The sequence below is a fragment of the Polaribacter sp. genome (assembly GCF_039939415.1).
Classification (GTDB): Bacteria; Bacteroidota; Bacteroidia; order Flavobacteriales; family Flavobacteriaceae; genus Polaribacter.
The window spans coordinates 1-40,745 of record NZ_JBDVJE010000056.1 but is presented as its reverse complement, the minus strand read 5'-3'; the positions used below and the strand labels follow the sequence as shown (position 1 = coordinate 40,745).

Annotated in this window: 48 protein-coding genes and 1 pseudogene; 22 read left to right on the top strand and 27 right to left on the bottom strand. The window is 30.1% G+C overall.

What is annotated here, in order from left to right; genetic code table 11:
• The first annotated feature begins 548 nt into the window (after window positions 1–548).
• Together ABJG40_RS09790 and ABJG40_RS09785 are read left to right on the top strand one after the other, a co-directional pair.
• Window positions 549–1,691 carry a fibrinogen-like YCDxxxxGGGW domain-containing protein gene (locus tag ABJG40_RS09790; protein WP_348021000.1) on the top strand — a complete coding sequence of 381 codons (1,143 nt, stop codon included), beginning with the start codon at window positions 549–551 and terminating at the stop codon, window positions 1,689–1,691.
• A gap of 102 nt (window positions 1,692–1,793) precedes the next feature.
• Window positions 1,794–2,210: a hypothetical protein gene (locus ABJG40_RS09785; protein WP_348020999.1), complete on the top strand. Its 417-nt coding sequence runs from the start codon at window positions 1,794–1,796 to the stop codon at window positions 2,208–2,210.
• Window positions 2,211–2,286: 76 nt separating this feature from the next.
• On the opposite strand, the gene ABJG40_RS09780 is transcribed toward ABJG40_RS09785, so the two are convergent.
• The 6 genes from ABJG40_RS09780 to ABJG40_RS09755 all read right to left on the bottom strand — a co-directional run bounded on the left by ABJG40_RS09780 (window position 2,287) and on the right by ABJG40_RS09755 (window position 6,187).
• Window positions 2,287–2,613, bottom strand: a complete 327-nt coding sequence (locus ABJG40_RS09780; protein WP_348020998.1) for a multidrug efflux SMR transporter — start codon at window positions 2,611–2,613, stop codon at window positions 2,287–2,289.
• Between the two features lie 107 nt (window positions 2,614–2,720).
• Window positions 2,721–3,104 carry a DUF3037 domain-containing protein gene (locus ABJG40_RS09775; RefSeq protein ID WP_317291189.1) on the bottom strand — a complete coding sequence of 128 codons (384 nt, stop codon included), beginning with the start codon at window positions 3,102–3,104 and terminating at the stop codon, window positions 2,721–2,723.
• Window positions 3,094–3,873 carry a HipA family kinase gene (locus tag ABJG40_RS09770; RefSeq protein ID WP_348020997.1) on the bottom strand — a complete coding sequence of 260 codons (780 nt, stop codon included), beginning with the start codon at window positions 3,871–3,873 and terminating at the stop codon, window positions 3,094–3,096. Before ABJG40_RS09770 ends, ABJG40_RS09775 begins: the two co-directional genes overlap by 11 nt.
• A 52-nt stretch (window positions 3,874–3,925) precedes the next feature.
• Window positions 3,926–4,570, bottom strand: coding sequence for a TMEM175 family protein (locus ABJG40_RS09765; RefSeq protein ID WP_042248768.1), 645 nt, complete (start codon window positions 4,568–4,570; stop codon window positions 3,926–3,928).
• Between the two features lie 57 nt (window positions 4,571–4,627).
• Window positions 4,628–5,398, bottom strand: coding sequence for a S1/P1 nuclease (locus ABJG40_RS09760; RefSeq protein WP_348020996.1), 771 nt, complete (start codon window positions 5,396–5,398; stop codon window positions 4,628–4,630).
• 60 nt (window positions 5,399–5,458) lie between these two features.
• Entirely contained in the window at window positions 5,459–6,187 is a 729-nt protein-coding gene (locus tag ABJG40_RS09755; RefSeq protein ID WP_348020995.1) for a zinc-dependent peptidase, read from the bottom strand.
• A gap of 169 nt (window positions 6,188–6,356) precedes the next feature.
• Between ABJG40_RS09755 and ABJG40_RS09750 the strand changes: the two genes are divergently transcribed.
• The 9 genes from ABJG40_RS09750 to ABJG40_RS09710 all read left to right on the top strand — a co-directional run bounded on the left by ABJG40_RS09750 (window position 6,357) and on the right by ABJG40_RS09710 (window position 12,633).
• Complete coding sequence (locus tag ABJG40_RS09750; RefSeq protein ID WP_036580857.1) at window positions 6,357–7,691, top strand: histidine kinase; 1,335 nt, start codon at window positions 6,357–6,359, stop codon at window positions 7,689–7,691.
• Between the two features lies 1 nt (window position 7,692).
• On the top strand, window positions 7,693–7,989 hold the full coding sequence (locus ABJG40_RS09745; RefSeq protein ID WP_036580854.1) for a 2TM domain-containing protein: 297 nt from the start codon (window positions 7,693–7,695) through the stop codon (window positions 7,987–7,989).
• Between the two features lie 2 nt (window positions 7,990–7,991).
• The gene (locus ABJG40_RS09740; protein WP_036580851.1) at window positions 7,992–8,285 is read left to right on the top strand and encodes a 2TM domain-containing protein; all 294 of its coding nucleotides are present in this window, start codon (window positions 7,992–7,994) and stop codon (window positions 8,283–8,285) included.
• Between the two features lie 2 nt (window positions 8,286–8,287).
• Window positions 8,288–8,557, top strand: coding sequence for a 2TM domain-containing protein (locus ABJG40_RS09735; protein ID WP_036582023.1), 270 nt, complete (start codon window positions 8,288–8,290; stop codon window positions 8,555–8,557).
• 1 nt (window position 8,558) lies between these two features.
• Window positions 8,559–9,320: a LytTR family DNA-binding domain-containing protein gene (locus ABJG40_RS09730; RefSeq protein WP_042272630.1), complete on the top strand. Its 762-nt coding sequence runs from the start codon at window positions 8,559–8,561 to the stop codon at window positions 9,318–9,320.
• Between the two features lie 169 nt (window positions 9,321–9,489).
• A complete protein-coding gene (locus ABJG40_RS09725; protein ID WP_036580848.1) occupies window positions 9,490–10,173 on the top strand; it encodes a DUF4331 family protein in 684 nt (227 codons plus the stop codon).
• A gap of 26 nt (window positions 10,174–10,199) precedes the next feature.
• Window positions 10,200–10,784, top strand: coding sequence for a DUF4331 family protein (locus ABJG40_RS09720; protein WP_036580845.1), 585 nt, complete (start codon window positions 10,200–10,202; stop codon window positions 10,782–10,784).
• Window positions 10,785–10,853: 69 nt separating this feature from the next.
• The gene (locus tag ABJG40_RS09715; RefSeq protein ID WP_348020994.1) at window positions 10,854–12,143 is read left to right on the top strand and encodes a hypothetical protein; all 1,290 of its coding nucleotides are present in this window, start codon (window positions 10,854–10,856) and stop codon (window positions 12,141–12,143) included.
• Window positions 12,144–12,405: 262 nt separating this feature from the next.
• Window positions 12,406–12,633, top strand: a complete 228-nt coding sequence (locus ABJG40_RS09710; RefSeq protein ID WP_348024390.1) for a helix-turn-helix transcriptional regulator — start codon at window positions 12,406–12,408, stop codon at window positions 12,631–12,633.
• Window positions 12,634–12,733: 100 nt separating this feature from the next.
• Here ABJG40_RS09710 and ABJG40_RS09705 read toward each other — a convergent pair whose 3' ends face one another.
• The 11 genes from ABJG40_RS09705 to gdhA form a co-directional block, all read right to left on the bottom strand.
• Window positions 12,734–13,474, bottom strand: a complete 741-nt coding sequence (locus ABJG40_RS09705) for a succinate dehydrogenase/fumarate reductase iron-sulfur subunit (protein ID WP_348024393.1) — start codon at window positions 13,472–13,474, stop codon at window positions 12,734–12,736.
• A gap of 22 nt (window positions 13,475–13,496) precedes the next feature.
• Window positions 13,497–15,509 carry a fumarate reductase/succinate dehydrogenase flavoprotein subunit gene (locus ABJG40_RS09700; protein WP_348024389.1) on the bottom strand — a complete coding sequence of 671 codons (2,013 nt, stop codon included), beginning with the start codon at window positions 15,507–15,509 and terminating at the stop codon, window positions 13,497–13,499.
• 12 nt (window positions 15,510–15,521) lie between these two features.
• Window positions 15,522–16,199: a succinate dehydrogenase cytochrome b subunit gene (locus tag ABJG40_RS09695; protein ID WP_348024388.1), complete on the bottom strand. Its 678-nt coding sequence runs from the start codon at window positions 16,197–16,199 to the stop codon at window positions 15,522–15,524.
• 338 nt (window positions 16,200–16,537) lie between these two features.
• A complete protein-coding gene (locus ABJG40_RS09690) occupies window positions 16,538–18,400 on the bottom strand; it encodes an SLC13 family permease (RefSeq protein WP_348024387.1) in 1,863 nt (620 codons plus the stop codon).
• A gap of 205 nt (window positions 18,401–18,605) precedes the next feature.
• Entirely contained in the window at window positions 18,606–19,223 is a 618-nt protein-coding gene (locus ABJG40_RS09685) for a hypothetical protein (RefSeq protein WP_348024386.1), read from the bottom strand.
• A gap of 16 nt (window positions 19,224–19,239) precedes the next feature.
• The gene (locus tag ABJG40_RS09680) at window positions 19,240–19,698 is read right to left on the bottom strand and encodes a 3-oxoacyl-ACP synthase (RefSeq protein ID WP_348024385.1); all 459 of its coding nucleotides are present in this window, start codon (window positions 19,696–19,698) and stop codon (window positions 19,240–19,242) included.
• A 74-nt stretch (window positions 19,699–19,772) separates the two neighbouring features.
• Complete coding sequence (dinB, locus tag ABJG40_RS09675) at window positions 19,773–20,864, bottom strand: DNA polymerase IV (RefSeq protein WP_348024384.1); 1,092 nt, start codon at window positions 20,862–20,864, stop codon at window positions 19,773–19,775.
• Between the two features lie 105 nt (window positions 20,865–20,969).
• Window positions 20,970–21,809, bottom strand: a complete 840-nt coding sequence (locus tag ABJG40_RS09670; RefSeq protein WP_348024383.1) for an alpha/beta fold hydrolase — start codon at window positions 21,807–21,809, stop codon at window positions 20,970–20,972.
• Window positions 21,810–21,818: 9 nt separating this feature from the next.
• Window positions 21,819–22,424 carry a glutamate dehydrogenase gene (locus ABJG40_RS09665; protein ID WP_348024382.1) on the bottom strand — a complete coding sequence of 202 codons (606 nt, stop codon included), beginning with the start codon at window positions 22,422–22,424 and terminating at the stop codon, window positions 21,819–21,821.
• A 56-nt stretch (window positions 22,425–22,480) separates the two neighbouring features.
• A complete protein-coding gene (locus ABJG40_RS09660) occupies window positions 22,481–23,101 on the bottom strand; it encodes a LysE family transporter (RefSeq protein WP_348024381.1) in 621 nt (206 codons plus the stop codon).
• 102 nt (window positions 23,102–23,203) lie between these two features.
• Entirely contained in the window at window positions 23,204–24,547 is a 1,344-nt protein-coding gene (gene gdhA, locus ABJG40_RS09655) for an NADP-specific glutamate dehydrogenase (RefSeq protein WP_348024392.1), read from the bottom strand.
• A 208-nt stretch (window positions 24,548–24,755) separates the two neighbouring features.
• Here gdhA and ABJG40_RS09650 point away from each other — a divergent pair, with 208 nt between their 5' ends.
• From ABJG40_RS09650 to ABJG40_RS09640, 3 genes are read left to right on the top strand one after another with little or no spacing between them, the layout of a single operon-like run.
• The gene (locus ABJG40_RS09650) at window positions 24,756–25,775 is read left to right on the top strand and encodes a phenylalanine--tRNA ligase subunit alpha (protein WP_348024380.1); all 1,020 of its coding nucleotides are present in this window, start codon (window positions 24,756–24,758) and stop codon (window positions 25,773–25,775) included.
• Window positions 25,775–26,032 carry a hypothetical protein gene (locus tag ABJG40_RS09645; RefSeq protein ID WP_348024379.1) on the top strand — a complete coding sequence of 86 codons (258 nt, stop codon included), beginning with the start codon at window positions 25,775–25,777 and terminating at the stop codon, window positions 26,030–26,032. Before ABJG40_RS09650 ends, ABJG40_RS09645 begins: the two co-directional genes overlap by 1 nt.
• Before the next feature lie 27 nt (window positions 26,033–26,059).
• The gene (locus ABJG40_RS09640) at window positions 26,060–26,455 is read left to right on the top strand and encodes a hypothetical protein (protein WP_348024378.1); all 396 of its coding nucleotides are present in this window, start codon (window positions 26,060–26,062) and stop codon (window positions 26,453–26,455) included.
• A gap of 84 nt (window positions 26,456–26,539) precedes the next feature.
• Here the strand turns inward: ABJG40_RS09640 and ABJG40_RS09635 are convergent, their stop codons facing one another.
• Window positions 26,540–28,015 (bottom strand): Na+/H+ antiporter NhaC family protein, encoded by a 1,476-nt coding sequence (locus ABJG40_RS09635; RefSeq protein ID WP_348024377.1) that lies wholly within the window; start codon window positions 28,013–28,015, stop codon window positions 26,540–26,542.
• Window positions 28,016–28,106: 91 nt separating this feature from the next.
• Here ABJG40_RS09635 and ABJG40_RS09630 point away from each other — a divergent pair, with 91 nt between their 5' ends.
• Both ABJG40_RS09630 and ABJG40_RS09625 read left to right on the top strand, forming a co-directional pair.
• Entirely contained in the window at window positions 28,107–28,649 is a 543-nt protein-coding gene (locus tag ABJG40_RS09630; RefSeq protein WP_348024376.1) for a pyridoxamine 5'-phosphate oxidase family protein, read from the top strand.
• A 110-nt stretch (window positions 28,650–28,759) separates the two neighbouring features.
• Window positions 28,760–30,406, top strand: coding sequence for an FAD-dependent oxidoreductase (locus ABJG40_RS09625; protein WP_348024375.1), 1,647 nt, complete (start codon window positions 28,760–28,762; stop codon window positions 30,404–30,406).
• A 77-nt stretch (window positions 30,407–30,483) separates the two neighbouring features.
• Here the strand turns inward: ABJG40_RS09625 and ABJG40_RS09620 are convergent, their stop codons facing one another.
• The 3 genes from ABJG40_RS09620 to ABJG40_RS09610 are packed head-to-tail and all read right to left on the bottom strand — an operon-like array spanning window position 30,484 to window position 33,454.
• The gene (locus ABJG40_RS09620; RefSeq protein WP_348024374.1) at window positions 30,484–31,752 is read right to left on the bottom strand and encodes an MFS transporter; all 1,269 of its coding nucleotides are present in this window, start codon (window positions 31,750–31,752) and stop codon (window positions 30,484–30,486) included.
• A gap of 3 nt (window positions 31,753–31,755) precedes the next feature.
• Window positions 31,756–32,415 (bottom strand): hypothetical protein, encoded by a 660-nt coding sequence (locus ABJG40_RS09615; RefSeq protein ID WP_348024373.1) that lies wholly within the window; start codon window positions 32,413–32,415, stop codon window positions 31,756–31,758.
• Window positions 32,416–32,458: 43 nt separating this feature from the next.
• On the bottom strand, window positions 32,459–33,454 hold the full coding sequence (locus tag ABJG40_RS09610) for an NAD(P)H-dependent glycerol-3-phosphate dehydrogenase (RefSeq protein ID WP_348024372.1): 996 nt from the start codon (window positions 33,452–33,454) through the stop codon (window positions 32,459–32,461).
• Between the two features lie 99 nt (window positions 33,455–33,553).
• On the opposite strand from ABJG40_RS09610, the gene dut reads away from it, so the two are divergent.
• The 3 genes from dut (at window position 33,554) to ABJG40_RS09595 (ending at window position 34,580) form a co-directional block, all read left to right on the top strand.
• Window positions 33,554–33,985: a dUTP diphosphatase gene (gene dut, locus ABJG40_RS09605; RefSeq protein ID WP_348024371.1), complete on the top strand. Its 432-nt coding sequence runs from the start codon at window positions 33,554–33,556 to the stop codon at window positions 33,983–33,985.
• Window positions 33,986–33,994: 9 nt separating this feature from the next.
• A complete protein-coding gene (locus ABJG40_RS09600; protein ID WP_348024370.1) occupies window positions 33,995–34,342 on the top strand; it encodes a hypothetical protein in 348 nt (115 codons plus the stop codon).
• An 88-nt stretch (window positions 34,343–34,430) separates the two neighbouring features.
• Window positions 34,431–34,580, top strand: a complete 150-nt coding sequence (locus ABJG40_RS09595; protein WP_348024369.1) for a PspC domain-containing protein — start codon at window positions 34,431–34,433, stop codon at window positions 34,578–34,580.
• On the opposite strand, the gene ABJG40_RS09590 is transcribed toward ABJG40_RS09595, so the two are convergent.
• Both ABJG40_RS09590 and recA read right to left on the bottom strand, forming a co-directional pair.
• Window positions 34,573–35,112: a GNAT family N-acetyltransferase gene (locus ABJG40_RS09590; RefSeq protein WP_348024368.1), complete on the bottom strand. Its 540-nt coding sequence runs from the start codon at window positions 35,110–35,112 to the stop codon at window positions 34,573–34,575. The two genes, ABJG40_RS09595 and ABJG40_RS09590, sit on opposite strands and share 8 nt — an antisense overlap.
• A gap of 151 nt (window positions 35,113–35,263) precedes the next feature.
• Window positions 35,264–36,271 carry a recombinase RecA gene (gene recA / locus ABJG40_RS09585; RefSeq protein WP_348024367.1) on the bottom strand — a complete coding sequence of 336 codons (1,008 nt, stop codon included), beginning with the start codon at window positions 36,269–36,271 and terminating at the stop codon, window positions 35,264–35,266.
• Between the two features lie 113 nt (window positions 36,272–36,384).
• Between recA and ABJG40_RS09580 the strand changes: the two genes are divergently transcribed.
• A complete protein-coding gene (locus ABJG40_RS09580; RefSeq protein WP_348024366.1) occupies window positions 36,385–37,176 on the top strand; it encodes an aldose 1-epimerase in 792 nt (263 codons plus the stop codon).
• A gap of 4 nt (window positions 37,177–37,180) precedes the next feature.
• Window positions 37,181–37,747 carry a pseudouridine synthase gene (locus ABJG40_RS09575; protein WP_348024391.1) on the top strand — a complete coding sequence of 189 codons (567 nt, stop codon included), beginning with the start codon at window positions 37,181–37,183 and terminating at the stop codon, window positions 37,745–37,747.
• On the opposite strand, the gene ABJG40_RS09570 is transcribed toward ABJG40_RS09575, so the two are convergent.
• The 4 genes from ABJG40_RS09570 to ABJG40_RS09555 form a co-directional block, all read right to left on the bottom strand.
• The gene (locus tag ABJG40_RS09570; RefSeq protein WP_348024365.1) at window positions 37,734–38,015 is read right to left on the bottom strand and encodes a hypothetical protein; all 282 of its coding nucleotides are present in this window, start codon (window positions 38,013–38,015) and stop codon (window positions 37,734–37,736) included. The two genes, ABJG40_RS09575 and ABJG40_RS09570, sit on opposite strands and share 14 nt — an antisense overlap.
• Window positions 38,016–38,314: 299 nt before the next feature.
• Window positions 38,315–38,755 (bottom strand): GNAT family N-acetyltransferase, encoded by a 441-nt coding sequence (locus tag ABJG40_RS09565; RefSeq protein WP_348024364.1) that lies wholly within the window; start codon window positions 38,753–38,755, stop codon window positions 38,315–38,317.
• Between the two features lie 92 nt (window positions 38,756–38,847).
• On the bottom strand, window positions 38,848–39,276 hold the full coding sequence (gene rpiB / locus ABJG40_RS09560) for a ribose 5-phosphate isomerase B (RefSeq protein WP_348024363.1): 429 nt from the start codon (window positions 39,274–39,276) through the stop codon (window positions 38,848–38,850).
• Between the two features lie 583 nt (window positions 39,277–39,859).
• Complete coding sequence (locus tag ABJG40_RS09555) at window positions 39,860–40,033, bottom strand: hypothetical protein (RefSeq protein WP_348024362.1); 174 nt, start codon at window positions 40,031–40,033, stop codon at window positions 39,860–39,862.
• Window positions 40,034–40,170: 137 nt separating this feature from the next.
• Here ABJG40_RS09555 and ABJG40_RS09550 point away from each other — a divergent pair.
• A pseudogene (locus ABJG40_RS09550) lies at window positions 40,171–40,745 on the top strand (hypothetical protein); the annotation flags it as partial.

The window sequence follows — 40,745 nt, the reverse complement described above, 5'->3', positions numbered from 1 at the left end:
AACGTTCTTGTTTGTTTCCTAGCGGCTGGCGTGTATTGGGTAAGTACAAGCTGACTATTGCTCAAGAGGTTTTACAGCTTTACCATTATTGTCTCCGACGAGCGCAGCGAGAGGAAGACAGTTGAGTAGGTTGGGAGACTTATGTTTTATAATTACTAAAGCGTTAACCGCAGGAACATAAAAGGAGTAACAATCCAAGATTATAATAATTATAAAGAAGCTATTCAAGATCCTGATTTATCACAAATGGATCAACTTTTTATGGACGGTAAGCTTGAATTGTTAAGTGAGATTAAGTTGGATAAGGTACAGTTGAGTTTCTAGAATTAAATCTTAAAGGTTTTTGCTAAGGATAAATGAAGGTCGTTCACTATTGAATTAATAATCAAAACTTAATATAGTGGTCTAATTATTTAAGATATAGCACTATCATTTTGAATTCTACAATGTTTGTAATTTCTAGAGATTTTTGTGGGAATTTTTACGTACTTACTTGGTAAACACTATATTTGAGTCTTAAATATTGCTCATATTTTATCTTAAAAAAGATGCTCAAATTTTATTGCGTTACAGTTCTTTTTATTTTAAATCATTTATTGGCTTCTTCTCAAGTAGGTATAGGTACCATTTTACCAGAACCGTCGTCTATTTTAGATATAGAATCGACCACTCATGGTGTATTGTTTCCCAGAATGACCACAACAGAAAGAGATGCCATCACAACTCCTGCCGAAGGTCTTTTTATCTATAATTTAGATAGTGATTGTTTTCAATATTACAAGGGTACATCGTGGTCTGGTTGTTTAAGTGAGACACCGGTAAATGCATTAGTCTGTTCATCTACATCTGTAAACGGTACATATGTAGCTGGTAATCCTTTAAACGCGAGCAATACAATAACCATTGATGTTATTGTTAATGTAATTGAATCCTACACCATCAATACCAATACTGTAAATGGTTATAGTTTTACGAGTTCTGGTGTGTTTACTCATATAGGTGTAAATACAATCACTCTTACTGGTTCAGGAACACCTATTCTTCAACAAACAGATGATTTTACAATAACCTTCACGGGTAGAGGAGATACCTGTCTTACAAGCATTAATATAACCACAGTTCAGCCTAATTGTCTAGCTTATTATAACGCAGGTTCTACTACAGATGGAGTTTATACGATAGATCCAGATGGTGCTGGTGTTAATCCTGCTTATGATTGCTATTGTGATATGACAAATGATGGTGGTGGATGGACACTGGTATTCAATCATAATACCGCTGGTGGTTACTGGGCAAACAACACGGAAGCCAATGAATTCAACATTGCTTCACCTGGTTTAACGACTAATAAATATTCTATTTTAAGCAAACTTGATGAGCTTATAAGTGGATCAGATTATGAGTTCAGGTTACATTACCCGACTTTAGGTTTAACAAATCATTGGTCTCAAACTCTTGATCCTAGAAGTAGTGCTTCGGGAATTAGACCTGTTGCTGGTTATAATCCTATAAGCGTTAGTATGACTAACAGTAATTGGGGTGGATTAGAATTATCAGGTGGTAACACATACATAGATGGTTCTGTAAATTCGGGTAGTTGGTTTTATTCTATAGGTAGTGTTAATCAATGGAATGGTGGTTTACCGGCTAATGCAAGTGCGGTGAATACTGTCCAGCTATTTGTCAGGTAATACTAAAAGATCATCTTTAAAACCTCATTTATAGGATGACAAATATCATGTTAATTAAGGAAGCTGTTATTTAATTTTGAATGAATAACAAAAACTAATAACATGAATAACGTAGAAATCAATCAAGGAGAAATTAAAGTAAAACTTAAAGGTTTAAGCGGTGGTAAGCTATCATTTGCTACGATGGGTTTTGAAAAGGATGTGGTGAATTTAGAAAGCGGATTACTACGTCTAGTTTTTGATCTTAAGGATATAGGTGAACACAACTACTATCAAGTGCCTACAATTGAAGTTTTCTATGAAGAGAATATGTCTGAGACTCATTGGATATGTGAGTTTAACGGAAAAACTATTTTAGATAAAATGGATCATCATGGTAATTCTACCATCTTGTTATTAAATAGAAAAGTATTGAGTGAACTAGAGCAGCATCATGAGAACGCTATTATTGTGCATGCAGAGTTTCCTCAACCAGCTCATATTAATTTGGAGAAGTCGTTCATACATTTCTTTAAATAAAAGTTGAGAAATCATCAGTTTTAAAACCTCAATGACAATTCATATTGTCGTTGAGGTTTTTTTATCGTGAAATCATTTAATTAGAGACGACTTTCAAACCTACAATAGATATTATTAATGTTGAAATAAAGAATAATCTCCATAAAGTAGCAGGTTCTTTAAAGACTATAATACCTAATAAGACTGTTCCTACAGCACCTATTCCTGTCCATACGGCATAAGCGGTACCTATAGGTAGTTCTTTAGTCACTTTAACTAGCAATATCATGCTTATAGATAGACACACTATAAAGCCTATATACCAGTAGGTATTCTGTATACCTGTACTTTCTTTTGCCTTTCCTAAACAGGTAGCAAAAGCTACTTCAAATAAACCTGCAATGACTAATAAAATCCAATTCATAAAGTGTGATGTAATATTGTTAGAATCTTTTTTAAATATGATGCTACCTAAATTGGTTCTTGAGCAAAATAATTCTAACACGCTATAAGGAATAAGATAAGACGATTTTAAAGTACATAGTCTTCAAATAATTCCTCTAATGTTTTTTCAGGGTCATCGGTTAGACCTGGATGTGTTTTAGAACTTTGAATAATCGTACTCCTACAAGCAGATAGCCATCTGAAACGATCAGATAGTTCCATAGCTCCTATTTTACCTCCTGATAAACTTCCATCACAAACTAATTTCCACGCCTTAAGGTAATCTTCAAAAACTGTAATGTTGGCATCTGGATCAAAGGCTTTTAACTTATCTAAATCAATGTGATATTTAATACCTACGTATTTTTTGCGCTTGCAAAACATAATCACACCTACATTAAAGAACTCTTCTCTTTCAACTCTAGGAACTATTCTTATAACAGCGTATTCAAATGTAAATCTACCTTGCATCTATAGCTTCTTTAATAAGTGCATCAATTTTAGATAAACGCGTCTTTAAAAATAAAGTGTAGGCATTTTTAATCTCTAGACCAGTCATCTCGTCTGTTTCACTTGTCAACCAGTCTGCGGGAATACTTGAGATTATATCTGTAATTTTCTCTAGACTCAGTGATTTTTTAATAATTGCAGCAGCTTCTTCTAGTTTAGTTGCTTTAGATAATAAAACATGATCCTTAATTAATGGAAAAGTTCTTGTTAAATGATTTTCCCAGGTGCTCCAGTCGTGATGAAAGTAAAAGCTTGCGCCATTATCAATGATCCATAATTCTTTATTCCACTGCAATAAATTAGTATTTTTTGCAGTGCGGTCTATATTACTAATAATACTATCTAGGAGTACCACCTTTGAGGCAGTAAGAGCATCTACTTCACTTACTAATGGATCGTAAGTTATAGAGCCAGTTAAAAAATGTAATCCTAAATTTAAACCAACGCTAAATTTAAGTAGGTCTTGTATCTCTTCATCTGGTTCTGTTTTACTGAAAGAGTCATCTAGATTCATGAACACGATTTCAGGTACGTTAAGACCTACAGAGCGAGCCATTTCTCCTCCTATAAATTCAGAAATTAGAGCTTTTTTACCTTGTCCAGCACCTCTGAATTTTATGACATAGAGAAAGCCATCATCTGCTTTAACGATGGCTGGTAGTGAGCCGCCTTCTCTTAAAGGTTGTACATATCGTACTACATCTACGGTACGAATTTCAATTTTATTCATAAGTCTAATTTACTAAAAAAGCTCCTGATACAGGCTTTTTACATCGTACAGTTTATTTTTTACTCTTGCGAGAATTGCGTCTACCACGTCGGGTACTTTTACGGCTATAAACTATGTCAATAAATTTAAGTAAAGGCAATAATAGGATAGGTGTAAATCTAGAGAGGATTACAAACTTTAAAGAAACGATTATCGCTAGTAACCATATGAAACTCGCTGCTAGATCTCTAGACTTAATCCATTGTAGGGTGATCTTTTCTTTAGGATTATTTAATAAGCCATCTTTCTGAATCCTATATACCATTAAATATTTGAACAAGCTGAGTGCTATTATATTCGCAGAATACACCATAAATGGTTCGTTTATATAAAATGTTTTGCAATAGAAAGCTGTTGTAAACGGCATTAATACTACCATAAACAATAGCATGATATTGATCCACAGAACCGATGTAGTATAATGTTTAATATGCTTAGAAATATTCATGTGACTAACCCAATAAACGGCTATCACAATAAAACTAACTGTATATCCTATAAAGTTAGGAATCAGTTGGGAAATATTAAAAGCAAAGGTTTTGGTCTGTATCGCTTGATAACTAGGAACTGCGAGGTCCAATACAAGCAATGTCATGGCTATAGCAAATACGGCATCAGTGAAGTTGTTAACTCTGGTTTTGTCGTAGGTAAGATTCATTTAGTAAATATATAAGATTTTAATAATTACGCTTTCGCGAAAGCATAAACTAAAATCCTATCCTAATACTTCATTGAGTAATGCCGCTAGTCGTACTCCACCTTTCTGCAATTGTCCTTTAAGGACATCAAAATAATCGTACATATACCTGTAACCCAGTTTTTGCCCTACAGTAGTATTTGCATAAATATCTTTTACCACTATGCGACTATCTTCTAACCAGTCTCTATGGGTACCACTAGCAATAGTTTTGCGTTCTTTTTTGGAAAGCTGTGGCATATTCATGGCTAGTTCACTATAGGACATCCCATAACTTTCAATCATTTGAGAATCCCAGACGCGATGCAAATTTGTTCCATCTCTATACCATCGTACTTGAAAATCGTTGCCGCCTTTATCTTCACTTATTCCTGTGTGTAATGGCTGGTGTAGATCACCTATAAAATGAACTAATAGACGCAGCTGAAAAGCTTTTTCTTCCTTAGTGGCAGTATCTGACTTTAAGGTAGCGATGCAGTGGTCTATGGCCTGTATAATATCACCTTTTTCACTATGTGGATGTGTGTCATACGTTTTGTCAAATGGTACATTTACATAATGCTGTGGTCCATAGGCTCTATATAGCGTATCGCTCTTAATATCGTCTGCATAAGTAGATACTAAGGCAAGGGATTCTCCATCAAGTAACTGGGCAATCGCTTTACGAGCTTTTTTATTGAGGTATTGCTCTGCAATCGCACCAGTAGCGCGATGACCTGTTTTTCCCCAATCGTCTGCTTGTGCAGTAAAAGCTACTAGAAATACTAAGAAAGTGATGATAAAACGCATGAATCTATTTTTGTGGCAAGTTACTATCGCCTTGATTTAATAATGTTAGGTATTTATTAATTATTCCTCATCTGGCGTAAAACATTTTGACAACATTTGATAGATGTCTGGATGTTTGCGTTTCATTAATTTGGGTCTCGAGAAAAAATACTCTGCTGCAACCGCAAAAAACTCTATCTGACTACTACCACCATAATGACGTATATCTGATTTATCTTTATTAATGCGTTCCATTTCTTCATGCATTAAGTTAATCCAAGGTATGACGTATGATTGTTCTAATAAAGCATGAGGTATACCATCAATAGTACCATCCATTTTATCAATAAGGTGTACAAACTCGTGTATAGCGGTATTTAATTTATCGGTTTCATTTTTAAAACCATGGTAAAGTGCTTCTTTAGAAAGTATCATTTTATGATTCCATTTACCAGTTCCTACCATACCAAAAATACGTCTTCCATTTCCATGACCTTCAAATTCTAGATCTTCATTAAAATGTTCTGGTAAAAGAATAACTGTTTTTAAGTTACTATAATGCCAGTCTGGAAATTGAAAAACAGGAATGATTGCGCTTGCCGCTATTAATAAAGCATCTGTCTCTGTAGGTTCTGTTTCTATAGTTTCAATCTCAATCTCATCTAAGAAAGCCTGCATGCGCAGTTTAAAAAACAATCGTTCTCGAGGCTCGAGTTTTTCAAAAAAGTTGACATGTTCTAATAATATTTCGTCCCAATGATCTGTGGATGGAGCTGGTGACTTTTTACGGAAAAGATTAAAAATGGGCATGCAAGAAATGTATTATAAAAGCTAAATATAATAGCCGAAGAGTGATTTTTTACAATTGAGTTGTGTTTTTCTACAATTGGGTTATTATGACTTTATATAAAGAGAAGACTGCTTCATATTTGTGCTGTTCTAAACGAATAAAGTATTTTTAGAATTACAAACAGAAAGTATGTCATTTAAGAAATTCATAAAATTTATAATCGCAGGTATAGTCATCTCTATTGTCATTAATTTAATTAATGCATACATGAGAGGTGGCTTTTTAACCATCGTAAAAGAAATAGAAGGTTTTGGTATCAACTTTATGTTTTCTATCGTATTAACAGTGGGAAATCAATGGTGGTTTGATTTAATGACCAAAAAGTATTCTTGGAAAGAACATACTTTAAAACGTATTGTTCTTGGTGCAGCAGGATCAGTAATCATTACTATGGTTTTATTAACCATACTTAACTTTTTTACTTATGTGGTCATCTATGGAGGTAGCTGGGATAGCTTTGTGAGTAATCAGTCTATAGATTGGTATTTGTTTGGGTTATTTATTACCCTAGTGATGACACTTATCTATCATGCTATTTACTTCTATAGATTGTCTCAAACTCAAAAAGTAAATGAACAAAAAGTTATTGCAAGATCTGCAACCGCACAATTTGACGCTTTAAAAAATCAGTTAGATCCTCACTTTTTATTTAACAGTTTAAATGTGCTCGTCTCTTTAATTGAAGAAAACCCTAAAGCGGCTACAAAATTTACGACATCGCTTTCTAAAGTATATCGGTACGTACTAGAACAACGTAATAAGGAATTAGTAACTGTAGATGAAGAATTGAGTTTTGCTAGGGCTTATGTAGGTTTACTTAAAACCCGATTTGAAGATAGTATAGAAATAGATATTCCACAAAAAAGCTCAAATCCAGAGATGAAGGTAGTACCATTATCCTTACAGTTACTGCTAGAGAATGCCGTAAAGCACAATGTCGTAAGTGATAGTAAACCGTTAAAGTTGCGCATTTATGAAGAGAATAATCAATTGATTATTGAAAATAATTTACAGAAAAAGCAAGTAGCTAATACTAGTAGTGGTGTAGGACTACAAAATATAGCGTCTAGGTATCAATTACTGACTAAACGTAAAATGAGTATCGCACAAGATGATCAGTTTTTCAGAGTACAAATTCCTATTCTAATTAAATCACAAGATGTATTAACCGCAAATATAGAAGACATGACACCAGTAGAAGACATAAAATTAATCAAAGCAAAAGAACGAGTGGCCAGCATTAAAGAGTTTTACGATGATGTTGTTAAGACAGTAGGTATTTTACTTTTTCTAGCCGCTATCAATTACTTTACATCAGACTTTCCATGGGTGATATTCCCTGCGATAGGTATGAGTATAGGGTTAGTATTTCAATACCTACGCACTTATGAAAACAATGCGTTTCTAGGTAAAGGCTGGGAAGACCGTAAAATCGAAGAATTAATGAACGATAAAAACTTTTAAGATGAAAAAAGAAGAAACATATCAAGAACGTTACACAAGAGCAAAGGCTCGAGTTGAAGAGATTAGATCATTTTATAACCACTTATTAATCTATATCATAGTTAATATAGGGATCGCTTCACTCAATTATTATCAAAATGAATGGGAATATGCATGGTTTTTATTTCCATTAGGTGGATGGGGAATAGGTCTACTAGGTCACGCACTAGGCACATTCAGTGCAAATCCATTTACGGGTAAGAATTGGGAACAGCGCAAGATTCAGGAATTAATGGAAAAAGAACGTTTAAATAACTAGTTATGGAATCTAAATTTAACGAGCAAGAAGCACGTGAAAAAGCCCAGAAACGTGTCAAAGATATCAAAGGGTTTTATGATCACCTGATTGTATTTATTATCATTCATTTGTTAATTCTAGCAGCGGTACTTTATTTTAATGGTGATTTAAGGTTCTTTATAACTTTTACATTATTAGGTTGGGGAATTGGACTATTTATTCATGCACTAGTCGTCTTTAAATGGAATCCATTTACAAGTGAAGATTGGGAAAAGCGTAAACTTAAACAGTTTATAGAGGAACAAGAAAAACAATAATGATGAGCGACGAGTTAGAAAAGGCAAAGAGAAAAGTTAGAAATATTAAAGGTCTTTATAACCACTTGATCATTTTTGTGGTGATGAATTTAATATTCCTTGCGGTAGTGCTATACATTGACTTTAGTGTGAACTATTTTATTAACTTCTTTGTTTTACCATGGGGAATGGGCATCTTTATCCAGTGGATGATTGTCTTTAAGTGGAACCCATTTGTAAGTAAAAAATGGGAAAAACGTAAGATTAAAGAATATTTAGATAAAGAAGATTAATATGAAAGCTATAATCATAGAAGACGAAAAACCGTCTGCCAGAAGATTAAATCGCATGTTAGCAGATATCGGTATTACGCCAGAGGTGATGCTACATTCTGTACACGAGTCAGTAGAATATTTATTGAATAATCCTGCACCAGATCTAATCTTCTTAGATATACAATTAAGTGATGGACTGTCTTTTGAAATATTTGATCAGGTGGACATCAATAGTGCTATAATTTTTACCACAGCATATGACGAGTATGCATTACAAGCTTTTAAGCTTAACAGTATTGATTATCTATTAAAACCTATTGATGAGGATGAGTTAAAAGCAGCAGTAGAGCGATTTCAAGTACGCTTCCGCGAAAGCGAGAAAAAACAGCACATAGATTTTAATGAAATAGCAAAAATGTTAGGTAATCCTGTAGATCGTGTTTATAAGAAACGATATACTGCTAAAGTAGGTGAACATCTTAAATTGTTTAATACAGACGATGTACAACTTTTTTATTCTGAGAATAAAGGTAGTTATCTAAACTTAGAAAATGGTCGCAACTACCTTATAGATGATAAACTAGAAGCGATAGAGAAAGAACTAGATCCAGCTCAGTTTTTCCGCATATCTCGACAAGCGATAATAAATGTAAATGCAATAGATGATATGATATCTTATACTAACTCGCGCCTCAAGATCAAAATAAATTCTTTTAAGGAGATGGACTTAATAGTAAGTAGAGAACGAGTAAAAGATTTTAAAAACTGGCTAGAGAAATAAATAGTGCTTTAAGTATTTGATTTTAAGCGACTCACTAATAGGTGAGTCGCTTTTTTTATGTATTGGGATGATTATTTAGACATTAAGAGAGTTTTAACAATAGAATTAAAACTGCATCTAGTAATCCTGCGTAGGTAAGGTATATAACAATTTATAAAACCCAATTAACATGAAAAAAATTGCCCTTTGGTCTAGCCTTGCACTTGCAGTATGTGTAGGAGCGTTTATCGCAGCAGATCACTTAGATGCACCAGCTGTGGCTAATACAACAGCAGACATCGCAGATTTTTACGCCTTTGAAGGTGCAGACGCTAACTCGACAACATTTGTTGTGACATTACCTGCAGCAAATGCATCAGCTCAATTTGATGAGAATGTTCTTATTGAAATTAACATTGATAATACTGGTGTCGATGCAGGTACCACAGGTGTTACAGAAGATTTAGTAATTCAAGCACTGCGTCAAGGTGATAAGATGTACTTCTTTGGTCCTTATGCACCATCATCAACTGGCCTTAACAGTACGATTGATACTAACGAGCTTGCTGCTAGTGTAGACATAGGTTCTATGACTACTGTAGGTGGCGTTAATTATTTTGCTGGATTAAGACAGGATGCATTCTTCTTTGATTTTGAAGCCTTCAATAATGTGATTAGTATGGCACCAGCTACTGGTTTTGGAACTACTGGTAATAACACATTTGCGCCATTGAATGTAAATGCAATAGTTATTGAGGTACCTAATAGTATGTTAGGAACAGCACCTACTCACATCGTTGATCAATTACTTGCCCCTAATGGTCCTGGTTTGCCAGTGGCTTATAACGTATGGGTAGAAACTAAAAGAAGATAAAAACTAACAATTTAAAATTTACAAAAATGAAAATATTTAAATATTTAATAGCTCTTACCGCTGTTGCTGCACTTACAGTATCATGTGGTGATGATGATGATATAGTAGGAGGTAACCCAGCAACGACTGACTTTTCTGGAACTTTTACACAACAAGATCAAATGGGTCGTCCAGGAATCAATACTGTTTTTACACCTACAGAAGCTGATGAAAATATGTTTAACGTGACAGTTCCGGCAAACGGAATCGCCATGTTTCAACCTACGTTTCAAGCTCGTATAGAAGCATATTATAATGCATATGGAGCAACTTATGAAAATAATATTCTAGGATTGGATTTACCTACTTTAACTACAGCACTTGCCTTAGACGTGCTACAAGTATCTCCAGATGCGCCTACTTCTTACTTTAGTGCCGCTGGTGTGCCATTAACAGGTCGTGCGATTGAAGATGATGTTATCGACGTGTCATTAATATTACTTTTCGGTGGTAATACAGGAGCAAGATTTGATGGTAATAACGGTACTCCTAATCTTGTTTCAGATAATGTTGCACAAGAAGCAGGAACTTCTTCTACAACGTTTCCATACCTAACTGCAGCGCAGTTCTAGATCAATTATAATTTATAACTAGGCTTCCCTAAAGCCTAGTTATATTTTTAAGTACAACAACCCCAAATCATGAAAAATCTCATCACTCTTTTATCTTTATTGCTTCTTATTTCTTGTGCCACGGCACCAGATCAAAACCAAGCAATAATTACAGACATTAACGACTTTCAATCCTATCTTGATAGCGATAGAGATGCCCTAGTCGCAACATTAAAATCAAAAACAGCTCCACTAAAATTAGATATTGAGCAAGACTCTAGTCGTATTGTACAGATGTCTCGATTAGCAGGATTAAATAATCAATTGTATGACCTAACTGGTGATATCAGCTATTTAGAACAAGCTGTAAGCTTGCGCGAAAACGTACTTAAAAGAACAGCGATAAAACCAGAAAGTGCGCGAAGATCACTCGCACAGATGTACATTAAACAACATCGTTTTAAAGAAGCAGATAGTTTAATGAAAAACGAGGTAGCAAACGAAAAGCAAGATCATCTAGTCAAATTTGATATTGCCATGGAGTTAGGGAATTATGTTGAGGCAGAAGAATTATTAAACACTTTAAGAAACTTAAATGATTATAATTATCTGATTAGAGCGGCAAAGTGGAACGATTATAAAGGTAATCTAGATGATACTATTAGATTAATGGAAAAGGCCATGGAACTTGCTGAAGAAAGTGGTTCAGAAAACCTGATGTTATGGAGTTATTCTAATATTGCAGATTATTATGGGCATCATGGGGATCTCGCTTTGTCTTACAAATACTATTTGAAAACACTTGAGCTAGATCCACAAAATGATTATGCTTTAAAAGGAATATCATGGATAGCTTATTCTAATGATGATGATACAGCATTAGCAACACAAATTATAAACAAGTTACAATCTCGTCATCATATTCCAGATTATAATCTCATTCTTTCAGAATATGCATCTTATCAAAATGATGAGAAAAAAGCACTTGAATTAAGGGAATCATTTTTAAAAGAAACAAATAAGCCTGCATATAGAGGTATGTATAATACCTATAGAATTGAAAATTTATTGGCAGGTACTGATGCACAGCAAAAATCTGGTCTAGAACTTGCGATTATCGAAGTAGAAAACCGTGCCACTCCAGAAACTTATGATTTGTTAGGATATGCATATCTGGTTAATAAAATGCCTGTAATTGCATTAGAAAATCACAAGCAATTTGTGCAGAATAAAACATTTGAACCTGTAGCACAACTACATCTAGCTCAAATTTTTAAAGAAAATAAATTAGTTGACGTTGCTCAACCTATTAAGAATGAATTATTAGAGGCACGATATGAATTAGGTCCAGTCACTTATAAAGAAGTAGAACAAATTTGATAATCGTTAAAGAATCATCAACTCATAAGTAAGTAAGTAAGTAAGTAAGTAAGTAGATTTAGGAAGTTTCTTTTTCACAGCAATTTTCCCACTATTCAAAATTCGGAAAGTTTTTTAAGGTTACCAAAAAACCCTTTCTTCTTTTTGGACTAACGGTTTTCCGTGATATAAATCTTCTCACTGTTTTCAGTTAGTCGAAAATGGAAAGTAAAAAAACACATTTTAGCATTATATTTGATGGTTGAAAAGAAAAAGATTAAAAGTGAAAAAAAACACTACAGATAAGCCTCAAAAAAAAGCTGAAAAGGTATTACAAAAAATTATTGATAGAAGGCAAGAATTAGGGTTGTCTCAAACAGAATTAGCTTTAAAGTTAAACATGACAATTAGTGGTTATTTTAAAGTAGAAAAAGGAGACTCTAAGCTAGATTTAATTCGTCTTTTTGAAATAGCTGAATTATTAGAAATTGATGCCAAAGAGTTCTTTTAAAACTCTTCTTTAAAATAAAAAACCATAACTAATATTAGTTATGGTTTTTTATTTATTAATCTAATCTCTTAAAAAGAATTAGATCTTATCTTAAGAACTATTAAATATTTGCTTTCATTAGCTCTCTATTCATTCTTGCAATGTTTTCTAAAGATATTCCTTTAGGGCATTCCACCTCACAAGCACCTGTATTTGTACAGTTACCAAAACCTTCTAAATCCATTTGTGCTACCATGTTTTTAACACGATCTGCAGCTTCTACTTGACCTTGAGGTAATAATGCATATTGAGATACTTTTGCTCCTACAAATAACATTGCAGAAGAGTTTTTACATGTTGCAACACAAGCACCACAACCAATACAAGTTGCTGCATCCATTGCTTCATCTGCTGCATGTTTAGAAATAGGTAAAGAGTTTGCATCTTGTGTGTTACCAGAAGTATTTACAGAGATGTAACCACCTGCTTGTTGTATTCTTTCAAACGCGTTTCTATCTACAATTAAATCTTTAATTACTGGAAAAGCTGCTGCTCTAAACGGCTCTATTGTTATAGTATCTCCGTCTTTAAACATACGCATGTGTAACTGACAAGTAGTAATACCTCTATCTGGTCCATGAGCTTCACCATTAATGTACATAGAACACATACCACAAATACCTTCTCTACAGTCATGATCAAAAGCAACTGGCTCTTCACCAGTATTTATTAATTGTTCATTCAAAACATCCATCATTTCTAAGAAAGACATGTGTTCTGAAATATCAGTTACTTTATAATCTACCATTTGACCCTTTGAACTAGAGTCTTTTTGTCTCCAAATTTTTAACGTTAAATTCATTCCTTTACCTGACATATCTTTCTTATTTATATGAACGTTGTTTTAGTTCGATATCGTTAAATTCTAATTCTTCTTTATGTAAAACTGCATCTGCAGGTTCACCTTTATATTCCCAAGCAGAAACAAATGCAAAGTCTTTATCATTACGTTTTGCTTCTCCTTTTTGTGGTCCATCTTCTTCTGCAGATTCTTCTCTAAAGTGACCTCCACAAGACTCAGCTCTTACGAAAGCATCTTTAGCAAATAATTCTCCTAATTCTAAGAAATCTGCAACTCTACCTGCTTTTTCTAATTCTGGGTTTAATTCATTTGCACCACCTGGTACAGAAACCTCTTTCCAAAATTCTTCACGAATGGCTTTAATTTCTGCCATTGCTTCTTCTAAGCCTTTTGCGTTTCTAGACATACCTGCTTTATCCCACATTACTTTACCAAGTTTTTTGTGAAAATAATCTACAGATTTTGTTCCTTTATTATTTACAAAGAAATCGATTCTGTCTTTTACTTCTTTTTCTGCTTCATCAAACTCTGGAGTTTCTGTAGAAATTTTACCAGTTCTAATATCATCAGCTAAATAATCGCCAATTGTATATGGCAATACAAAATAACCATCTGCCAAACCTTGCATTAATGCTGATGCTCCTAATCTGTTTGCACCATGATCAGAAAAGTTTGCTTCTCCAATACAATAACATCCAGGAATGGTTGTCATTAAGTTATAATCTACCCAAACACCACCCATTGTATAGTGCACTGCTGGATAAATCATCATTGGAGTTTTGTATGGATCTTGATCTACAATCTTCTCATACATTTGGAATAAGTTTCCGTATTTTGCTTCAACAATTTTTTGACCTAATTCATATATTTTTGCTGATGATGCATTTTCGATATTTTGAATTTTAGCTTGCTCTTTTCCATAACGGTCAATTGCAGATGCAAAATCTAAATATACAGCTTCACCAGTTGCATTTACACCATAACCAGCATCACAACGCTCTTTAGCTGCTCTAGAAGCAACATCACGTGGCACTAAGTTACCAAATGCAGGATAACGTCTTTCTAAATAATAATCTCTTTCGTCTTCAGATAAATCCGTAGGTTTTTTCTTACCTTCTCTAATTGCTAAAACATCTTCCATGTTTTTAGGAACCCAAATACGACCATCATTACGTAAAGACTCAGACATCAATGTTAATTTAGACTGATAATCTCCAGAACGAGGAATACAAGTTGGGTGAATTTGTGTATAACAAGGATTTGCAAAATATGCTCCTTTTTTATGAATTTTCCAAGATGCAGTTGCATTAGAGCCCATTGCATTTGTAGATAAGAAATATACATTTCCATATCCACCAGAACCAATTACAACAGCGTGAGCAGAATGACGCTCAATTTCTCCAGTAATTAAATTTCTAGCAATAATTCCTCTTGCTTTTCCATCAACAATAACAACATCTAACATTTCATGTCTGTTAAACATTTCTATTTTACCACGAGCAATTTGTCTATTCATTGCAGAATACGCTCCTAATAATAATTGCTGACCTGTTTGTCCTTTTGCATAAAAAGTTCTAGAAACTAAAACTCCACCAAAAGAACGGTTGTCTAACAAACCACCATAATCACGTGCAAAAGGTACACCTTGTGCCACACATTGATCAATAATATTTGCAGAAACCTCAGCTAAACGATACACGTTAGCTTCACGAGAACGGTAATCTCCACCTTTTACAGTATCGTAAAATAATCTGTAAGTAGAATCTCCATCTCCTTGATAATTTTTTGCAGCGTTAATACCTCCTTGTGCAGCAATTGAATGCGCTCTTCTTGGAGAATCTTGATAAGCAAATGCTTTTACATTATACCCTAACTCTGCTAAAGTTGCTGCGGCAGAACCCCCAGCTAATCCTGTACCTACAACAATAACATCGATATGACGCTTGTTTGCAGGATTTACCAAGTTAATTTTATTTTTATAATCTGTCCATTTACCTTTAATTGGACCTTGAGGTACTTTTGAATCTAAAGCCATAGTTATTTAAGATTAATGGTTGTTAAATAAGTGATGAAACAATGCAATAATTATAAATCCTAAAGGAATAACTATTGAGTAAATTTTACCGAAATTTTGTAATGCTTTTTTACGACCAGCAGTAACTCCCATAGATTGGAAAGCAGAGGTAAATCCGTGAGCTAAATGTAATCCTAAGAAAACAAAAGCAACTACGTAAGCACCAACTCTTAACGGGCTATGAAATTTTTCTACTAATTCATGGAAATATCTCATTTCACCATTGTGTAACCCAGACATGTCTCCAACAACATACTTAGTATTTAACTCAGGAATCCAAAAATCAATAAAGTGTAAAATGATAAAAGCAAGAATTGCAATTCCGCTATAAATCATATTTCTACTCATCCATGTTGAATTAGCTGCTCCATTGTCTTTGGCATATTTAACACCATTTGCTTTTTTGTTTTTCAATTCCAACACAAAACCCATTACAAAATGAAAAACAACTCCAAATATTAACACGGGTTGTAAAGCAAATTGTACTAAAGGATTTGTTCCCATAAAATGGGATGCTGTATTAAATGCATCTTCACTTATAAGTGAAAGTAGATTGACAGACAAATGCATTATTAAGAAAAACATGAGGAAGAATGCAGATAGCGCCATGGCTATTTTTCTTCCAATTGAAGATTTGAAAAATCCGCTCATTGTATAAATTAGTTAAATTGTTGACAACAAAAATAAGGCTAAACTATCTCGTTTACAAAAAAATAGTCCTATTTTACCTCGTATTTAGAATAGTTTTAAATAAAATTACTTAAACGATTAAACACAAACAAATACAGGCTATTCAGTTTTTTTTTAAACAATGGCACTAAGTATAAATTACGTATCAAACTAAGTACTTTTTAAAGCAACTAAACACTTATTATTCTTGCATAGCTTTTTTAATAATTTTTAGAAATAATTTTATTTTCACAAATTAAAAAATTTCTTTTTTTATTATTTAAATCTTTAAAAATTGGGGGTTTTTAACTGTTATTAATTTAATGATAAGGCCAAATCATTGGTATCAATACTATACTTACTATAAAGAATATTAACAATAAAATAGATCCGCTTTTCATATAATCTGTAAACTTATAATTACCCGCATTCATTACCATTGTATTTGTTGGGGTACCAAATGGGGTTAAAAATGCTGTTGAAGCAGAAACTGCTAAAGCCATCATAAATGGTTGAGGAGAATACCCTAATTGAATTGAAGCAACTAAAACAATAGGAGCCATTAAAATTGCTGTTGCGGTGTTACTCATAACCTGACTTAAAAATGAAGTTATTAGAAAAATACCTGCTAAAAAGTAAGTTGGGTGCATGTCGCCTAAAAGTGTAATCATTGAATCTGCAATATATTTAGCTCCACCTGTTTTTTGCAGTGCAACACCCATAGGAATCATACCTGCCATTATTATAATTACATTCCAGTTAATTGCTCTATAAGATTGATTCATATTTATACAACCACCCAAAACCATAATAAAAGCAGTAAGTATAACTGTAATTGCAGATGAAAAAGGTCCCCAAATAAACATAGTTACCATAAAAACCATGGCTAAAATAGAAATAATACCTTTTCTAGTAATTTTACCTACTTCTTTAGACAATTCTTCTGGAGAACCAATAATTAAGAAATCTCTACTTTCTTCTTGAATGGCTTTTATATCTTCCCATTTTGCTCTAACTAAAAGAGAATCTCCTTCTTTTAAGTCGAATTCTCTACCTCTAATTCTTTTATTGTGTCTATTTAAAGCCATTACTTGAAGATTGTATTTATCTCCAAATCTACCTGTATTAATATGTTTTCCTTTGTAACTAGACTTTGGAGCAACAATCATTTCGCAAATACCAATTTCATCAGAAAGTACATTTTCTTTCATAAAATTACCATCTACTTCTTCTTGTTTTGTTGCAGCAACATCATATTTTTGAATAAATCTATTAATTCTGTTTTCACTACAATTTACAATCAATTCATCTTGTGCATGGAGCTCTCTTTCTAAATCTGGAAATTCATCTGGATCACTTTTTTTTAAACCAACTTTTTTAAGAATTGTAGTTGTTTTCTTTTCATGAGGAATAATTTTAATAATATTTACTCCCATTTTAGAACCCAATTGCATTTGTTTAATGGTTTTACCAATTGCAGATGAACTTGGTCTAATTCTTACTCTCCAAAACCCTTCGTATAATTGATAAGAATCTTCAATATTCTGAATAGACTCATCTATATCTTCTAATTTTCTTGACTCGTTATTTGGTAAAAGTTTTTGACCAAAATATCTCATATAAATTACCGTCAAAACTAAAAGTGGAACACCAATATATGCGAATTCGAAAAAACCAAATTCTTGCACACCACCTTCAATCATTGCTTGATTGGTAACAATATTTGTTGGAGTACCTGTTAAAGTTAATAACCCACCAGTTGCAGCTGCAAATGACAAAGGTATTAACATTTTTGAAGCAGATGTTTTTAATCTCCAAGCTGCTGCAATAATAACTGGCATTAATGAAGCAACAGTACCTGTATTACTCATAAAAGCAGAAAGAACTGCTGAACCAACTATAATTAAAACCAACAATCTATTAGAATTATTTTTTGATAACGTAATAATTTTATTTCCAAGCCAAGAAGTAAGTCCTGTTCTACTCATTGCCTCTCCAACAATAAATAAGCCTGCAATTAAAATAATACTAGAATTGCTAAACCCAGAAAAAGTTTCTTTGGTTGTTAAAACTCCAGTCATGCTTAATGCCATCATACTCATAATAGCAACAATATCAGGTCTTATTTTTCCTGAAACAAATAAAATAATTGTGATTCCTAAAATAATAAATGTAATAGTCATATAGTTTATTTAAGCTAACAAATGTAAATACTTACACATTGTAGGTTTTATGATATTTATCAATAAAAGTCTTACTAGCGTTGGTTTAAAATAAATTTATGCTCTAAAAGTACTATGTAAGTTAAGCGAATACGTTATCGTTATTTTTCCTTTTATTTTTAAAGAAATTAGAGCTTTTTATTTTTTAATTAAAAAAAAGAAATTTTTATGTTTTATTAGAGTTAACTAAACACTTATTATTCTTCCATTTACCTTTTAATTCTTCTTTTGTTAGTGTTTTACCCTCACAAGTTAAAAAACTTCCATTTTTATCTTTTTTTATAACTTTCATTTTACCTGTTTTTATAGCATTTATAATTCTATATACTAAGCCATTTTTAGCAACATCACTTCCTTTAGATATTAGCTTAATACCTTCTTCATTGTTATACAAATCCATTGTAGAAGAAATTTCATCTGGCAATATACCATCTTCTAATTTTCTTTTTTTATAGGTTATATAATTTTCTTTTTCATGAGCTTTTCCTAAGGAACGTGCTGCTCTTTGGCCAATTTCTTGTGTTAATCTTGCCATCCAATATGCATGCCTAAAAGCATCTACCTGACCACCTGCAGCATCACCATCTAATAAATTTGTTCTTTTAACAGAATCTGCAACCTTGTTAGCTTCTTTAGAGATTTTTAGAGATTTTGTTGCTTTAAAAGGATGAAATAATACCCAAGTTTTTTTAGGTCCAGAAAGTTTAAAAAAACTTTTTAAACTAGCCTGAGAATATGTTTGTAGAGTATAAAATATTGATAAAAAAAGAATTATTTTTCTCATTTTTTAAAAGTAGTATTTAATAAATATTATTTATTTCTATTTTCTTACCGTTAAAAATAAAAGTATTAACTGTTGTTTTTCCTAAGAGTAGTTTACCTATTGGTGATGCAATTGAAATTGCATAATAGGTTTTGTTTTTAATTTTTAATTCTCCTGCTGAGATTGATAAAAAATAAGTTGCAATATTTGTTTCTATAAGACTACCTAAATGTGCAACTTTTGATGTTTTAGAAATATCTATTTTTAATAAAGTCTGTTTCATAAAATTAACTCCAGAAAGTTGCTGTCCTGCTTTTTCTATTTCTAATTGCAACATGGCCCTACCTGTTTCATGCTTATCTCCTGCAGAACTTTTTGTTTCTGTTTTTAGTGCTGCTTGATTAGAATAGATAATATCTGTAATCGTTTGAAAACGAGTGTTTACAAATTCTTTACATTTTTTTAAAAGTACTTTTTTAATTTCTGGTTGCAACATATTTTATTTTAATATTTACTTTTTTAGAAAGTACCAAACTACTACCTCTAACATCAAAATCTTTTCTATTTATTCTAATAACCTTCAAACTGTAGTTTTAATTGAACCCAAACTGGTTCTTTTATGATTGTATTTAAATTACCAAAAGATAATCCTAACAAACGTACAGAATTTGTTATTTTATCTTGATATAATAATTCTTTTACCACAGGAAAAAATTCACTTTTTTTCTGCATAAAATTTGTTTTTGTCTTACTTCTTGTTTGTTGTGTAAAATCTGAATATTTAATTTTTAAAGTGATTGTTTTTCCTTTTGTATCAGCCTTAATCATTCTTTTTTCTAACTCATTTGCAATTTTATCTAACTTTTCTAACATAAAAATTTCCGAAGAAATATTTTCAAAAAAAGTGCGTTCTGCAGCTAAAGATTTTCGAATTCTATTTGGCTTTACTGGGCTATTGTGAATTCCACGAACAATATTATAATAATGTGCTCCAGATTTACCAAAAAGATGTATTAATTCTTCTAAAGTTTTTTTCTTTAAATCATTACCTACAAAAATGCCTAAATTATACATTTTTGCAGCAGTAACTTTACCAACTCCATAAAATTTATTGACAGGTAATTCTTCTAAAAAGTCGATTACTTCTTCTGGGTGTACCGTTTTTTGTCCATTGGGTTTATTAATATCAGAAGCAACTTTTGCTAGAAATTTATTGATAGAAATACCTGCAGAAGCTCTTAAACCTGTTACCTTAAAAATACGTTGTCTAATTTCTCTTGCAATATCATTTGCAGACGGATTGTCTTTTTTATTATTAGTAACATCTAAATAGGCTTCATCTAAAGAAAGTGGTTCTACCAAATCTGTATACTCATAAAAGATTTCTCTAATTTTGGTAGATATTTCTTTGTAACGAGCAAAATCTGATTTTACAAAAATTAAATGTGGGCACTTTTGTTTTGCTAACATACCACTCATAGCAGACTTTACACCGAATTTACGTGCCTCATAACTTGCTGCAGAAATTACACCTCTTCTTCCATCTCCACCAACAGCAATAGCTTTTCCACGCAATTCAGGGTTATCTAATTCTGCTACAGAAGCATAATATGCATCCATATCTACATGAATTATTTTTCGAAAAGGAGGTTGTAATTCCATTTTTCGAAAATACAAAAAGATGTTGTTTTTCATTGCGAGTTTACGAAGCAATCTTATTTTAAATAGACAGATTACTTCATTCGTTCCTCATTCGTGATGACAATTTTATTTCAAAAAGTTAATACAAAAATTTGTTGCCTCTTTCATTTCTTTAGAAAGTTTATTTTCTTTCCAAGGATGAGAAACATTAAAAACGTGATTTGCATTTTCTATAATTTTAAATTCACTTTTTGGATGCCACTTTTTTAAATTTTCTGCTTCATCAATTAATACAGATGTGTCATTATTACCATGAATTATTAAATGTGGAATCTGTAAATTTTCAGTAGCTTTTTGAACATCTAAACGCTCTTTATTCTGAATAAAATCTTCGTAAAACTGATAAAAATGAGGCATGTTTTGTTTTGTTCTTCCGTTTAAAACATACTTTACACCTTCTTTTTTCCATTGATTTAAATCACCTACTGTAGCTGTTCTTTTTTCAAAATCACAAACACCTGCTAACGTTATTACCTTTTTTACACGAGTATCTTCAGCAGATTTTAAAAGAACAATTCCTCCACCTCTACTGTGACCAATCAAAGAGAGATCATCAATATCTACTTCATTTTTATAATTTTCTTCAGTTGAAATCCAATCTATAACACTTCTTAAATCATCTAATTCTTTAGAATAATTATTATTACCAAAAGCCTCTAAATCTGGAAAATCTATGGGCTGTTCTATAGTTCCTCCATTATGAGAAAAATTAAATTTTATAAAGAAAAAACCAGCTTTTGCAAATGCTTCTGCCATTAAGTTCCAAGCACCCCAATCTTTAAAACCTTTGTAACCATGACAAAAAATTACAGCTTTTTTAGGTTGATGATCATCTTTGTAAAAAATATCTGTTACAATTGGTTTCTTATGTTTTCCTTTAATAATAAAATTCTTAACTTTTTTCATTTCTGTAATTTATATTACAAATTTAAATAAAGTAAATAAACCAAAACCTGCAGTTATAAAACATAAAATTAAATTGATGTTATTGGTTAAATTACCGGTTTTTTGTTGAATTATAAATGCAAATCTACCATATAAATATAAAATAAGAAAAGCACCAATCATAGCACCAAACACAAAAAATAATGTTGAAATGTAATTAAAATTCATTAAATTAAAACTCACTAAGAATATAATTACCCCAGAAAAATAAGGAATAGCAAATACATTTAATATCGAAAGAATCAATCCTTTAAAAAAAGAATTTTTATTATTTATTACAATCTGTTTTTTCTCTTTCTTATTTAATTGATAGAAATAAATTGATAAAAAAAACAAAACAAAAATTCCTGTTTTTTCTAAAAATTGTAAAAAAGCAGGATTATTAGAAATGTAAGCTGTTAAATAAATTGAAATGTAAGCTTGTAAAAAAACAATAAATGAAGCTCCTAAAATAAATTGAATAAATTCTTTTTCTTCTCCTTTCAATTTAATTTTTAAAGAGGTCATATTTAAAACACTTGGTAGGGTATATCCTAAAAATGAAAATATAAATCCTAACAGAAAAACTAAAATCATAAGTAAATATATTAATATTTCTGTCGTTTAAAAATTTTATTAAATTACTTATTTTTTTAAATAAATAGTTTTACCAATGTAAAAATAGCTACAAAACCTGTTAAAATAGCTAAAACTATATTAATATCTTTTGTGAGTTTCCCTGTTTTCTCTTGAATAATTTTTGCAAATTTTCCATACAAAAACAAAATGTAAAATGTACCTATTACAGATCCTAGAGTAAAAAAAATAACAGGAATTTTATCAAAACTAAACAACTTAAAAGCCTCTAAAGTTATTACTGTTCCGCTAAAAAAAGGAATTGCAAACATATTTAAAACAGACAAAGTAATTCCTGATAAAAATAGATTTTCTTTTTTTATACTACTTGCAGCAACTTCTATTTTTTCTTTTCTAGATTCCTTATAAAAATAGTACGATAAAAAAAGAAAAATAACAATTCCAAATTTTTCTAAGGTTTCAAAAATAGTAGGAGTATTTGAAATATACTTGGTTAAAATAACTGCAATAATAACTTGTGGAAAAACAATTAACGAAACGCCTAAAGCATATTTATTAGCTGCATTTCTACCTTTTTTTAAACTTACTTTTAAAGCAGTCATATTTAACATACTTGGGGTAATAGAACCCACAAATGAAAAAATAAATCCGAAGAAAAAAAGTAAAAAAACAGTCATTAATAAAATCTTTTGGTAAAGATTGGTTTTTAAAATTTGATGAACAAAAAAACGCATCAAATAATTTGATGCGTTTTAACCTTTAACTATAAAAATTAACTACTAAACAACTCCTTGAGCCAACATTGCATCTGCTACTTTAACAAAGCCAGCAATATTTGCTCCTGAAATATAATCAATAGATCCATCTTCTTGTTTTCCATATTGTACACAAGAATCATGAATATCTTCCATAATATCTTTTAGTTTTTCATCAACCTCTTTACGAGACCAACTTAAACGTAATGAATTCTGACTCATTTCTAAACCAGAAGTTGCAACTCCACCAGCATTACTTGCTTTTCCTGGAGCAAATAATATTTTTGCTTTTTGAAATTCTTGAATTGCTTCTGGTGTAGAAGGCATATTTGCTCCTTCAGAAATACACATACATCCATTTTTAACTAATTCTTTAGCCTCTTCTCCATTCAACTCATTTTGAGTTGCACAAGGCAAAGCAACATCACAAGCAACAGACCAAGGTCTTTTTCCTGCCACAAATTTAGCATTCGGATATTTTTCTACATATTCACTAATTCTTCCTCTTTTATTATTTTTAAGATCCATTACAAATTGTAATTTTTCTGTATCAATACCTTCAGAATCGTAAATATAACCACCAGAATCAGATAATGTTAAAACAGTAGCTCCTAATTCTAGAGCTTTTTCTGCAGCATATTGTGCTACGTTTCCAGAACCAGAAATCACTACTTTTTTTCCTTTAAAAGAATCGTTATTTACTTTTAACATATTTTGAGCAAAATATACATTTCCATATCCTGTTGCTTCTGGTCTAATTAAAGAACCACCCCAAGATTGTCCTTTACCTGTTAAAACTCCTGTAAAAGTGGTTTTTAATTTTTTATACATTCCAAACATAAAACCAATTTCTCTTGCTCCCACACCAATATCTCCTGCAGGTACATCTGTATTATGGCCAATATGTCTAAATAATTCACTCATAAAAGCGTGACAAAAACGCATAATTTCGTTATCTGATTTTCCTTTCGGATCAAAATCAGAACCTCCTTTTCCTCCACCCATTGGTAAAGTTGTTAAAGAGTTTTTAAACACTTGTTCAAAAGCTAAAAACTTTAAAATACTTGCGTTTACTGATGGATGAAAACGTAAACCTCCTTTATAAGGTCCTATAGCAGAATTCATTTGTATTCTATAACCTCTGTTTACCTGAATTTCTCCTTTATCATCTACCCAAGTAACTCTAAAAGAAATCTGTCTTTCTGGTTCTACCATCCTTAAAAGAATGTTTTTACCAAAATAAATATCATTTTTAATGATATAAGGAATTACAGTTTCTGCAACTTCATGTACAGCTTGTAAAAATTCTGGTTCATGTCCATTACGTTGTTTTACCAACTCCATGAATCCATCAATTTTAGATTTGATACTATTAACCATGTTTTTTTATGATATTAATAAAAATTTAACCCAACAAAGATAGTTATTTTTCAATATCACAAAATAAAATCACTTATAATATTTAATTATAGTAATATTAGTTCAATCGATTTAGAAAACTGTTGGTGTTTTATTATCAAATACGTTCTTAAACTCTTTAAAAAAGAGTAAATTTGCACCTTAATTATCCTCGAAAATGTTAGATAAAGTAAAAGAACTTATTGGTGATGTAAAAGCATTTAATGCTACAACCAAAGAAGAAGTTGAAACTTTTAGAATTAAATACCTAGGTAGCAAAGGTTTATTAAAAGATTTATTTGCAGAATTTAAGAATGTTGATGCATCTTTAAAGAAAGATTTAGGTCAGGCTTTAAATAATTTACGTAATTCTGCTTCATCAAAAGTGCAAGAATTAAACGAAAGTTTAGAAAGTTCTACAAGTCAAAAATCTTTTTACGGAGATTTAACACGTCCATCAGAACCAATTAATTTAGGTTCTCGTCATCCAATTTCATTGGTTAAAAATCAAATTATTGAAGTTTTTAACAGAATTGGTTTTACAGTTTCTGAAGGTCCAGAAATTGAAGATGATTGGCATAACTTTACTGCTTTAAACTTGCCAGAATATCATCCTGCAAGAGATATGCAAGACACATTCTTTATTGAACAAGATCCAGATATTTTATTAAGAACACACACTTCTTCTGTACAAGTACGTTACATGGAAGAAAATCAACCACCTATTAGAACAATTTCTCCAGGAAGAGTTTTTAGAAATGAAGATATTTCTGCGAGAGCACACTGTATTTTTCATCAAGTAGAAGGTTTGTATATTGATACTGATGTTTCTTTTGCGGATTTAAAACAAACACTTTTATACTTTACAAAAGAGATGTTTGGTAAGTCTAAAATACGTTTGCGCCCTTCTTATTTCCCATTTACAGAACCAAGTGCAGAAGTAGATATTTACTGGGGATTAGAAACTGAAACAGACTACAGAATTACAAAAGGTACAGGTTGGTTAGAAATTATGGGTTGCGGTATGGTAGATCCTAATGTATTGAAAAATGCAAATATAGACCCTACTAAATACTCTGGTTACGCTTTTGGAATGGGAATAGAGCGTATTGCAATGTTATTATACCAAATACCAGATATTAGAATGTTTTATGAAAACGACAAACGTTTCTTAGAGCAATTTAAATCGGTTATATAATGAACTACTTTTCACAATTTTGGGACGAAGGAAGAGATGATAAATACTCTAGTTGGGGAAACTCTACTTGGTATTTTGAAACGAATGATGCTGATGAAATTTTAAAACAAATTACTGTTTATCAAAATGGAAAAGTTTTAAAGTATAGTAAAGAAAACCCCAAAGATGAATTTGGAAATTTAGGTGAACATTCTTTAACTATTGAAGATTGTGATGGTACTATTATTTCTAAAGAAGATTTTTATAAACTTTGGTAAAAATATACTGAAACAAGTTCAGCAGAAATGAAAAAAGACATCCAAATACCAGAAGTTACAGGCGTAGAAATGGCTGTTGTTTATGAATACAATGATATTTATAAAACAGATGATTGGAATGTGTACATCATCAACAATAAAGATGTTAATTTAGAAATGATGGTGATTGTAACTCAAGGTTTTTCTGATACTAAAATAACTTCTTTATTTCGTAAAAAATTAGACAAACTTCCAGCAAATTCTTTTGCTAAGATTGAGTTAATTCAACCAGAATTATTCAAATTAAACAATCGTTTTCAGGTTACTTTTTTTGAAGGAAATACTTTATTCGAAAAGACTTATATCTTTAAAGAAAACACTATTAAAGAAGGTGCTTTAAGAATGATTGATGAAATTCAAAAACGTGGAATTTTAGCTAGTTAGTCATTGCGAGTTTACGAAGCAATCTCATAAATAAAACTACAATTAAAAGAGATTATTCCAGTCGTAAACTCCTTAGTAATGACATTACCCAAAATACCCAATAATCAAATACAATAAAACAGTAATAACACCACCAATTAAAGCGTAAGGTAATTGTGTTTTTACGTGATCTATATGATCACTAGCAGAAGCCATAGAAGATATAATTGAAGTATCAGAAATTGGCGAACAATGATCACCAAAAATACCTCCACCTAAAGTTGCTGCCACAACAATAGTAATGTCTGCATTATGAATGTTTGCCATTGGCACAGAAATAGCCAACATAATTGCAAATGTTCCCCAAGAAGTTCCTGTAGAAAACGCAATAAAAGAACTAATTATAAAAACTACAGCTGGTAACAATTCTGGAGATAACCATTCTTTAGTTGCGTTGGCAACATAAATTCCGGTTTCTAATTCTTTACAAGCGTTTCCAATTGCAAAAGCTAACAACATTAATAAAGCCAAAGGCATTAACTCGCTAATTCCTTTTAAAGTTAAATTTACTGCCTCTTTTGGTTTCATAATTCCTTGTATAAAATACATTACCATTGCTACTAATAATGAAGTTATAACTGCATATAAAACAGATGAAGAACCAGAACCTTCTCCCATTGCTTGTTGTAAATGATCTAAAAAAGAAGTTGATTCTTTTACAGCAGACCAACCTGTGTATGCTAAATTAATTGGCATCATACACACCATTACTAACAATGGTACAATCATATTAAACGCTTTAGCTTGTATTCCTTCTTTTGGTGGAAAAGAGGTAATTTCATCAGAAACCATTGGTTTAGAACCTTCATTCATCAACAAACCTGTTTCTTTTGTTCTTTTTTCTGCCTTTTTCATCGGGCCAAAATCTTTCTTGGTTAAAATGATGATAAAAAGAATTATAATTGCCAACCAAGGATAAAAATTATATACAATAGAACTCATCATTACAGAGAAAGGTTTGTCAATTCCTTGTGTTAACAACAAGCCCATTATAAAAGCTCCCCAGGCATTAAAAGGAATTAAAATTGATGAAGGTGCAGAACTAGAGTCTGCTATGTAAGCTAATTTCTCTCTAGGAATTCCTAATTTATCAAAAATAGGTCTGTATAAAGTACCAACTGTTAAAGAACTAATACTTGTTTCTACAAACAATAAAAGTCCTGTAAAAGTTGCTAAAACCTGAACCATAACTCTGCTATAACCAGATTTTTTACTTTCTAATTTAACCAACCTTTTATTGATGATGTTTATAAATCCTTCAACTCCTCTAGAGAATTGAATAAAAATTAACAAAGCGCCAACTAATGCACTAAACATAATAGTTCTAGTACTTCCTTTATCTTGAAAAACATCAACCATTCCTTCAATCATTGCCAAAGTTCCTTCTAAAGGATTCCAACCTTCTATGATCAACCAAGAAAACCAAATTCCGAATAACAAAGCAATATAAACTTGCTTAGTTCTTAAGGCTAAAATAATTGCAACAATTGGAGGTATTACTGAAAGAAATCCATATTCCATAAAAAGGGTTTTTATTTTGTCTAAAGGTAACAATTATTAACACACATTATCAATCGTAATTTTGTAAATTGCTCACCAATTTATTACGATTATGTCAAAATTTTATACAAAACTAACATCTAGACTTCAAAAATTTATTGAAGTACAAAAAATATTCTTTGTAGCAACTGCTCCAGTTTCTGGACGCATAAATTTATCGCCAAAAGGAATGGATTCTTTTAGAGTTATTGATGAAAACCGTGTTTTATGGTTAAATGTTACAGGAAGTGGAAATGAAACTGCTGCTCATTTATTAGAAAATGATAGAATTACAATGATGTTTAGTTCTTTTGAGGGTGCTCCAAATATTTTACGTTTGTACGGAAAAGGGAAAGAAATTAAAGAAGGAGATGCTTCTTGGAATGAATTGATTTCTTTGTTTCCAGAAACTCCAGGAACGCGACAAATTTTTGATATTACAATAGAATCTGCTCAAACTTCTTGCGGAATGTCAATTCCTTTTTTCGAATATCAAGGAGAAAGAAATGAATTGAATGATTGGGCTACTGAACAAGGAAAAGAAGGAATTAAAGAATACTGGGAAAACAAAAATCAAACAAGTATTGATGGTTTACCTACTAATATTATAAAATAGAAATATCATTTGTCATTTAAAAAGAAACAAAGTGAAGTTGAAAATCTTATAAAGAATAAGATTTCTCAACAAGGTTGAAATGACAAATTAAATTATATAAAATCATAATAATGAATCCATTTTCATATTTCAACAGAGAAAATATTACTAAAGAATTAAAAGAAACTGAGTTCGATTTACTAATTATTGGTGGAGGAATTACTGGAGCAGGAATCGCTTTAGACGCAGCTTCACGTGGAATGAAAGTTGCTTTAGTAGAAAAAAACGATTTTGCTTCTGGTACAAGTAGTAAATCTACAAAACTAATTCATGGAGGTTTACGTTACCTAAAACAATTCGATTTTTGGTTGGTAAAAGAAGTAGGTACAGAACGTGCAATTGTGCATGATTTAGCGCCTCATTTAGTAGTTCCAGAAAAAATGATTTTACCTTTAATTGAAGGCGGAACTTATGGTGAATGGTTAACCTCTATTGGCTTAAAAGTATATGATATTTTAGCTTCAGTAGAAGGAGAAGATAGACGTAAAATGCTAGATAAAGAAGATGCATTAGCAAAAGAACCTTTATTACCAGAATCTATTTTAAATGGAGCTGGTTATTATGCAGAATACAGAACAGATGATGCTCGTTTAACAATTGAAGTTTTAAAAACGGCTTTAAATTACGATGCAAAAGCGTTGAATTACACAGAAGCTTCAGACTTTATTTACGAAAACAATAGAGTTATTGGTGCCACTCTAAAAGATACTTTATCTAACAATTCTTTTGATATAAAAGCAAAATATGTTGTGAACGCAACAGGACCTTGGGTAGACAATTTACGTCAGAAAAACCACTCTAAAGAAGGGAAACGTTTACACTTAACAAAAGGTGTTCATTTGGTGGTTGCTCATGAAAAATTACCTGTAAAACAATCTGTTTATTTTGATGTACCAGATGGTAGAATGATGTTTGCAATTCCTCGTGGAAAAGTTACTTATTTTGGAACAACAGACACTAATTATCAAGAAAACAAAAACAATATTGAAACCAATTTGGTAGATGCTACTTATTTAATTTCTGCTGTAAATAATATGTTTCCAGAAATAAATTTAACTTTAGATGATATACAATCTTCTTGGGCAGGTTTACGTCCATTAATTCACGAAGAAGGAAAGTCAGCTTCAGAATTGTCTAGAAAAGACGAAATTTTTGTTTCTGATACAGAGCTAATTTCTATTGCTGGTGGAAAATTAACTGGTTATAGAAAAATGGCAGAACGTATTGTAGATTTAGTTGGTAAAAAATACAAACGTAGATTTGATAAAGAATTTGATGAAATAAAAACCAAAGAAATCCCTCTTTCTGGAGGAACTTTTAAAAATTCGCAAGAAGTACATAGTTATACAGATGCTATTCAAAATAGAATTGCAGAAGTAGATTTCAACAGAAAAGATGCAGAATATTTAGTGCATAATTATGGAAAACAAACAGATATTATTTTACAAAAGTTTGATGATTTAATGCATGATAATATGCAAGAAAAAATGATTAAAGCAGAAGTTTGGTTTACTATTAACTTCGAAATGACTTGCTCTCCAACAGACTTTTTTATGCGAAGAACAGGTCGTTTATTTTTCGATAATCCAAGTGTAAAGTTGTATAAAGAATTTGTTTTAAGTGAATTTAAAAATTACTTTTCTTGGGATGAAAAAACAACTACAAATAAACAAGAAGAATTAGAAAAGTATTTAAAAATTGCAACTACTTTTGAATAAATTATTTTTTTAGAATACTTTATAAAAACGGCAACAAAATTAATGTTGCCGTTTTTTTATAGAAAATTTTATATACTTTAATCAAACTCTTGATTAGCTTCAATATCTTCTGTTAAATCTAAATTTCTTAGAGTAGGATTTAAAGCTCCAGTGGCAACAACTGTTATTAAAGTCATGGTTCCTCCAAAAACAACAGCCATAACTGGTCCTAATATCTTTGCTGCTAAACCACTTTCGAAAGCACCAAGTTCATTAGAAGACCCCACAAACATAGAATTTACAGAAGAAACTCTTCCTCTCATAGCATCTGGAGTTTTTAATTGTAAAATAGTTTGACGAATTACCATAGAAATTCCATCTGCAGCGCCACTTATAAACAATGCTAAAATACTTACCCAGAAAATAGACGACAACCCAAAAGCAATAATACTTAACCCAAAAATAAAGACAGAAATTAACATTTTTCTACCTGTATTTCTGTTAATAGGAATATAGGTAGTTATAAACATGGTAACAATACTTCCCATAGAAATAGATGCATTTAAAATACCAAAACCTTCTGGCCCCACTTTTAAAACATCTTGTGCAAAAACCGATAAAATTGCTATAGTTCCTCCAAATAATACTGCTATCATATCTAAAGATAAAACCCCTAAAATGGCTTTATTTTGAAATACAAATTTTACGCCTGTTTTTAAGCTATCCATCATAGGTTCACCAATTTTTTTATTTAAAATTGGTTTCTTTTTAATATTAAAAAGAAATATAAGAGATAAAATTACCAATATAAAAACAAGACATAAAGTCATATCAACACCAATCCAACTAATTAAAAATCCACCAAAAAGAGCTCCAGAAACACCAGCTGTTTTCCAAGTACTTGTGCTCCAAGTTGCAGCATTATGATAAATTTTCTTCGGAACTAATAATGCTACTAATGAAAAAATTGTTGGACCAAAAAAAGATCGTAAAAAGCCACCAAAAAACACCAATGCATATATAGAGTATAAAACTGAATTTGTAGACCAATTACCAACAATACTATTAGAGGTTAGTAAGAATAAACCTAAACTTATAAGTGAAAAAGCAGCTGTACAAATAGCTAAAAGATTTCTTTTTTCGCTTTTATCTACAATATGACCTGCAAATAAAGCCATAGAAAATGCTGGAATTATTTCCATTAAACCAATAATACCTAAAGAAAGTGGATCTTTTGTGATAGAATATACTTGCCACTCAATAACAATAAACTGCATAGACCAACCAAAAACAAGTAAAAATCTTACAAATAAAAAAATATTGAATTCTTTTATTCTTAAAGCTGCATAAGGGTCATTTTTAGCCATTTGTTAGCCTAATTTCATATCCATTAAAATAGCAAATGTTTGGTTGATATCTTCTTCTTTTACAACAATAGTCATTTCATTTGTAGTAGAAATAATTTCTTGTAAAGGAATATCTGCCCAAGCTAATTGCTTTAAAATAAAGTAATAAACGCCAGATTGTTCTAAGTTTTCTACAGGTAATTTTATAGTAATAGAAGCCAACTCTAGCATACTATGAGTTAACGTTTCTTTTTCAAAAATATCTTTAACAAAAGGTTGTAAATTTTTACTGGTTACAATATTTGTTTCAAAAATACCTTGAGAAACCGTTAAAAAGTAATCCGAATTTTCTGAAGATTTTGTAAGAATTTTTGCAATTTCTTTTAATAATGAAGGCGTATTTTTAAATGTAAAATCACACAAATCCGAACGTACAATTACATCTCCTAAATCTAAAGCTAGCTTTTTAATATTCTTTCTTATTCGTAATTCACTTGCAGGTGAAAGCCTGTTAATAGCCATCATTACTGCACCAACCTTAACGTCTTTTTTTAAAATTGTAGATACTTCTGGTAAAATAATTCTAGCTAAAGAAGAGACATTTATTAATTTTTCATTTAACGCTTCTTCTATAAAAGGTGTTTTTCTAATGGTACTTTCTACGACTTCTTGTATTGTTTTCATAACTAATGTTTAAAAATATAAACTAATGTTCAAATTTAAACAATTAATCTAAGTTATCTGTCAATTTTTTAAATTCTTTTTTTGGGTTTTTATGATTATATAAAATATCATATACTGTATCTATTATTGGAGTTTTTGCTCCATTTTGATCTTTCATTTTAAAAGCACTTTTGGTAGCATAATAACCTTCTGCAATCATACTCATTTCCATTTGAGCAGATTTTACAGTATATCCTTTACCTACCATGTTACCAAATTGCCTATTTCTACTAAAAGTAGAATACCCAGTAACTAATAAATCTCCTAAATAAGCAGAGTTATTAATATTGCGTTTCATTTTATGCACTTTTTTAATAAAACGTTTCATTTCACGAATTGCATTGCTCATTAAAACTGCCTGAAAATTATCTCCATAACCTAAACCATGTGCAATACCTGCTGCAACAGCATAAATATTTTTTAACATTGCAGCATATTCAGTTCCTATAATATCATCAGATATTTTAGTTTTAATATACCAACTTTGTAAAGCTTTTCCAATATATTTTGCTTTTTCTTCATCTTGACAAGCAATGGTTAAATAAGATAAACGCTCCATGGCAACCTCTTCTGCATGACAAGGTCCTGTAATTACACCAATGTTTTCTAAAGGAATATCAAATTCTCTATTAAAATGTTCTCCAATAATTAAACCTGTTTCTGGAACAATACCTTTAATGGCAGAGAAAATAATTTTACCTTCTAAAGAAATTTTTAGTTTTTCTAATTCACTTGTTAAAAAAGCAGAAGGAACAGCAAAAATTAAAACATCATAATTTTTAACAGTATAATTTATATCACTAGACAAGTCTAATTGACGAGCATAAACATCTGCAGATTGCAAGTAATTAGGATTATGATCATTTTCTTTTATATGCTCAATTGCTTGCTCATTTCTCATGTACCAACCAATTGTATCCATGTTTTCAGATAACATTTTTACAATGGCAGTTGCCCAACTTCCTCCACCTATTACAGCTATTTTTTTCTGATCGCTCATTAAAAATTTATTTTATGCATCAAAAGTAATAAAACTATTAAGTTTTAAAGAATCCTTAGTTGATTTATTATATTTGTTAACAATCAATTTACAAGAATAATGAACGTACAAATTATAAACAAATCAAAACATGCAACACCTAATTATGAAACTGATAGTGCAGCAGGAATGGATTTAAGGGCAAATATTAATGAATCTATAACACTTAAACCTTTAGAAAGAGCCATTGTTAAAACTGGTTTGTTTATAGCTTTACCAGTTGGTTTTGAAGCTCAAGTAAGACCAAGAAGTGGTTTAGCAGCAAAAAAAGGGATTACTGTTTTAAATTCTCCTGGAACTGTAGATGCAGATTATAGAGGTGAAATTGGTGTAATTTTAGTGAATTTATCTAATAATGATTTTGTGATAAATGATGGAGAAAGAATTGCACAACTAATAATTGCTAAACATGAACGTATAAATTGGCAAGAAGTAGAAATTTTAAGCGAAACAGAACGTGGCGCTGGTGGTTTTGGAAGTACTGGTGTTTAAAAATACAAAATGGAAGAACCTGAATTACAACCTTTAAGAATCGTTTCTGGATGGAATGTAGAGTGGAATTTATTTTACGAAGTAGATCCTTCTAAAAATACTATGCATTATTTAGATTCTAGTTCTTTATTACACTTAAAAAATAAATCGAATACCAAAGCTATTAATTTAGAATGGAGGCCAGAAAATGATGTAAATGGTAATTATATTCTAAGGGTAATAAATTTAATAAAAACAACTAATAATAAAGGTATAATTAATTATGAAGGTGATTGGGAAAACTTACATTTTGAATTTAAATCTAAAAACAGAATAGAAATTGTAAATGAAATTGAAAGATTATTAATTCAAACTTAACCCATAAAAGTCAACATTCAACGAATTACAATATTTTTAAAAAGTATTAATAATTACTTTAGCTTTAAATTTAAAAAAATAAAAAATTATGATTTTAGGAGTATCAGATTGGTTAAGTAATAAAATAAATGTAGATGCTAAATTTATTAGAATAGGTTTTGTAGTTGGTGTTTTACTTGCAGGTTTTGGTTTAGGTTTATACTTAATATTATGGATTGTAAAATTACTAACTAAATAAGTTTTTTATAAACCTGACTCATTTTTCGAACACTTTTATATAGTAGATCATATTTTAAAAAAGTATGAGAATGATATTTAAACCCCAACTTTTTATAGAATAGAAAAGCTTGGGGTTGTTCATCCATTGCATCTAACCAAATCGTTGTATATCCTTTTTTTATTGCTTTTTCTTCTAACCAATAAAGTAGTTTTTTTCCTATTCCTTTTCCTTGTATTTTTTGATGCAAATAAACTCTATGTAATTTTACTTGTTTTTCTTTTTGTAATCCTTCTAGTTTTTCATCCCAAATAATTCTAAAATTTCCTACAATTTCTTCATTATAAAGTATAAAATAATATTCTGTTTTATCTTGAGTTAATTCTTTTAAAATATGCTCTTTAGAATACTGAGAATTAATATACCAATTTCCAGAATCTTTCCAAAAATGACTATAAGCTAAAGGATAAACCTCTTTCATTAAATTAAAAAGAGGTAATGTATCTGAAACTAAAATTTCTTTTAAATATATGTTTTCTGCTACTTTAATCATTATTCAAAATTATTATAGGAATTTTAATTTTAAAAAAATATAATATTATTTCACAATAAAATTTTGTCTGTTCTATTTTAAAATAAAAAAAAACTGCTATAGATTGATTATTTCTATAGCAGTTAATAATAATAGTTAGAACTTTAAATACTTATTCTTGATTTTCAATAGCAATCTTTATTTTTCCTTCAAGTTCTTCTGCTAATTCAGGATTATCTTTAATTAATCCTTTTACAGCATCTCTACCTTGTCCTAGTTTTGTTTCACCATAACTAAACCAAGATCCACTTTTCTTTACAATTCCTAATTCTACACCAATATCTAAAATTTCTCCTACTTTAGATATTCCTTGTCCATACATAATATCAAATTCTGCAATTTGAAAAGGAGGTGCAACTTTATTTTTTACAATTTTAACTTTGGTACTGTTTCCAATAACTCTATCTCCGTCTTTAATTTGGGTTCTTCTTCTAATATCTAAACGTACAGAAGCATAAAATTTTAATGCGTTACCACCAGTTGTAGTTTCTGGGTTACCAAACATTACTCCAATTTTTTCACGTAACTGATTGATAAAAATAACTGTACAGTTTGTTTTAGAAATAGTACCAGTTAATTTACGCAAAGCTTGAGACATTAAACGTGCATGAAGCCCCATTTTAGAATCTCCCATTTCTCCTTCAATTTCAGATTTAGGAGTTAATGCTGCAACAGAATCAATAACTACAATATCTATTGCTCCAGATCTAATTAAATTATCTGCAATTTCTAATGCTTGCTCACCATGATCTGGTTGAGAAATAATTAAATTATCTACATCTATTCCTAAATTTTCTGCGTAAAATTTATCGAATGCATGTTCTGCATCAATAAATGCTGCAATTCCACCTGCTTTTTGAGCTTCTGCAATTGCATGTAATGTTAAGGTTGTTTTACCAGAAGATTCTGGACCATAAATTTCAATTACTCTTCCTCTTGGATAACCACCAACACCTAAAGCTAAATCTAAACCTAAAGAACCAGATGAAATTGCATCTATATCTTCTGTAACTACATCTCCTAATTTCATTACAGAACCTTTTCCGTAAGTTTTATCTAGTTTATCTAGAGTAAGTTGCAGTGCTTTGAGTTTCGCTGCTTTTTCTTTATCTTTAGCCATAAATTGTGCTTTTAAATTTTTAAAATAAGTGCGACAAGTTACAAAAATATAAGATTAATTTCCTAACAAAAAACAGTCAAATTTTTACTATTTTTATATTAAGCATACAATCTATGAATTCTATAATAAAATTACAAAATAAAGAGTGTTTCGTTAAAATTGAAAATGGAGAATTAATTAGTTTTACTAAAGATAATAAAGAATATATACATCAAAAAGGTAATAAAGGTTGGCGTAATTCTGATGATGAAATGTTTCCTGTAATTGGACCAACTTCTAAAAATAATTTTAGAGTTCATACCAAAAATGGTGATGCTATTTTAGATCAACATGGTATACTACGTGAACTTAATTATTCTTTAGTTTCTTCAAATGAAACTTCAGCAAAATTTATAAAAAAATACACTAAAAATACTCCTGTAAAAAATAGTAAGTTTCCTGTAAAATCTACTGAAGAAAATCTAAATTGGCCTTTCGATTTTACTTTTGAAAAGAATTTTATTTTAGAAAATGGTGTTTTAAAAATAGAATTTATCATCAATTCTATAAAAGGAATGCCATTTATGTTAGGCTATCATCCTGCATTTCTATTATCTAATACAGGTAAGGAAACTTTAGAAGCTAATGGAACAGAAATAACTTTAGAAGCTATTTACAAAGCGGGTTCTAATGCTTGTCCGGTTTTAAATTCTAATAAAATCATCTTAAAAAATATTGATAGAAAAGATTTAGAAATTTCTACAAAAGGTTTTAATAATTTTATGCTTTGGACAGAAGTTAACAACATGCTTTGTATAGAACCTATTACGCAATATACTTCATATACAAATCAAAAATTTTCGGAAGAAAATATGAGTATTTCTAAAGAAGATAATATTTTTTCTGTAGCAATTAAAATTTTATAGTTTGATAAAAAAACATCGTCATTTTATTATTTACAAACCTTGGGGAATGATTTCTCAGTTTGTAAATCCCGCAAAGCGAAAGAAAAAATTATTAGGAGATTTATATGATTTTCCTGAAGGAACCATGGCAATAGGGCGTTTAGATGTACCATCTGAAGGTTTACTTTTATTAACTACAGATGGCAAAGTTTCTGCAGAAATTAGATCTCATAAATATGAAAAAGAATATTATGTACAAGTAGATGGAATTATCACTCAAAAAGAAATAGAACAATTAAAAAATGGCGTTGAAATTGGTTTTAATGGAAAAAAATATACCACAAAACCAGGAAAAGCATTTATTATTGACGATCCTAAATTTCCGTTAAGAAGTCAAAAAATTAGAGATGAAAGACATGGCCCAACAAGTTGGGTTTCTATTATTATTAAAGAAGGAAAATTTAGACAGGTTAGAAAAATGACGGCTGCTGTAGGTTTACCAACTTTACGTTTAATTCGTGTTAGAATTGGAAAAATAGAATTAGGTAATTTAGAAATTAGTGGTGTAAAAGAAGTTACTACTCTAATGTAGTTTCTTTTTCTTTTAGATTGTATTTTGTTTTTATATGTTTAATATCTTTAGCTGCCAAAATTGCGTAAAATTTTCTAGGAGAAATTTTTAAATCTTTAGTAATATCACTTACTTTTTTCTTTCCTTTCTTATACAATTTTAAATTTTCACTTACTTTTTTATTAAAGTAAAATACTTTTAATTTTTCTAAAACCTCTAATTCAGAAGTATTAGTATTCTTAACATATTCTTCGATTTCTAATTTGATGTTAGATAATTTTTTTGCCATTTTTTTTAATTTTAAATTATTATTTTTCTTTTTCAAATAGCAAAGTATCTAAAAAACTTTTTTTTAGACACATAATTATTAAATAGAAAACCAATATAACATTTTTTTATAAAATTTTACTTTTAAAATATTTAAAGTAATGTAACATTTATCACAAAATTTAATTTTGATTCTTTTTAATTTTGCTTCATGAATAATTCTAATACAACTTTATATTTAGTAGCTTCAATAATAATTTTGCACTTTGTAGTAGGTTTTGGATACCTTATTTATAAAATGACTAAAAAAAGTGATAAAAATTAATTTCTATCCATTCTAATATGAGGAATTCCATCTTCTATGTACTCCTCTCCTACTTGAATAAAATTATGAGTTTCATAGAATTTCTTTAAATATTTTTGAGCAGAAATAGTTATTTCATCAACATTAAAATAAGTTTTTATAGCGTTTATAGAAGCCTTCATTAAATGATGACCATAACTAAATTTTCTTTCTTTATTACTAACTACTACTCTACCAATACTAGCATTTTTAAAATAATCTCCAGGTTTAAAAATACGTGAGTAAGCAATAATTTTATCATTTTTTAAACCAAAAACATGTAACGATTTTTGATCTTTAAAATCTACATCTTGATACACACAATCTTGTTCTACAACAAAAACTTCAGATCGTAATTGAAGTATTGCATACAATTCATCTGTAGTTAATTCTGAGAAATATTTTGTGATGAAATTCATATAAAATAATAGAAACTCGTCATTACTAACGTAGTGAAGTAATCTTTTAATTTAGAAAGAGATTGCTTCGTAAACTCGCAATGACTGAATAATTAACAAGAAATTTTACCAACTCTATTTTGATGTCTTCCACCTTCAAACTCTGTATTTAAGAAAATATCTACAAAACCAATAGCTTGTTGTAAAGACACAAAACGTGCAGGAATTGTAAGAATATTTGCATTATTATGTTGTCTTGTTAAAGCAACCAATTCATTATTCCAACAAAGTGCAGCTCTAATACCTTGGTGTTTATTTGCTGTCATTTGTGCTCCATTACCAGAACCACAAAGAATAATACCTAGTGTTGCTTTTCCACTTTCTACAGCATCTGCAGTTGGGTGAATAGCATCTGGGTAATCCATAGAAGCATTTGTATCTGTTCCAAAATTTAGAACTTTATATCCTTTTTCTTCTAAATGTTTTATAATTTCGAATTTGTATTCTGTACCTGCGTGGTCATTACCAATGGCAATTGTCATAATAAATTGATTTTAATTGTGTTGTGCTAGCAAAAATACAGAAACTAACGGTTATCAACAGTTATAAACAATCAAAAAAATAACTTTTTTAATAACCTTTTAATTTTTAACTCTTTAGCTATGTTAGGTAATTGTTAAGAAGTATCAGTAAAGTTTTACAACTATTTTTGGTAGTTTAAAATATTATTATAATACAAGCAGTACTTTGATATACACAACTTTTTTTATGAGTTTTTGATAAAAGTTTATCAACATAAAATTTACAATTTGTTTACAGAGTTTTGGTTATTAACTATTAAGATTTTCTGTTAATTTATGTTTATAACTATTGTTAATAACTCTAAATTTAAATTGATTTTTAAGCTTTTAAGTAACTTATAAGTTGTCAATGATTTTTAATAACTCAATTTAAAAAATAAAAAGTAAGTTTTTTATAGTAGCTATTCACAGACTATTATAACCATTATAGTTTTTTTAAAATTTTAAAAAGAAAAATAATAATAATATAGAATGTTGATAACTGTTAAAAAAAATAAAATGGAGAATATTTTTTAATTGAAAGATTAAAAAAAATAGAATAAAACTAAACCGTTTTTTTTTCAGTTTTTAAAAGATAAAGTGTGTCTTTTTGTACATCTACAGTTTCGTTAGTAATTTCAGTTTTATTCAATGAATTATTTACAGTTATTACAGTAACAAATATGCCTGTAATAAATATAAAAGCGAATAAAATAATAACTTTACGTAGATTTTTCATCTTAATAATTAGTTGTTCTTATTATAAAGACGCATTATTTTAGAAAACGTTACATAAATTTTAAGATTTCTTTAACGTTTTAATTATTTTTGTGCAGTCTAGCAGGAATATAATCTTAATTTTACATAAAAAATAAAATGAAAAAGAATTACATACTATTATTATTCCTATTTATAGAGATAACACTCTTTGCACAACAAACTTATGTACCAGATGATAATTTTGAACAAGCCTTAATAGATTTGGGTTATGATGATGTATTAAACGATTATGTTTTAACAGCAAATATTAATACTATAACATATTTAAGTCTACCTAGTAAAAGTATTAGTGATATAACAGGTATAAAAGATTTTATTGGGTTAACATTTTTAGATGTAACCTATAATAATTTAAGTAATCTAGACCTTAGTTTTAATATAGTATTAGATAGATTAAGGTGTGGTAATAATAATTTAAGTAGTTTAGATTTAAGTACTAATTCAGAACTTACTAGTTTGACTTGTAATAATAATAATTTAAGTAGTTTAAATATTAGTTTTAATATTAAATTAAACTTCTTAACGTGTCCATTCAATAATTTAACTAGTTTAGATGTAAGTACTAATACTTCTTTAAGTACTTTATGGTGTTTTAGTAATAATTTAACTAGTTTAGATGTAAGTTATAATTCTGATTTAACTAGATTATATTGTTATGATAATAACTTAAC

Coding starts and splice junctions, on each gene's coding strand:
- ABJG40_RS09790 (WP_348021000.1), top strand. CDS start 549: ATGCTCAAATTTTATTGCGTTACAGTTCTTTTTATTTTAAATCATTTA.
- ABJG40_RS09785 (WP_348020999.1), top strand. CDS start 1,794: ATGAATAACGTAGAAATCAATCAAGGAGAAATTAAAGTAAAACTTAAA.
- ABJG40_RS09780 (WP_348020998.1), bottom strand. CDS start 2,613: ATGAATTGGATTTTATTAGTCATTGCAGGTTTATTTGAAGTAGCTTTT.
- ABJG40_RS09775 (WP_317291189.1), bottom strand. CDS start 3,104: ATGCAAGGTAGATTTACATTTGAATACGCTGTTATAAGAATAGTTCCT.
- ABJG40_RS09770 (WP_348020997.1), bottom strand. CDS start 3,873: ATGAATAAAATTGAAATTCGTACCGTAGATGTAGTACGATATGTACAA.
- ABJG40_RS09765 (WP_042248768.1), bottom strand. CDS start 4,570: ATGAATCTTACCTACGACAAAACCAGAGTTAACAACTTCACTGATGCC.
- ABJG40_RS09760 (WP_348020996.1), bottom strand. CDS start 5,398: ATGCGTTTTATCATCACTTTCTTAGTATTTCTAGTAGCTTTTACTGCA.
- ABJG40_RS09755 (WP_348020995.1), bottom strand. CDS start 6,187: ATGCCCATTTTTAATCTTTTCCGTAAAAAGTCACCAGCTCCATCCACA.
- ABJG40_RS09750 (WP_036580857.1), top strand. CDS start 6,357: ATGTCATTTAAGAAATTCATAAAATTTATAATCGCAGGTATAGTCATC.
- ABJG40_RS09745 (WP_036580854.1), top strand. CDS start 7,693: ATGAAAAAAGAAGAAACATATCAAGAACGTTACACAAGAGCAAAGGCT.
- ABJG40_RS09740 (WP_036580851.1), top strand. CDS start 7,992: ATGGAATCTAAATTTAACGAGCAAGAAGCACGTGAAAAAGCCCAGAAA.
- ABJG40_RS09735 (WP_036582023.1), top strand. CDS start 8,288: ATGAGCGACGAGTTAGAAAAGGCAAAGAGAAAAGTTAGAAATATTAAA.
- ABJG40_RS09730 (WP_042272630.1), top strand. CDS start 8,559: ATGAAAGCTATAATCATAGAAGACGAAAAACCGTCTGCCAGAAGATTA.
- ABJG40_RS09725 (WP_036580848.1), top strand. CDS start 9,490: ATGAAAAAAATTGCCCTTTGGTCTAGCCTTGCACTTGCAGTATGTGTA.
- ABJG40_RS09720 (WP_036580845.1), top strand. CDS start 10,200: ATGAAAATATTTAAATATTTAATAGCTCTTACCGCTGTTGCTGCACTT.
- ABJG40_RS09715 (WP_348020994.1), top strand. CDS start 10,854: ATGAAAAATCTCATCACTCTTTTATCTTTATTGCTTCTTATTTCTTGT.
- ABJG40_RS09705 (WP_348024393.1), bottom strand. CDS start 13,474: ATGAATTTAACGTTAAAAATTTGGAGACAAAAAGACTCTAGTTCAAAG.
- ABJG40_RS09700 (WP_348024389.1), bottom strand. CDS start 15,509: ATGGCTTTAGATTCAAAAGTACCTCAAGGTCCAATTAAAGGTAAATGG.
- ABJG40_RS09695 (WP_348024388.1), bottom strand. CDS start 16,199: ATGAGCGGATTTTTCAAATCTTCAATTGGAAGAAAAATAGCCATGGCG.
- ABJG40_RS09690 (WP_348024387.1), bottom strand. CDS start 18,400: ATGACTATTACATTTATTATTTTAGGAATCACAATTATTTTATTTGTT.
- ABJG40_RS09685 (WP_348024386.1), bottom strand. CDS start 19,223: ATGAGAAAAATAATTCTTTTTTTATCAATATTTTATACTCTACAAACA.
- ABJG40_RS09680 (WP_348024385.1), bottom strand. CDS start 19,698: ATGTTGCAACCAGAAATTAAAAAAGTACTTTTAAAAAAATGTAAAGAA.
- dinB (WP_348024384.1), bottom strand. CDS start 20,864: ATGGAATTACAACCTCCTTTTCGAAAAATAATTCATGTAGATATGGAT.
- ABJG40_RS09670 (WP_348024383.1), bottom strand. CDS start 21,809: ATGAAAAAAGTTAAGAATTTTATTATTAAAGGAAAACATAAGAAACCA.
- ABJG40_RS09665 (WP_348024382.1), bottom strand. CDS start 22,424: ATGATTTTAGTTTTTCTGTTAGGATTTATATTTTCATTTTTAGGATAT.
- ABJG40_RS09660 (WP_348024381.1), bottom strand. CDS start 23,101: ATGACTGTTTTTTTACTTTTTTTCTTCGGATTTATTTTTTCATTTGTG.
- ABJG40_RS09650 (WP_348024380.1), top strand. CDS start 24,756: ATGTTAGATAAAGTAAAAGAACTTATTGGTGATGTAAAAGCATTTAAT.
- ABJG40_RS09645 (WP_348024379.1), top strand. CDS start 25,775: ATGAACTACTTTTCACAATTTTGGGACGAAGGAAGAGATGATAAATAC.
- ABJG40_RS09640 (WP_348024378.1), top strand. CDS start 26,060: ATGAAAAAAGACATCCAAATACCAGAAGTTACAGGCGTAGAAATGGCT.
- ABJG40_RS09635 (WP_348024377.1), bottom strand. CDS start 28,015: ATGGAATATGGATTTCTTTCAGTAATACCTCCAATTGTTGCAATTATT.
- ABJG40_RS09630 (WP_348024376.1), top strand. CDS start 28,107: ATGTCAAAATTTTATACAAAACTAACATCTAGACTTCAAAAATTTATT.
- ABJG40_RS09625 (WP_348024375.1), top strand. CDS start 28,760: ATGAATCCATTTTCATATTTCAACAGAGAAAATATTACTAAAGAATTA.
- ABJG40_RS09620 (WP_348024374.1), bottom strand. CDS start 31,752: ATGGCTAAAAATGACCCTTATGCAGCTTTAAGAATAAAAGAATTCAAT.
- ABJG40_RS09615 (WP_348024373.1), bottom strand. CDS start 32,415: ATGAAAACAATACAAGAAGTCGTAGAAAGTACCATTAGAAAAACACCT.
- ABJG40_RS09610 (WP_348024372.1), bottom strand. CDS start 33,454: ATGAGCGATCAGAAAAAAATAGCTGTAATAGGTGGAGGAAGTTGGGCA.
- dut (WP_348024371.1), top strand. CDS start 33,554: ATGAACGTACAAATTATAAACAAATCAAAACATGCAACACCTAATTAT.
- ABJG40_RS09600 (WP_348024370.1), top strand. CDS start 33,995: ATGGAAGAACCTGAATTACAACCTTTAAGAATCGTTTCTGGATGGAAT.
- ABJG40_RS09595 (WP_348024369.1), top strand. CDS start 34,431: ATGATTTTAGGAGTATCAGATTGGTTAAGTAATAAAATAAATGTAGAT.
- ABJG40_RS09590 (WP_348024368.1), bottom strand. CDS start 35,112: ATGATTAAAGTAGCAGAAAACATATATTTAAAAGAAATTTTAGTTTCA.
- recA (WP_348024367.1), bottom strand. CDS start 36,271: ATGGCTAAAGATAAAGAAAAAGCAGCGAAACTCAAAGCACTGCAACTT.
- ABJG40_RS09580 (WP_348024366.1), top strand. CDS start 36,385: ATGAATTCTATAATAAAATTACAAAATAAAGAGTGTTTCGTTAAAATT.
- ABJG40_RS09570 (WP_348024365.1), bottom strand. CDS start 38,015: ATGGCAAAAAAATTATCTAACATCAAATTAGAAATCGAAGAATATGTT.
- ABJG40_RS09565 (WP_348024364.1), bottom strand. CDS start 38,755: ATGAATTTCATCACAAAATATTTCTCAGAATTAACTACAGATGAATTG.
- rpiB (WP_348024363.1), bottom strand. CDS start 39,276: ATGACAATTGCCATTGGTAATGACCACGCAGGTACAGAATACAAATTC.
- ABJG40_RS09555 (WP_348024362.1), bottom strand. CDS start 40,033: ATGAAAAATCTACGTAAAGTTATTATTTTATTCGCTTTTATATTTATT.